This window comes from Amycolatopsis deserti (genome assembly GCF_014653945.1).
GTDB lineage: Bacteria > Actinomycetota > Actinomycetes > Mycobacteriales > Pseudonocardiaceae > Amycolatopsis_E > Amycolatopsis_E deserti.
The window spans coordinates 57,088-111,545 of sequence record NZ_BNAU01000009.1 but is presented as its reverse complement, the minus strand read 5'-3'; the positions used below and the strand labels follow the sequence as shown (position 1 = coordinate 111,545).

Annotated in this window: 60 protein-coding genes and 3 tRNA genes (2 of these 63 only partly in view); 37 read left to right on the top strand and 26 right to left on the bottom strand. The window is 71.7% G+C overall.

The genetic code is table 11. The annotated features are described in order from the left end of the window. Positions 1 to 3,017 carry the 5' portion of a glutamate synthase large subunit gene (gene gltB, locus IE290_RS31470; protein ID WP_191248362.1) on the bottom strand. It extends 1,513 nt beyond the left edge of the window, so the window shows 3,017 of its 4,530 coding nt (coding positions 1-3,017); its start codon is at positions 3,015 to 3,017; its stop codon lies beyond the left edge, outside the window. A 475-nt stretch (positions 3,018 to 3,492) separates the two neighbouring features. On the opposite strand from gltB, the gene IE290_RS31465 reads away from it, so the two are divergent. Genes IE290_RS31465 through IE290_RS31455 form a run of 3 tightly spaced genes read left to right on the top strand, consistent with a single transcriptional unit; the run spans position 3,493 to position 6,906 of the window. Beyond that, positions 3,493 to 4,269: an MBL fold metallo-hydrolase gene (locus IE290_RS31465; protein ID WP_191248361.1), complete on the top strand. Its 777-nt coding sequence runs from the start codon at positions 3,493 to 3,495 to the stop codon at positions 4,267 to 4,269. A 55-nt stretch (positions 4,270 to 4,324) separates the two neighbouring features. Beyond that, positions 4,325 to 4,903: a DedA family protein gene (locus IE290_RS31460; protein WP_191248360.1), complete on the top strand. Its 579-nt coding sequence runs from the start codon at positions 4,325 to 4,327 to the stop codon at positions 4,901 to 4,903. Further along, a complete protein-coding gene (locus IE290_RS31455) occupies positions 4,900 to 6,906 on the top strand; it encodes a phage holin family protein (RefSeq protein WP_191248359.1) in 2,007 nt (668 codons plus the stop codon). Before IE290_RS31460 ends, IE290_RS31455 begins: the two co-directional genes overlap by 4 nt. Before the next feature lies 1 nt (position 6,907). Here the strand turns inward: IE290_RS31455 and IE290_RS31450 are convergent, their stop codons facing one another. The 3 genes from IE290_RS31450 to IE290_RS31440 all read right to left on the bottom strand — a co-directional run bounded on the left by IE290_RS31450 (position 6,908) and on the right by IE290_RS31440 (position 9,081). Beyond that, positions 6,908 to 7,681, bottom strand: a complete 774-nt coding sequence (locus IE290_RS31450; protein ID WP_191248358.1) for a 2-keto-4-pentenoate hydratase — start codon at positions 7,679 to 7,681, stop codon at positions 6,908 to 6,910. Beyond that, on the bottom strand, positions 7,678 to 8,475 hold the full coding sequence (locus IE290_RS31445) for a 2-keto-4-pentenoate hydratase (protein ID WP_191248357.1): 798 nt from the start codon (positions 8,473 to 8,475) through the stop codon (positions 7,678 to 7,680). Before IE290_RS31445 ends, IE290_RS31450 begins: the two co-directional genes overlap by 4 nt. A gap of 63 nt (positions 8,476 to 8,538) precedes the next feature. Beyond that, positions 8,539 to 9,081 carry a TetR/AcrR family transcriptional regulator gene (locus IE290_RS31440; RefSeq protein ID WP_191248356.1) on the bottom strand — a complete coding sequence of 181 codons (543 nt, stop codon included), beginning with the start codon at positions 9,079 to 9,081 and terminating at the stop codon, positions 8,539 to 8,541. Positions 9,082 to 9,148: 67 nt separating this feature from the next. Here IE290_RS31440 and IE290_RS31435 point away from each other — a divergent pair, with 67 nt between their 5' ends. Beyond that, complete coding sequence (locus IE290_RS31435; protein WP_191248355.1) at positions 9,149 to 9,907, top strand: ABC transporter ATP-binding protein; 759 nt, start codon at positions 9,149 to 9,151, stop codon at positions 9,905 to 9,907. Positions 9,908 to 9,911: 4 nt separating this feature from the next. Beyond that, positions 9,912 to 11,228 carry an FtsX-like permease family protein gene (locus IE290_RS31430; RefSeq protein WP_229874834.1) on the top strand — a complete coding sequence of 439 codons (1,317 nt, stop codon included), beginning with the start codon at positions 9,912 to 9,914 and terminating at the stop codon, positions 11,226 to 11,228. A 39-nt stretch (positions 11,229 to 11,267) separates the two neighbouring features. Here IE290_RS31430 and IE290_RS31425 read toward each other — a convergent pair whose 3' ends face one another. From IE290_RS31425 to IE290_RS31405, 5 genes are read right to left on the bottom strand one after another with little or no spacing between them, the layout of a single operon-like run. Then, the gene (locus IE290_RS31425; protein ID WP_191248353.1) at positions 11,268 to 12,518 is read right to left on the bottom strand and encodes an ABC transporter substrate-binding protein; all 1,251 of its coding nucleotides are present in this window, start codon (positions 12,516 to 12,518) and stop codon (positions 11,268 to 11,270) included. Next, positions 12,515 to 13,654, bottom strand: coding sequence for a branched-chain amino acid ABC transporter permease (locus tag IE290_RS31420; protein ID WP_191248529.1), 1,140 nt, complete (start codon positions 13,652 to 13,654; stop codon positions 12,515 to 12,517). The genes IE290_RS31425 and IE290_RS31420 overlap by 4 nt, the downstream gene beginning before the upstream one ends. A 7-nt stretch (positions 13,655 to 13,661) precedes the next feature. Next, entirely contained in the window at positions 13,662 to 14,540 is an 879-nt protein-coding gene (locus tag IE290_RS31415; RefSeq protein ID WP_191248352.1) for a branched-chain amino acid ABC transporter permease, read from the bottom strand. Then, positions 14,541 to 15,311 carry an ABC transporter ATP-binding protein gene (locus IE290_RS31410; protein ID WP_191248351.1) on the bottom strand — a complete coding sequence of 257 codons (771 nt, stop codon included), beginning with the start codon at positions 15,309 to 15,311 and terminating at the stop codon, positions 14,541 to 14,543. After that, positions 15,308 to 16,096, bottom strand: coding sequence for an ABC transporter ATP-binding protein (locus tag IE290_RS31405; RefSeq protein ID WP_191248350.1), 789 nt, complete (start codon positions 16,094 to 16,096; stop codon positions 15,308 to 15,310). Before IE290_RS31405 ends, IE290_RS31410 begins: the two co-directional genes overlap by 4 nt. A gap of 158 nt (positions 16,097 to 16,254) precedes the next feature. On the opposite strand from IE290_RS31405, the gene IE290_RS31400 reads away from it, so the two are divergent. Then, positions 16,255 to 17,442 carry a GAF domain-containing sensor histidine kinase gene (locus IE290_RS31400; RefSeq protein ID WP_373300579.1) on the top strand — a complete coding sequence of 396 codons (1,188 nt, stop codon included), beginning with the start codon at positions 16,255 to 16,257 and terminating at the stop codon, positions 17,440 to 17,442. Continuing rightward, a complete protein-coding gene (locus IE290_RS31395; protein ID WP_094006255.1) occupies positions 17,439 to 18,059 on the top strand; it encodes a response regulator in 621 nt (206 codons plus the stop codon). The genes IE290_RS31400 and IE290_RS31395 overlap by 4 nt, the downstream gene beginning before the upstream one ends. On the opposite strand, the gene IE290_RS31390 is transcribed toward IE290_RS31395, so the two are convergent. From IE290_RS31390 to mtnA, 3 genes are all read right to left on the bottom strand, one after another. Beyond that, entirely contained in the window at positions 18,060 to 18,332 is a 273-nt protein-coding gene (locus IE290_RS31390) for a hypothetical protein (RefSeq protein WP_191248550.1), read from the bottom strand. It lies immediately after the preceding gene. An 84-nt stretch (positions 18,333 to 18,416) separates the two neighbouring features. Beyond that, a complete protein-coding gene (locus tag IE290_RS31385) occupies positions 18,417 to 20,333 on the bottom strand; it encodes a S53 family peptidase (protein ID WP_191248348.1) in 1,917 nt (638 codons plus the stop codon). A gap of 96 nt (positions 20,334 to 20,429) precedes the next feature. Next, a complete protein-coding gene (mtnA, locus tag IE290_RS31380) occupies positions 20,430 to 21,404 on the bottom strand; it encodes an S-methyl-5-thioribose-1-phosphate isomerase (RefSeq protein WP_444541897.1) in 975 nt (324 codons plus the stop codon). 64 nt (positions 21,405 to 21,468) lie between these two features. On the opposite strand from mtnA, the gene IE290_RS31375 reads away from it, so the two are divergent. Together IE290_RS31375 and IE290_RS31370 are read left to right on the top strand one after the other, a co-directional pair. Next, entirely contained in the window at positions 21,469 to 22,821 is a 1,353-nt protein-coding gene (locus tag IE290_RS31375; protein WP_191248346.1) for a TrpB-like pyridoxal phosphate-dependent enzyme, read from the top strand. After that, entirely contained in the window at positions 22,818 to 23,564 is a 747-nt protein-coding gene (locus tag IE290_RS31370) for a tryptophan 2,3-dioxygenase (protein ID WP_191248345.1), read from the top strand. The genes IE290_RS31375 and IE290_RS31370 overlap by 4 nt, the downstream gene beginning before the upstream one ends. Before the next feature lie 241 nt (positions 23,565 to 23,805). Here IE290_RS31370 and IE290_RS31365 read toward each other — a convergent pair whose 3' ends face one another. Continuing rightward, positions 23,806 to 24,522: an alpha/beta fold hydrolase gene (locus IE290_RS31365; protein ID WP_191248528.1), complete on the bottom strand. Its 717-nt coding sequence runs from the start codon at positions 24,520 to 24,522 to the stop codon at positions 23,806 to 23,808. Positions 24,523 to 24,675: 153 nt separating this feature from the next. Between IE290_RS31365 and IE290_RS31360 the strand changes: the two genes are divergently transcribed. Continuing rightward, positions 24,676 to 25,749, top strand: coding sequence for a Glu/Leu/Phe/Val family dehydrogenase (locus IE290_RS31360; RefSeq protein ID WP_191248344.1), 1,074 nt, complete (start codon positions 24,676 to 24,678; stop codon positions 25,747 to 25,749). Next, positions 25,746 to 26,654, top strand: coding sequence for a serine hydrolase (locus IE290_RS31355; RefSeq protein WP_191248343.1), 909 nt, complete (start codon positions 25,746 to 25,748; stop codon positions 26,652 to 26,654). Before IE290_RS31360 ends, IE290_RS31355 begins: the two co-directional genes overlap by 4 nt. Here IE290_RS31355 and IE290_RS31350 read toward each other — a convergent pair. Then, on the bottom strand, positions 26,606 to 27,562 hold the full coding sequence (locus IE290_RS31350) for a LysR family transcriptional regulator (RefSeq protein ID WP_191248342.1): 957 nt from the start codon (positions 27,560 to 27,562) through the stop codon (positions 26,606 to 26,608). The genes IE290_RS31355 and IE290_RS31350 overlap by 49 nt on opposite strands. Before the next feature lie 83 nt (positions 27,563 to 27,645). Between IE290_RS31350 and IE290_RS31345 the strand changes: the two genes are divergently transcribed. Next, complete coding sequence (locus tag IE290_RS31345) at positions 27,646 to 28,611, top strand: MBL fold metallo-hydrolase (RefSeq protein WP_191248341.1); 966 nt, start codon at positions 27,646 to 27,648, stop codon at positions 28,609 to 28,611. A 44-nt stretch (positions 28,612 to 28,655) separates the two neighbouring features. Here IE290_RS31345 and IE290_RS31340 read toward each other — a convergent pair whose 3' ends face one another. Next, positions 28,656 to 28,844, bottom strand: coding sequence for a DUF5302 domain-containing protein (locus IE290_RS31340; protein WP_191248340.1), 189 nt, complete (start codon positions 28,842 to 28,844; stop codon positions 28,656 to 28,658). Positions 28,845 to 28,973: 129 nt separating this feature from the next. Here IE290_RS31340 and IE290_RS31335 point away from each other — a divergent pair, with 129 nt between their 5' ends. Then, positions 28,974 to 29,696, top strand: coding sequence for a TetR/AcrR family transcriptional regulator (locus IE290_RS31335; RefSeq protein WP_191248339.1), 723 nt, complete (start codon positions 28,974 to 28,976; stop codon positions 29,694 to 29,696). A 66-nt stretch (positions 29,697 to 29,762) separates the two neighbouring features. On the opposite strand, the gene IE290_RS31330 is transcribed toward IE290_RS31335, so the two are convergent. Continuing rightward, positions 29,763 to 31,559 carry a VanW family protein gene (locus IE290_RS31330; RefSeq protein WP_191248338.1) on the bottom strand — a complete coding sequence of 599 codons (1,797 nt, stop codon included), beginning with the start codon at positions 31,557 to 31,559 and terminating at the stop codon, positions 29,763 to 29,765. 96 nt (positions 31,560 to 31,655) lie between these two features. Here IE290_RS31330 and IE290_RS31325 point away from each other — a divergent pair, with 96 nt between their 5' ends. Then, positions 31,656 to 32,156 carry a metallophosphoesterase family protein gene (locus tag IE290_RS31325; RefSeq protein ID WP_191248337.1) on the top strand — a complete coding sequence of 167 codons (501 nt, stop codon included), beginning with the start codon at positions 31,656 to 31,658 and terminating at the stop codon, positions 32,154 to 32,156. Between the two features lie 12 nt (positions 32,157 to 32,168). Here IE290_RS31325 and IE290_RS31320 read toward each other — a convergent pair whose 3' ends face one another. Further along, a complete protein-coding gene (locus IE290_RS31320) occupies positions 32,169 to 32,834 on the bottom strand; it encodes a TetR/AcrR family transcriptional regulator (protein WP_191248336.1) in 666 nt (221 codons plus the stop codon). A gap of 79 nt (positions 32,835 to 32,913) precedes the next feature. Next, positions 32,914 to 34,068 carry a saccharopine dehydrogenase family protein gene (locus IE290_RS31315; protein ID WP_191248335.1) on the bottom strand — a complete coding sequence of 385 codons (1,155 nt, stop codon included), beginning with the start codon at positions 34,066 to 34,068 and terminating at the stop codon, positions 32,914 to 32,916. A 34-nt stretch (positions 34,069 to 34,102) separates the two neighbouring features. Here IE290_RS31315 and IE290_RS31310 point away from each other — a divergent pair, with 34 nt between their 5' ends. Genes IE290_RS31310 through IE290_RS31295 form a run of 4 tightly spaced genes read left to right on the top strand, consistent with a single transcriptional unit; the run spans position 34,103 to position 36,331 of the window. Then, the gene (locus IE290_RS31310) at positions 34,103 to 34,453 is read left to right on the top strand and encodes a VOC family protein (protein ID WP_191248334.1); all 351 of its coding nucleotides are present in this window, start codon (positions 34,103 to 34,105) and stop codon (positions 34,451 to 34,453) included. A gap of 34 nt (positions 34,454 to 34,487) precedes the next feature. Continuing rightward, on the top strand, positions 34,488 to 34,979 hold the full coding sequence (locus tag IE290_RS31305; protein ID WP_191248333.1) for a GNAT family N-acetyltransferase: 492 nt from the start codon (positions 34,488 to 34,490) through the stop codon (positions 34,977 to 34,979). Positions 34,980 to 35,039: 60 nt separating this feature from the next. Beyond that, the gene (locus tag IE290_RS31300) at positions 35,040 to 35,369 is read left to right on the top strand and encodes a WhiB family transcriptional regulator (RefSeq protein WP_094006271.1); all 330 of its coding nucleotides are present in this window, start codon (positions 35,040 to 35,042) and stop codon (positions 35,367 to 35,369) included. Continuing rightward, positions 35,348 to 36,331, top strand: a complete 984-nt coding sequence (locus tag IE290_RS31295; RefSeq protein ID WP_191248332.1) for a TIGR03557 family F420-dependent LLM class oxidoreductase — start codon at positions 35,348 to 35,350, stop codon at positions 36,329 to 36,331. Before IE290_RS31300 ends, IE290_RS31295 begins: the two co-directional genes overlap by 22 nt. On the opposite strand, the gene shbA is transcribed toward IE290_RS31295, so the two are convergent. Together shbA and IE290_RS31285 are read right to left on the bottom strand one after the other, a co-directional pair. Then, the gene (gene shbA / locus IE290_RS31290) at positions 36,328 to 36,996 is read right to left on the bottom strand and encodes an RNA polymerase sigma factor ShbA (protein WP_191248331.1); all 669 of its coding nucleotides are present in this window, start codon (positions 36,994 to 36,996) and stop codon (positions 36,328 to 36,330) included. The two genes, IE290_RS31295 and shbA, sit on opposite strands and share 4 nt — an antisense overlap. Before the next feature lie 293 nt (positions 36,997 to 37,289). After that, the gene (locus IE290_RS31285; protein WP_191248330.1) at positions 37,290 to 37,736 is read right to left on the bottom strand and encodes a GtrA domain-containing protein; all 447 of its coding nucleotides are present in this window, start codon (positions 37,734 to 37,736) and stop codon (positions 37,290 to 37,292) included. A gap of 124 nt (positions 37,737 to 37,860) precedes the next feature. Between IE290_RS31285 and IE290_RS31280 the strand changes: the two genes are divergently transcribed. The 7 genes from IE290_RS31280 to IE290_RS31250 all read left to right on the top strand — a co-directional run bounded on the left by IE290_RS31280 (position 37,861) and on the right by IE290_RS31250 (position 41,216). Continuing rightward, complete coding sequence (locus IE290_RS31280) at positions 37,861 to 38,247, top strand: hypothetical protein (protein WP_191248329.1); 387 nt, start codon at positions 37,861 to 37,863, stop codon at positions 38,245 to 38,247. 133 nt (positions 38,248 to 38,380) lie between these two features. After that, positions 38,381 to 38,695, top strand: coding sequence for a HesB/IscA family protein (locus IE290_RS31275; RefSeq protein ID WP_191248328.1), 315 nt, complete (start codon positions 38,381 to 38,383; stop codon positions 38,693 to 38,695). Positions 38,696 to 38,827: 132 nt separating this feature from the next. Continuing rightward, positions 38,828 to 39,649 carry an AraC family transcriptional regulator gene (locus IE290_RS31270; RefSeq protein WP_191248527.1) on the top strand — a complete coding sequence of 274 codons (822 nt, stop codon included), beginning with the start codon at positions 38,828 to 38,830 and terminating at the stop codon, positions 39,647 to 39,649. Positions 39,650 to 39,714: 65 nt separating this feature from the next. Further along, positions 39,715 to 40,296, top strand: a complete 582-nt coding sequence (locus tag IE290_RS31265) for a dihydrofolate reductase family protein (protein ID WP_191248327.1) — start codon at positions 39,715 to 39,717, stop codon at positions 40,294 to 40,296. Between the two features lie 244 nt (positions 40,297 to 40,540). Further along, positions 40,541 to 40,612 (top strand) — tRNA-Arg (locus IE290_RS31260). 51 nt (positions 40,613 to 40,663) lie between these two features. Next, positions 40,664 to 40,736: transfer RNA gene (locus IE290_RS31255), tRNA-Glu, on the top strand. 404 nt (positions 40,737 to 41,140) lie between these two features. Continuing rightward, positions 41,141 to 41,216: transfer RNA gene (locus tag IE290_RS31250), tRNA-Cys, on the top strand. A gap of 46 nt (positions 41,217 to 41,262) precedes the next feature. Here IE290_RS31250 and IE290_RS31245 read toward each other — a convergent pair. From IE290_RS31245 to IE290_RS31235, 3 genes are read right to left on the bottom strand one after another with little or no spacing between them, the layout of a single operon-like run. Continuing rightward, on the bottom strand, positions 41,263 to 41,955 hold the full coding sequence (locus IE290_RS31245; protein ID WP_229874833.1) for an HAD family hydrolase: 693 nt from the start codon (positions 41,953 to 41,955) through the stop codon (positions 41,263 to 41,265). Positions 41,956 to 41,965: 10 nt separating this feature from the next. Further along, positions 41,966 to 42,940: a 2-hydroxyacid dehydrogenase gene (locus IE290_RS31240; RefSeq protein ID WP_191248325.1), complete on the bottom strand. Its 975-nt coding sequence runs from the start codon at positions 42,938 to 42,940 to the stop codon at positions 41,966 to 41,968. A gap of 34 nt (positions 42,941 to 42,974) precedes the next feature. After that, positions 42,975 to 43,142, bottom strand: coding sequence for a hypothetical protein (locus tag IE290_RS31235; RefSeq protein ID WP_191248324.1), 168 nt, complete (start codon positions 43,140 to 43,142; stop codon positions 42,975 to 42,977). Between the two features lie 86 nt (positions 43,143 to 43,228). Between IE290_RS31235 and IE290_RS31230 the strand changes: the two genes are divergently transcribed. The 10 genes from IE290_RS31230 to IE290_RS31185 all read left to right on the top strand — a co-directional run bounded on the left by IE290_RS31230 (position 43,229) and on the right by IE290_RS31185 (position 51,274). Beyond that, the gene (locus IE290_RS31230; RefSeq protein ID WP_191248323.1) at positions 43,229 to 44,047 is read left to right on the top strand and encodes a CoA transferase subunit A; all 819 of its coding nucleotides are present in this window, start codon (positions 43,229 to 43,231) and stop codon (positions 44,045 to 44,047) included. Between the two features lie 35 nt (positions 44,048 to 44,082). Beyond that, a complete protein-coding gene (locus IE290_RS31225) occupies positions 44,083 to 44,811 on the top strand; it encodes a CoA-transferase subunit beta (protein ID WP_191248526.1) in 729 nt (242 codons plus the stop codon). Continuing rightward, entirely contained in the window at positions 44,808 to 45,983 is a 1,176-nt protein-coding gene (locus tag IE290_RS31220; RefSeq protein WP_191248322.1) for a thiolase family protein, read from the top strand. The genes IE290_RS31225 and IE290_RS31220 overlap by 4 nt, the downstream gene beginning before the upstream one ends. A gap of 19 nt (positions 45,984 to 46,002) precedes the next feature. Beyond that, positions 46,003 to 46,746: a protocatechuate 3,4-dioxygenase subunit beta gene (gene pcaH / locus IE290_RS31215; RefSeq protein ID WP_191248321.1), complete on the top strand. Its 744-nt coding sequence runs from the start codon at positions 46,003 to 46,005 to the stop codon at positions 46,744 to 46,746. Continuing rightward, the gene (pcaG, locus tag IE290_RS31210; protein ID WP_191248320.1) at positions 46,743 to 47,288 is read left to right on the top strand and encodes a protocatechuate 3,4-dioxygenase subunit alpha; all 546 of its coding nucleotides are present in this window, start codon (positions 46,743 to 46,745) and stop codon (positions 47,286 to 47,288) included. The genes pcaH and pcaG overlap by 4 nt, the downstream gene beginning before the upstream one ends. Beyond that, entirely contained in the window at positions 47,281 to 48,606 is a 1,326-nt protein-coding gene (gene pcaB / locus IE290_RS31205) for a 3-carboxy-cis,cis-muconate cycloisomerase (protein WP_191248319.1), read from the top strand. Before pcaG ends, pcaB begins: the two co-directional genes overlap by 8 nt. Continuing rightward, on the top strand, positions 48,603 to 49,364 hold the full coding sequence (gene pcaD, locus IE290_RS31200; protein ID WP_191248318.1) for a 3-oxoadipate enol-lactonase: 762 nt from the start codon (positions 48,603 to 48,605) through the stop codon (positions 49,362 to 49,364). Before pcaB ends, pcaD begins: the two co-directional genes overlap by 4 nt. Beyond that, positions 49,361 to 49,762 (top strand): 4-carboxymuconolactone decarboxylase, encoded by a 402-nt coding sequence (gene pcaC, locus IE290_RS31195; RefSeq protein WP_191248317.1) that lies wholly within the window; start codon positions 49,361 to 49,363, stop codon positions 49,760 to 49,762. Before pcaD ends, pcaC begins: the two co-directional genes overlap by 4 nt. Before the next feature lie 64 nt (positions 49,763 to 49,826). After that, the gene (locus IE290_RS31190) at positions 49,827 to 50,624 is read left to right on the top strand and encodes an IclR family transcriptional regulator (RefSeq protein ID WP_191248316.1); all 798 of its coding nucleotides are present in this window, start codon (positions 49,827 to 49,829) and stop codon (positions 50,622 to 50,624) included. A gap of 86 nt (positions 50,625 to 50,710) precedes the next feature. Further along, positions 50,711 to 51,274: a nucleotidyltransferase family protein gene (locus IE290_RS31185; protein WP_191248315.1), complete on the top strand. Its 564-nt coding sequence runs from the start codon at positions 50,711 to 50,713 to the stop codon at positions 51,272 to 51,274. Positions 51,275 to 51,539: 265 nt separating this feature from the next. On the opposite strand, the gene IE290_RS31180 is transcribed toward IE290_RS31185, so the two are convergent. Continuing rightward, entirely contained in the window at positions 51,540 to 51,923 is a 384-nt protein-coding gene (locus tag IE290_RS31180; protein WP_191248314.1) for a tautomerase family protein, read from the bottom strand. An 85-nt stretch (positions 51,924 to 52,008) separates the two neighbouring features. Here IE290_RS31180 and IE290_RS31175 point away from each other — a divergent pair, with 85 nt between their 5' ends. After that, a complete protein-coding gene (locus IE290_RS31175; protein WP_191248313.1) occupies positions 52,009 to 52,878 on the top strand; it encodes an AAA family ATPase in 870 nt (289 codons plus the stop codon). 188 nt (positions 52,879 to 53,066) lie between these two features. Here the strand turns inward: IE290_RS31175 and IE290_RS31170 are convergent, their stop codons facing one another. Together IE290_RS31170 and IE290_RS31165 are read right to left on the bottom strand one after the other, a co-directional pair. Then, entirely contained in the window at positions 53,067 to 53,705 is a 639-nt protein-coding gene (locus tag IE290_RS31170) for a class I SAM-dependent DNA methyltransferase (RefSeq protein WP_229874832.1), read from the bottom strand. Positions 53,706 to 53,780: 75 nt separating this feature from the next. Beyond that, the gene (locus tag IE290_RS31165; protein WP_191248312.1) at positions 53,781 to 54,386 is read right to left on the bottom strand and encodes a TetR/AcrR family transcriptional regulator; all 606 of its coding nucleotides are present in this window, start codon (positions 54,384 to 54,386) and stop codon (positions 53,781 to 53,783) included. 63 nt (positions 54,387 to 54,449) lie between these two features. On the opposite strand from IE290_RS31165, the gene IE290_RS31160 reads away from it, so the two are divergent. Continuing rightward, on the top strand, positions 54,450 to 54,458 hold the 5' portion of the coding sequence (locus IE290_RS31160; RefSeq protein WP_191248311.1) for an FAD-dependent monooxygenase. It continues 1,482 nt past the right edge of the window; only the first 9 of its 1,491 coding nucleotides appear in the window; it begins with the start codon at positions 54,450 to 54,452; its stop codon lies off the right edge, out of view.

The window sequence follows — 54,458 nt, the reverse complement described above, 5'->3', positions numbered from 1 at the left end:
ATCAGCTGCGCCAGGTCCTCGATCGAGTAGATGTCGTGGTGCGGCGGCGGGGAAATCAGTCCCACACCCGGCGTGGAGTGCCGGGTCTTGGCGATCCACGGGTACACCTTCGCGCCGGGCAGCTGGCCGCCCTCACCGGGCTTGGCGCCCTGCGCCATCTTGATCTGGATGTCGTCGGCGTTGACCAGGTACTCGCTGGTGACGCCGAACCGGCCGCTGGCGACCTGCTTCACGGCGCTGCGCCGCTCGGGGTCGTAGAGCCGCTCCGGGTCCTCGCCACCCTCACCGGTGTTGGACTTGCCGCCCAGCCGGTTCATCGCGATCGCCAGCGTCTCGTGCATCTCCTGCGAGATCGAGCCGTAGGAGATGGCGCCGGTGGCGAACCGCTTGACGATCTCGGAGACCGGCTCGACCTCCTCGATCGGCACCGGCGGGCGCACGCCCTCCTTCAGCTCGAACAGGCCGCGCAGCGTGAACAGCTTCTTCGACTGCTCGTCGACGGCGTTGGTGTACTCCTTGAACACCTCGTACCGGCCGGTGCGGGTGGAGTGCTGCAGCTTGAAGACCGTGTGCGGGTTGAACAGGTGCGGCTCGCCCTCGCGCCGCCACTGGTAGTCCGAGCCGATCTCCAGCTCGCGGTGGTTCGGGCGGAACCCGTCGCGCGGGAACGCGCGGGCGTGCCGCTGCCGGACCTCCTCGTGCAGCACGTCGAACCCGACGCCGCCCAGCCGCGAGGTGGTGCCGGTGAAGCAGGTGTCGATGACCTCCTGCGACAGGCCGAGCGCCTCGAAGATCTGCGCGCCGGTGTAGGAGGCCACAGTGGACACTCCCATCTTCGACATGGTCTTGCGGACGCCCTTGCCCAGCGCCTTGATCAGGTTGCGGGTCGCCTGCTGCGGCGTGACACCCGGGATCTTGCCGTCGCGGGCCAGCTCCTCGACCGTCGCCATCGCCAGGTACGGGTTGACCGCGGCCGCGCCGTAACCCAGCAGCAGCGCGATGTGGTGCACCTCGCGGGCGTCGGCGGTCTCGGCGATGATCCCGACCTGGGTGCGGGTCTTCTGCCGCACCAGGTGGTGGTGCACCGCGCCGGTGAGCAGCAGCGACGGGATGGCCGCGTGGTCGGCGTCGACCCCGCGGTCGGACAGCACGATCAGCCGCGCGCCCTCGGAGATCGCGTTGGACACCTCGGTCCGGATCTCCTCCAGGCGCGCCAGCAGCGCGTCGCCGCCGCCGTGCACGTCGTAGAGGCCGTGGATGGTGACCGCGGTGAACTCCGGCAGGTCGCCGTCGTCGTTGATGTGCACCAGCTTGGCCAGCTCGTCGTTGTCCAGCACCGGGAACGGCAGGACGACGCGGCGGCACGACTCGCCGGTGGCCTCCAGCAGGTTCGGCTGCGCGCCGAGCTGGGTGCCCAGCGACGTCACGAGCTCCTCGCGGATCGCGTCCAGGGGCGGGTTGGTGACCTGGGCGAACAGCTGGATGAAGTAGTCGAAGATCGGCCGCGGGCCGGACGACAGCGGCGCCAGCGGCGAGTCGTTGCCCATCGAGCCGATCGGCTCGGCGCCGGATTTCGCCATCGGCGACAGCAGCGTGTCCAGCTCTTCCTCGGTGTAGCCGAAGGCCTGCTGACGGCGGACCAGCGAGGCGTGCGTGGGCACCTCGCGCTCGCGCTCGGGCAGCTCCTCCAGGCGCACCAGGCCCTGGTCGACCCAGTCGCCGTAGGGGTGCTCGGCGGCCAGCTGTCCCTTGATCTCCTCGTCGTCGATGATGCGGCCTTCGGCCGTGTCGACGAGGAACATGCGGCCCGGCTCCAGCCGGCCCTTCTGCACGATCGTCGACTGGTCCAGCTCCAGCACGCCGACCTCGCTCGCGAGCACGACCAGGCCGTCCTCGGTGACCCAGTACCGCGCGGGGCGCAGACCGTTGCGGTCCAGCACCGCGCCGATCTGGGTGCCGTCGGTGAACGACACCAGCGCCGGGCCGTCCCACGGCTCCATCAGCGTGGAGTGGAACTCGTAGAAGGCGCGGCGCGCCTGGTCCATCTCCTCGTGGTTCTCCCAGGCTTCGGGGATCATCATGAGGACGGCGTGCGGCAGGCTGCGGCCGCCCAGGTGCAGCAGCTCGAGGACCTCGTCGAAGCTGGCCGAGTCGCTCGCGCCGCGCGTGATGATCGGGTAGATCCGCTTGAGGTCGCCCGGGATCAGGTCGGTGGACAGCATCGACTCGCGCGCGTCCATCCAGTTCCGGTTGCCGCGCAGCGTGTTGATCTCACCGTTGTGCGCCACGTACCGGTACGGGTGGGCCAGCGGCCACGACGGGAACGTGTTGGTGGAGAAGCGGGAGTGCACCAGCCCGATCGCGCTCGTCACGCGCTCGTCGGTGAGGTCCGGGAAGAACCGCGGCACCTGCGGCTCGGTGAGCATTCCCTTGTAGACGATGGTGCGGGCGGACAGGCTCGGGAAGTACACGTCCTCGTCGGCCAGCAGGTGCTCGGCGCGCTTGCGCACGCAGAACGCGGCGCGCTCCAGGTCCAGCCCGGTGCGCAGGCCCTCGCGCGAGGCCAGGAACAGCTGCGCGAAGTGCGGCATGGTCGAGGCCGCGGTCGGCCCGACGTGCTCGGTGTCCACCGGGACCTCGCGCCAGCCCAGGACCCGCAGGCCCTCCTCGGCGACCAGGCCCTCGATCGCGCTCATCGCGCGGCCGCGGGCGGTCTCGTCGACCGGCAGGAACGCGGTGCCCACGGCGTAGTGCCCGGCCTCGGGCAGCTCGAAGTCGACGACCTCGCGGAAGAACGCGTCCGGGACCTGGATCAGGATGCCCGCGCCGTCACCGGTCTCGGGTTCGGCTCCTCTGGCGCCACGGTGTTCGAGGTTGCGCAGGGCCGTCAGGGCCTTGGTCACGATGTCGTGGCTGCGTCGGCCGGACATATCGGCGACGAACGCGACACCGCAGGCATCGTGCTCGTATTGCGCGTCGTACAAGCCTTCCGGCTTGCGAACACTGTGGCGGGTCACGGCTGGCCGTCTCCTCACACGTGGGCGCGGCGCGGGCGCTGTTAACACAGCAGCCCTCCTGCGCGATGGTCAGTCGAGAGCAGAAGTACGAGTCGCCTGAACGAGGGCAGGACTCGGTACACCGGCCACACGTCGTCGGGTGGCCGCCGGTCGGCACGTCTTCGGGCCGCTGGCGCGCATCAGCGAGGTCCCCGGGTTGTGGTGGGCGGGTTCCCGCGGCGCGCCAGTTACCCCCGGGTTCGCCGGGTCTTATGACAGTAGTGTGAATTCGCCGTTATCGATATACGTCGACCGGACCTCGTGGCATATGCCATATGGACGTTGACGCGACAGCCCCCGGTGTGGAAGTACCGTTGCACCATCGTTGACCTGCGGAAAAGGGCGTTCGTGATCGCTTCACCGGTTCGGGTGCTGTCCGATTGAGTAATCAAGGTGTTACGGACGCGGCGCGGTCCCCGGCCGGGATACTCGGGGTGTGGAGGGTCTGTCGCTGCGTTTCCTCGGCCACTCGACGGTCCGGCTGGAGGTCGCCGGCCGGGTCGTGCTGACCGATCCGGTGCTGACGCGCGCGGTGGGCGGTCTGGTCCGGGTCGCGCCGCCGCTGGATCCCGCCGCCTACGCCGATGCCGATCTGGTGCTGATCTCCCACCTCCACGGCGACCACCTGCACGTGCCGTCGCTGCGGTTGCTGGGGCGGCACGTGCCGATCGTGGTGCCGCGCGGGGCGGGCGGCTGGCTGCGCCGGCGGGGGTTCGCGGCGGTGGTGGAACTGGACATCGGGGAGCAGGCGTCCTTCGGCGACCTGCGGGTGACCGCCGTGTGGGCGGAGCATTCGGGGCACCGCTGGGGGCCGCGGTTCACGCACGGCCCGCAGGCGCGCGCGAGTGGTCATGTCGTGGAGGCGCCGGGCGCGCGGGTGTACGTGGCCGGGGACACCGACCTGCACGCCGGGATGGCCGAGCTGGGCCCGGTCGATGTCGCGTTCCTGCCGGTCTGGGGCTGGGGTCCGAACCTCGGGCCCGGCCACCTGGATCCAGTGCGGGCGGCGGAGGCGGTTGCCCGGGTGCGGCCGCGGGTGGCGGTCCCGGTGCACTGGGGCACGCTGGCGGTCCCGGGCCTGGCGCGGACCCGCCGGATGCGGCGGTTGCTGGTGGATCCGCCGCGCGAGTTCGCCGCCGCCGTGCGGGGCAAGACGCGTGTCGCTCTCACCGAACCGGGTGAAGTCGTCGACCTGCGTGAGGTTTCTCCGTGACCGGAACCGGCGCGGCGGTCACCGCGCCGGGGCCGGTGCGTGATGGGGTGGCCTGGTGAACTGGACCGACTTCTCCAGCGTCGGCTACCCGACCCTCTTCCTCGGCGTGCTGATCGGCTCGATCGTGCCGATCGTCCCGACCGGGGCCGTCGTCGGGGCGGCGGCCGCCATCGCCATGACGGGGCACCTGTCGTTGCCGCTGGTTCTGCTGCTGGCCACCGCCGGGGCGGTGATCGGTGATGTGGTGACCTTCGCCGTCGCGCGGCTGGGCGGTGACGCGGCGGTCCGGTGGCTGGCGCGCGGGCAGAAGCCGGAACGTCTCGTCGCCGCGCGGCAGCGGTTCGCGCGGCAGGGGTGGCAGCTCGTGGTCGTCGGGCGGCTGCTGCCGGCCGGGCGCATCCCGGTGCTGCTGGCCGCCGGCGCGGTCGGCTACCCGTGGCGGCGGCTGGTGCCGGCGACCGCGGTCGCGTGCGTGTTGTGGGCCGTCGCGTACGCGCTGCTCGGCGTGCTCAGCGGCGGCCTGTTCGACTCGCCGCTCGTCGCGACCCTGCTGGCCGCCGTGCTGGTGCTGCTGGTGACCGGTGTGATCAACCTGGTGGCGAAGCGCCGCAGGGAAAGGGCGAAGGTGGGATGACTTCGGCGGAACGGGGCCGGCTGCTCCGGCGTGGACGCTCGCTCGCGCGGTTCGCCCTGGTGTGGCTGACCACGTCGCTCGCGCTCGTCGGCATGGACGACCTGCTGGACGGCTTCGCGATGCCGGAGGAGTGGCAGCCGCTGGTGTGCGGCCTGCTGCTGAGCCTGCTGACCGCCGTGGTGTGGCCGCAGGTGCTGCGGGTGGCCCTGCCGCTGGCGCTGTTCACGCTCGGCATCGGCAGCTTCCTGCTGCTCGGCGCGGGCGCGGTGGCCGCGTTCGCCGTCGTGCCGGGCGTGGAGGTCAACGGGCTGCGCACCGGGTTCCTGGTCGTGGTCGGGGTGTCCGCGGTGAGCGGGGTCGTGTCCAGCGTGCTCGCGCTCGACGAGGACGAGGTGTTCTTCCGCCGGGCCCGCCGCCGCTCGCGCCGCTGTCCGGAACTGGCGGACGACGTCCCACCCGGGCTGATCTTCCTGCAGGTCGACGGGCTCGGCTACGACGTGGTCCGCCGCGCGGTCCGGGACGGCGACATGCCGACGCTGGCCCGCTGGCTCGCCGAGGACAGCCACGCGCTGGTGCGCTGGCAGACCGACTGGAGCTCGCAGACCGGCGCGAGCGTGTGCGGCATCCTGCACGGCTCCAACCACGACATCCTCGGGTTCCGCTGGTACGAAAAGGACCGCGACCACGTGATGGCGTGCGCCCACCCGCGGGACGCGGCCGAGATCGAGCGGCGGCACTCCGACGGCCGCGGCCTGCTCGCCGTCGACGGCGCCAGCCACGGCAACCTCTTCACCGGCGACGCCCCGCACGTCAGCCTCACCATGAGCGCGGTGTCGGTGCTGCTGCCCAAGGGCCTGCGCCGCCACCGCGAGGACCGCGTCGGCACGGGCTACTACGCCTACTTCGCCAATCCGGTCAACGCGTTGCGCACGCTGGGTTCGGCGCTGGTCGACATCGTCCGCGAGGTCTCGGCCTCGGCCCGGCAGCGGCGGGCGGGCGTGGTGCCGCGGGTGCCGCGCGGCGGGATCTACCCGATCGCCCGGACCGGCACCACGGTCATTTCACGGGACGTCGTGGTGTCCGCGGTGCTGGAGGACATGCTCGACGGCCGGCCGGTGGTGTACGCGGACTTCCTCGGCTACGACGAGGTCGCCCACCACTCCGGCATCGAACGGTTCGACACGCTCGCCGTGCTGCGCGCGATCGACCAGCAGATCGGGCGGCTGCACCGGGCTTCGCGGCTCGGGCCGCGGCCGTACCACCTGGTCGTGCTGTCGGATCACGGGCAGACGCAGGGGTGGGCGTTCGCGCACCGGTTCGGCGAGTCGCTGGAGGAGCTGGTCGGGCGGTTGTGCGGCGGGCACGCACCCGAGGTGGCCGGGGGCGGCCCGGTGGCGACGCGGCTGCGGGAGCGGGTGACCGGCGCGCGGCGGATCGAGCACCGGCCCAAGGAGGACGCGCGGCACGAGGTGACGCGGGTGGCTCCCGGGGTGGTCGTGGTGGTGTCCGGGCACGTCGGGATGGTGTCGTTCACCGAGCACGCGGGGCGGGTCTCGCTGGAGACGATCGAGCGCGAGTACCCGGAACTGCTGCCCGCGCTGGTGGACCACCCCGGGGTCGGGTTCATGCTGGTCCGCAGCGACGAGCACGGACCGGTGGTGCTGGGCCGGGACGGCGTGCACCGGCTGGATTCCGGGGAGGTGCTCGGCGAGGACCCGCTGGCCCAGTACGGCGACCACGCCCCGGACCTGATCCGGCGCGTGGACACGTTCCCGCACTGCGCCGACATCATGATCAACAGCCGGTGGGACCCGGAGACGGGGGAGGCTTCGCCGTTCGAGATCCACGTGGGTTCGCACGGCGGGCTCGGCGGGGAGCAGGAGCGCGGGTTCCTGATCTACCCCAAGGAGTTCGAGCCGCCGGGAGACCTGGTGGGGGCCGAGTCGCTGCACCGGTTGTTCCGGCTGTGGCTGACCAAGCTGGGGCACCCGGAGCCGGAGTGAGTCACCCAGCCAAAGTCACCGAACCGAGGCTCGTGAAGTGCGCCGCGATCCGCGAACCCGGTGAAACCGGCACGGCGTCGGTCAGCCCGCCGGTCAGCACGATCCACCCGGCCTCCAACGCCAGCCCGCGCTCGGCCAGCGAGTTCGCCGCCAGCGCCAGAGCCTCCCCGGGGTGCCCGAGCACCGCGGCGCCCGTCGCGCTGTCCACGATCGCTCCGTCGACCTCCAGCAGGCACGCCTCCAGCGACAGGTCCAGCCCGGCGGGCGCGACCCCGACAGGCCCGACCCGGAACACGCTCGACGACGCGTTGTCCGCGATCGTGTCGGGGGCGGCGAACCGGAAGTCCTCGTACCGCGAGTCGATGACCTCGATCCCGCCGTAGACGCGGTCCACGGCCTCCATCGCGGTCGCCGCCGTGACGCCGGGGCCCGCCAAGCGGGAGCCCAGCACGAACACGATCTCCGGCTCGGCGCGCGGGTGGATCAGCTTCGGCAGCGGGTCGGCCGCGGGCAGCACCATGGCGTCGGTCAGCCACGCCATCACCGGGCGGTCCACGCCCATGCGCTCCTGCTTCGCCTTCGACGTCAGCCCGAGCTTGAGCCCGATCAGCTTCTCGCCCCGGGCGAGCCGCAACCGGAGCGCCTCGTCCTGCACGGCGTACGCGGTGCGCACGTCCAGGCCTGGCCACTCGTCGGTGATCGGGCCGCGCGCGGTTCCCGCGTCCTCCGCCGCCAGCAGCACCCGCGCCGCCTCGGCGATGCTCCACTCGGTCACGCGTCCTCCTTCGACCCGAACACGGCCGTCACACTGCCCAGTCCCGCCGCCGTCGACACCACCGTGTCGCCCGGGCGCAACGGGATGGCCTTCGTCATCGACCCGGGCAGCACCACGTGCCCCGGCTCCAGGTCGATGCCCAGCGGGCCGACCGTGTTCGCCAGCCACACCAGCGCGTTCAGCGGCGAGCCGAGCACGGCGCCGCCCGCGCCGGTCGCCACCAGTTCGCCGCCCGAGTGCAGGGTGCAGCCGGTGAGGCGGAGGTCCACGGTGGACAGTGCGGTCGGACGGCTGCCCAGCACCACGCCGCCGGAGGAGGCGTTGTCGGCGATGGTGTCGACGATCGAGATGCGCCAGTCCTCGATGCGGGAGTCCACGATCTCCAGCGCCGGCACGACGAAGTCGACGGCGCGCACGGCGTCGGCGACGGTCACGCCAGGCCCGGACAGCTTCCGCCCGAGCACGAACGCGATCTCCGGCTCGATCCGCGGCTGCAGGAAGCGGTCGACCGGGATCGGCTGGTGCTCCAGGTGGAACATGCCGCCGGTGAGGTGCCCGTAGTCGGGCTGGTCGACGCCCATCTGACGCTGCATCGCGGCCGAGGCCAGGCCCACCTTGTGGCCCTTGATCTCCTCGCCGCCCTCGGTCCACACGCGCACCTGGTCGAGCTGGATCCGGTAGGCGTCCTCGACCGTCGCGCCCGGGTAGGTCTCGATGAGGGGCGCGATGGGTTTGCCCGCCGCGTAGGCCTGCAGCAGGAGGTCGGCCGCCTCCCGCACCGCTGTCGCATCCATGGCGAGAACTCTCGTGGGCGGCCACCGGGATCGCAAGAAGACCGTCCCGCTGGGCGGCACGCGTCAGACCCGCGCGCCCTGGTCCGCCGCGACGATCTCCGCCGCGGTCGGTGCGTTGTCCGGATCGGTGAGCCACTGCAGCGCGACCCCGACCAGCAGCGAGTAGTAGTGCGAGCCGACGATCCGCACCCGGTCCGGGTCCGCGTCCGGCCCGAGCCCGGCGAACGCCTGCGCCAGCGCCGTGCGGGCGGCCTGCTGGCCGCGCGCGTTCATGTCGCGGATCTTCTCGTCGTGCTGCAGGTAGGCGACACCCTCGAAGTTGACGAACCACAGCTGCCGGTTCGCCTGGATCGACTCGATGATCCGGCCCCAGCGCGCCTCGTTCGTGTCACCCTCGCCGAGCGCCTCGAACAGCAGCTCGCCCCACTCGGCGTTCAGGTCGTTCAGCGCCCGCGTGAGCAGGCCCTCCTTCGACCCGAAGTGGTAGTTGATCGACGCCAGGTTCGCGCCGGATGCGGCGGCCAGGTCACGCGCGGTGGTGCGCGCGTAGCCGGCACGGAGGAGGCAGTCCCGTGCCGCGATCAGCAAGTTCTCCCGGTGTCCCATGTGTGCTACCGTATCATATGAACGTTCGTTTTAAACGTTCGTTCAACGAGTGAGGAAGGGATCTGACATGGGGACTCCTGCTGTGCGCACCCGGGGCTTGCGCTGCAGATTCGATGGGGAAGCGGGGCCGGTCGACGCGTTGCGCGGCATCGACCTGGACGTGCCGAGGGGCTCGTTCACGGCGATCATGGGCCCGTCGGGGTCGGGCAAGACCACGTTGCTGCACTGCGCGGCCGGGCTGCGGACGCCGACCGCGGGCACGGCCGAGCTCGACGGCGTGAGCCTCGCCGGCCTCGACGAGACCAAGCTGGCCGAGCTGCGCCGCCGGCGCGTCGGCTTCGTGTTCCAGGCGTTCAACCTGCTGCCGGCGCTGACCGCGAAGGAGAACGTCGAACTGCCGTTGCGGCTGGACGGGCGCAAGCCCGACCCGCGCCGGACCGCCGCGCTGCTCGAGCGCGTCGGGCTGGGCAACCGCGGCACCCACCGGCCGGACCAGCTCTCCGGCGGACAGAAGCAGCGCGTCGCGGTGGCGCGGGCGTTGATCACGGACCCCGAGGTCGTCTTCGCCGACGAGCCGACGGGCGCGCTGGACATCCGCAGTGCCCGCGAGGTCCTGAGCCTGCTGCGCGGGCTCGCCGACCAGGGCCAGACGATCATCATGGTGACGCACGACCCGGTCGCGGCGTCCTTTTCGGACCGGGTGCTGTTCCTGGCCGACGGCCTGATCGTCGACCAGATGGCCCGTCCCGCGGCGGCCGCGGTCGCCAACCGCATGGCGACCCTGATCGAGTCGGCCGAGCGAGCCGCCGCGATGGGGGTGAACTGACGTGGTGAGCCTCGCCCTGCGGCTGTTCCGCCACCACCGCGGCGCGGCGATCGCCACCGGCCTGATCGCGCTGATCGGGATGGCGCTGGTGTCGACGATGACCACGCTGCTCGCCACCGGGTTCGCGGACGGCACGGCCGAGGCGGACCGGTCGTTCCTGACGCAGTTCCCGATGATCATGGGCGGCTGGGTGGTGGCGATCGTCGTCTTCGCGATGGTGTCGACGATCGGCGTGACGCTCGGCGGCCGCGCCGGGGAGATCGGCGGGCTGCGCCTGATCGGGGCGGCGCCGCGGCAGATCCAGGTCATGGTCTCGGCGGAGACGCTCGCGGTCTCGGCGGTCGCCGCGCTGCCCGGTCTGCTGCTGGGTTACCTGCTCGGCTGGATCGTGCTGGCCGCGGTCCGGTCGTCGGGACTCATCGCCGGCTCCACGGCCTACTCCCCGGGCCTGGCGCTGCCGGTGGCCGGTGTCGTCGTCGTGCTGCTCGCGAGCATCGCGGCCGCGTGGATCGGTAGCCGCAAGATCGCCGGGCGGAGCCCCGTCGAGGGACCTGCGCCGGCGGTCAGCAATCGGTCCCGCCGGTCGCCGCGCCGCATCCTCGCGGCCGTGATGCTGGTCGCGGGGATCGGGTCGTCCTCGGCCGTCCTCGCGATGGACGCGGACGACATCGCGACGACCGCGATGACCGGGCCCGCCACCGTGCTCGTCGCGATCGGGCTCGCGGTGCTCGCGCCGGAGCTGGTCGTCGTGGTGAACCGGGTCCTGAAGGTCCTGGCGCCGCGTGGCGCGGCGGGGCACCTGGCGGCCGTCAACCTGTCCGCGGCGCCAGACCGGGTGCGGCCCGCGGTCACCTTCCTGACGCTGCTCGTCGGGGTGTCCGCCGGGACGCTCAGCATGCAGGGCATCGAGAACCGGCACTCGGCCGAGGGCAGCACCGCGCAGGTCCTGGCGTCGATCAACTACCTGGTGGTGGTCCTGATCGCGTTGTTCATGGCGATCGCGCTGACCAACAACCTGGTGGCGGCGCTGGGCAGGCGGCAGGAGGAGTTCACGACCATGTCGCTGATCGGGTCGACCTCCGGGCAGACCCGCGGGATGCTGCTGCGGGAGATCGTCGCCGCGACGCTCGTCAGCGTGATCGCGGCCGGGATCGGCGCGCTGGTGTGCGTCATCCCGTTCGCCATCGTCAAGACCGGCAGTCCCGCGGCGGCGTTCGCCGCCGGGCCGTACCTGCTGAGCATCGTGCTCGGCGCGGTGATCGCGCTCGGGGTCACCACGGTCGCGGGCAACCGCGTGGTCCGCGCGGCCGCGGTGCACTGACCTGGTGGCCCGCCAATGGGGACGGGCCACCAGGCGCGCTCACTTCTGGTGCGGGGCCACGTAGTCCTTCGCGTCCGTGGCCTCGAACAGCGGCTTCACGTACTTGATGCCGCCCTCCACGCTCGCGTCCGGCTGGGCCACGTACACCTCGCGGGTCGGCGGCGCGCCGGGCTTGGAGAAGTCCAGCGCCGCCACCAGGTCACCGGTGTCGGCCGAGGTCGTCTGCTGCAGCGCGGCCAGGATGCCGTCCCGGGTCAGGTCCTTGTTGTCACAGGCCTTCTTCAGCACCGCACCCCACACCTCGGCCACCGCGTAGCCGTAGGGCACGCCGGCGTTCGGCGGCTCCGGGAAGCCCGCGGCCTTGTACTTCGTCAGCACCTCCTTGGCCTTCGGGATGTCCGCGGCCACCGGCACGCTGCTCGCCACGACGTACAGCCGGTCCAGCGCGTTGGCCGCCGGGCTGTTCAGCAGCACCGGGTCGAACGTCGGGTTGTTGCCCAGCAGCGGCACATTCAGTCCGAGCGCCTTGTTCGCCGCGGCCACCGAACCGGTCTGCGCCGGGGTGGTGGTCAGCATGATCGCCTTGACGCCCTCACCGCGCAGGCCGGTGACGATGTTGGTCAGGTCGTTGTCGGACGAGGTGATCTTGACCTCGCGCAGGTCCATGCCGTGCTTCTGCGCGTAGTACCGCGAGCCGCGCAGGCCGTTGGCGCCGTACTCACCGTCGATGTAGATGTGCCCGATCTTGTCCCCGTCCTTGATCATCCCCTGTTCCTGCAGGTAGGACATGCCGTCGATCATCTCGACGTCGTAGGTGGTGCCGACGATCATCACGTACTGGTTGTCCAGCAGCTCCGACGACCAGGACGCCGGGGTGGTGGTCACCTTGTCGGACTTGATGTTCTGCTTCAGCGCCGCCATGATCGGCGATCCGACCACCTGGACGAACCCGAGCACCTTGGGCTCCAGCTGCGGGTACAGGGTCTTCGCCTGGTCGGCCTTGTAGGCGTGGTCGACGACCTCGAGCTTGACCTTGCGTCCGCAGACGCCGCCGGCGGCGTTGAAGTCGTTGACCCACAACTGGTTGCCGTGCGTGATGCCGATCGACAGGTTCTTGAACGGGCCCGTCATGTCGGTCATCACGCCGAGGGTGATCTCGTTCGCGGTGACGCCGAGATCGGTCTTGACGCCCGAGGCGTCCGAACCGGACGATCCCTGATCGCCCGCTTTCGTGCCGCACGCGGCGACGACCAGCATCGCCGCGAGGACCAGGGAAAGCCGTCGCTTCATCGGGACGTTCCTTCCTTCTTCCGTTCCCTGTGCAGGCTGCCGGTGATCCGGCGGCCGATCGCCGCGAGCCCGCCCGGCTCGAAGAGCACGACCAGGATGATCGCGGCGCCGTAGACGAAGGTGCTGACGAGGATGGGCGTGAACGCGCCCTCGCCGCTCCCGGTGAAGATCCCCAGCTGGGTCGAGTAGAGCGAGAGCACCTGCGGCAGGCCGAACACGACGAGCGCGCCGACCAGCGCGCCCCCGATCGACCCGAGACCGCCGATGATGACCATCGCCAGGTAGGCGATGGAGACGTTGATGCCGTAGGTGCCGAACTCGTTCTCGTCCGGTTTGAGGATGTCGAACCACAGCACCGTCATCACGCCGGCCAGCCCGGCGTAGGCCGAGGACACGGCGAACGCGCCCGCCTTCGCCCGCGCCACGTTGACGCCCATCGCCGCGGCGGCGGGCTCGTGGTCGCGCACCGCCCGCCAGGACCGGCCGACCCGGCTGTTGACCGCGCCACGTGCGAGCACGAACGCGATCACCGTCAGGGCCAGGTAGAGGTACCACATGCGCTCGGCCTGCCGGAACGGCACGCCGAGGATCACCAGGCTGCCCGAGCTGTCGAAGGTGAACCCGAACAGCTCGAACGGCGCCGGGGTGCGCCCGGTGGAGGTGCCGCCGGTGAGGCGTTCGGTGGACTGCCCGAGGAACAGCCCGAGGAACACCAGCGACAGCGACGCGACGCCGAGGTAGATGCCGCGCAACCGCCCGGACACCGGGGCGAACGCCAGGCCCAGCACGGCGGTGAACGCGACCGCGGCCAGCAGCGACAGCAGCGGGTCCACGCCGAACCCGATCACCCGGCCGTCCTCGGTGCCGCTCGCCAGCACCGTGTACGTGGTGCCGCCGGCGAGCAGGAAGAACGCGTGCGCCAGCGACAGCTGACCGGCCTGCCCGACCAGCATGGTCAGCCCGATCGCGCCGACCGCGCCGGTCATCATCCACTGCCCGGCCTTGAGCCACTCCGAGCCCAGGTACAGCGGCAGCACCAGCAGCACGACCAGCAGCACCAGCCAGGCGAGCAGTCGCAGCCAGCGCACCGGCTTCGCGGGGGCCTTCGCGGGCGCGTCGGTGACCGTGGCCCGCATCGCCAGCTCAGACACGGGTTATCTCCCTCGTTCCGAACAGCCCGGACGGCCGGATCACCAGCACCAGCAGCATCACCAGGAACACCGCGCTCTTGGAGAAGTCGAACGAGATGTACTGCGCGGACAGGGCTTCGACGAGCCCGACGACCAGCCCGCCGACGATCGCGCCCGCGGTCGAGTCGAGCCCGCCGAGGATCGCGGCGGGGAACGCGGCGAGCGCGATCGAGTGCGTGCCGCGGGACAGGCCCGCGCCGGAGAAGTCCTGGGTGGCCAGGAACAGCACCGCGACCCCGGCGAGCAGCCCGGCGACCAGCCACGCGGTGGCGGTCACCTGGCGGCTGCGGATGCCCATCAACGCGGCCGCCTCGCGGTTCTCCGCCTGGGCACGCATCGCGACACCCCAGTTGGAGAACTTGAACGCCAGGTAGAACGCGGTGATCAGCACCGCGGCCACCCCCATCGCGACCAGGTGCGTGCGGAACAGCGTGATGCCGGCGACCTGGAACGGTTTGGCGTCCCACGCCTCCCCGATGAACGGCACGCCGACGCCGAGGCGCCGCACGATCTCCTCGGTCACGATCACGTCGATGCCGATCGTGAGCAGCGCGAGGCTGTTCGGATCGGCGAGCTTCGTCCGGGACAGCAGGAGCCGTTCCATGACCAGGGCCAGCAGCCCGGCGCTGACGATGCCGACCAGCGACGCGCCGACCCAGCCCAGCGAGTCCCGCGTGGCCACCACCAGGTAGCCGCCGAACAGCACCAGCGACCCGTGCGCGAAGTTGATCACCTCGGTGGACTTGAAGATGATCACGAACCCCAGCGCGAGCAGCGCGTACACCGCGCCCTTGCCGATGCCGTTCACCGCCAGTTGCAGGAACGTGTCCATCTACGCGGCCTCCGTTCCCAGGTATGCCCGGATGACCTCCGGATCGGACTGCACTTGGTTCGGCGGGCCGTCGGCGATGCGGCGGCCGAAGTCGAGCACGGTGACCCGGTCGGCGATGCCCATCACCAGGCCCATGTCGTGCTCGACCAGCAGGATCGAGATGCCCAGCTCGTCGCGCACGTCGTGGATGGTGGCGGCGAGGTCGGAGGTCTCCGCCGCGTTCATGCCGGCCGCGGGCTCGTCGAGCAGCAGCAGGACCGGTTCCACGGCCAGCGCGCGGGCGATGTCGACGCGCTTGACCTCGCCGTAGGGCAGCGCGGCCACCGGGGTGTGGATCAGCCGGCCGATGCCGAGGAACTCGCAGATCTCCTTGGCCCGTTCGGTGTGCTTGCGCTCGGCCCGCGCCGTCCAGGGGGCGCGCAGGGCGCACTCCAGGAACCCGCCGCGGGTCAGGGCGTGCCGTCCGAGCATCACGTTGTCCAGCACGGTCGAGCCGGGGGAGAGCGCCGCGTTCTGGAAGGCGCGGCCGATGCCGAGCTTCGCCATCTTGTGCGGGCGCATGCCGGTCAGCTCGGTGTCGCCGAGCACCACGCGGCCCTCGGTGGCCCGGTAGAGGCCGCTGATCACGTTGAAGCAGCTGGACTTCCCGGCGCCGTTGGGGCCGATGAGGGCGTGCAGCGAACCGGGCCGCACGGTGAAGGAGACGTCGTCGAGGGCGGTCAGGCCGCCGAAGCGGAGCGTGAGGTGCTCGACGCGCAGTTCCGGGATCATCCGCCCCACCTCGACAGGAAGTGCTTGCGCGGACCGGCCTCTTCGGTGACGGTGTGCGTCTCGGCGTGGCCGCCCAGGTACAAGCGCTGGACGTCCTCGCTGCGGGACAGCTCGTCCGACTTCCCGGCCAGCGCGACCCGGCCGACCTCGAGCACCACGGCGTGGTCGGCGACGTTCAGCGCCATCACGGCGTTCTGCTCGACCAGCACCACCGAGGTGCCCTGCGCGTGGATCTCCCGGATGATGCCGCTGATCTGCTCGACCACCTTGGGCGCGAGGCCGAGCGAGGGCTCGTCGAGCAGCAGCACCTGCGGTGCGGACATCAGCGCCCGGCCGATCGCGAGCATCTGCTGCTCGCCGCCGGAGAGCAGCCCGGCGCGCTGCCGGCCGCGCTCGGCCAGCACCGGGAACAGCTCGTGCACGCGTTTGCGGGCCTTGACCCGCTGCTCGGCCGAGGTCGAGATGCCGCCCGCGCGCAGGTTCTCGTCGACCGACATGCGGGTGAAGATCTGGCGGCCCTCCGGCACACCGACCACGCCGAGCCGCACGATGGACGCCGGATCGAGCTTGTCGATCCGCGTTTCGCCGAGCCGGACCTCACCGCGCGTGACGACGCCGCGGTGCAGCTTGAGCGTGCCGGAGATCGTCCGGAGCAGGGTGGACTTGCCTGCGCCGTTGCTGCCCAGGACGGCGAGGACCCCGTCGTCGGGAACCGCCAGGTCGACGCCGTGCAGCGCGGCGACCGAGCGGCCGTAGCGGACGTGCAGGTCGCGGACGTTCAACACGGTGGGCGCACACCTCCTCCGATAGCGTGACGGGCGTCACTCTCGGTGGCGGCAATCCTTGATCGGCCCTCGCCGGTCCGACACCCCCACCTGGAGAGGTTTGCCGGACTTTTGCCCAACCGTGCCCTCTCCAAGAGGGGATGTCCGGAATGGATTCGATGTGCGATCGTGGGCGCGTGACCGCAGAGCAGCGCGTCGCCGCGGACCGTGCCGTCGAGCACAGCAACGTGCTCGACGAGTTGCTGCGCGAGCGCGAGGGCCTCCTCGGGACCCTCGACCGGGTGATAGCCCTGCAGGGCACGGCGCACCTGATCCGGGAGTCACTGGGCGTGCACGCCGCGTTCGTGGGCGAGCTGGAGCGGCCCGGCACCGCCGTCATCCGGTGGATGGCCGGGAACCGGACCGACGCGATCCAGAACCTCGTGGTGCCCACCGGCCAGGGCGTCGGTGGCCGGGTGCTGGCCTCGGGCAAACCGGTGCGGGTTTCGGACTACCTGAGCGCGCCGACGATCACGCACCAGTTCGACGCGCAGGTCGCGGGCGAGGGGCTCGCGGCGCTGCTGACCGTGCCGATCATCAGCCGGGTGCGGGGCAAGCCGGAGACGCTCGCCATCGCCTACGCCGCGATGCGTGAGCCGGCCGACTTCGGCGACGACGCGGTGCGGCGGCTGGAAGGCATCGCCGACCAGGCCGCGTCCGCGCTCAAGCTGGCCAGCGTCGCCGAGTCCGACCGCGCCGACGCGATCTCCGCGGAGCGGCGGCGGATGCAGAGCGCGCTGCACGATTCGGTCGGGGCGCTGCTGTTCTCCATCGGCGTGCAGGTGCGCAACCTGCACCAGGACGTGGCCGGGGACCCGGTGCTGGAGGGCCGGTTGTGCCGGCTGGAAGGTGACGTGTCGGCGGCCTCCCGGGCGCTGCGCGAGTCGCTGCTGTCGCTGTCGGAGTCCACTCCGGAACGGGCGCTGCCGGTCGAGCTGGCCGAGCACTGCCGCTCGTTCGAGGCGCGCTGCGGGCTGCCGGCCCGGTTCGTGCAGCTCGCGCCGGTGCGGCCGCTGGACGCCGAGCGCACCGCGCTGCTGGTGTGCGCGGTGCGGGAGGGACTGCTCAACGTCGAGAAGCACGCGCACGCCTGCTCGGTGGTGGTCAGCCTCGGGCCGAGCGGGGGCGGGGTGCAGGTCGTGGTCGCCGACGACGGCACCGGCCCGGACGCCGAGGACGCGCCGGGCACCGGGATGGGGCTGCGCTCGCTGGCCGAACGGGCCGCGCGGCTGGGCGGGCGGGTGAGCCTGGTCCGGGACGAGGACGGCGGCTGCACACTGCGGGCCTGGGTGCCCGAAGTGCCATGACGGCGACGGTCCTGGTGGTCGACGACCACCCCGTGGTCCGCGACGGTGTCACGCTGCTGCTGCGGGCCGAGCCGTCGCTGAAGCTGATCGGCAGCGCGGAGTCCGGCCGGATCGCGCTGCTGCGGGTCGGCGAGCTGCGGCCCGACCTGATCCTGCTCGACCTGCGGCTGCCGGACATGCTCGCGCCGGAGGTGATCGCCGGGCTGCGCCAGGTGCACCCGGCCGGCCGCATCGTGGTGTTCACCGCGCACGGCGACCACCAGGGGCTGCTGGCGGCGCTGGACGCCGGCGCCCACGGGTGCCTGCTCAAGGATGTGGCCGGCACCGATCTGGTGTCGGCGCTGCGGCGGGTGCTGCGCGGGGAGCGGGTGGTGGACCCGCGGATCATGCCGGACCACTCGTCGCGATCGGACGCGCTGGCGCGCAGCGGCCTGACCCGGCGGGAGTACGAGGTCCTGCGGCTGGCCGCGCAGGGGCAGACGAACCCGGAGATCGCGGAGACCACCGGGCTGACGCGGAACACGGTGAAGACGTACCTGCAGTCCGCGCTGCACAAGCTGGGCGCGCGCAACCGCGTGGAGGCGATCGGGAAGGCGTCCGAGGCAGGGTTGCTGTAGTCAGCTGGCGCGCGGAGATTGCCGTGCAGGAAGAGGACGGCGGGACCGCGGCCCGAGTCGGTGACCGAGAACCGCTGACTCCGGGTGGTGATCGTGTTCATCGGTGAAGCCGAGGTCGGCGGCCAGGGCGGCGACGGTGATGTCGCTGGTGGCCAGCTGTCGCCGTGCTTCCAGGGTCGTGAAGTCCGCCGGGTACACGGGCGGGTAGAGCTTGAGGACCAGCGCGTCGCCGCACGCGTAGACCGGCAGTGACCCCGACGCGAACCGGCTCACGTCGCCGCGGTCTCCGCAGCCGGTAGTCCCACTCTGGGGAAAAGCCGTGGAGGCCACCGATTCTCCGGTGGCCTCCACAACCGCTCAGGGCAGCAGCAGGAACGCCAGGCCGTTCGGCACGCCCAGCCCGGTCACGTTGTCGTACCCGGGGGTGGTGTGGATGGTCAGTCCCGGCCAGTCCAGCTCCCGCGCGGAGGTGATCAGGCCGCCGGTGGCGTCCACCGAGTTGGCGTAGTCGACCCGCATGACCGCGCCGTCCACGTGCTGGACGTCCCGCACCGCCGGCGCGCCGGCCCGGTAGATCACCGGGTTGACGAACCCGTGGTGGAACCCGGTCAGGCTGTCCGACACCGCCATGATCCCGGCCAGCACCGGCGACGACAGGCTCGTGCCGCCGATCCGGTACTGGTCGTAGTACACGCCGTCGGGGAAGGTCTGCGTCTGCCCGACCAGGAACCCGGTGTTCGGATCGCCCACCGCGGAGATGTCCGGCACCACCCGGCCCCTCGCCTTGCCGCGCTGGTTCTGCGCCGCGAGCGCGTCCGGAACCACACCCCGCTGGTAGAACGGCTCGTCGAACAGCACGCTGGTGCCGCCGCCGGAACCGGACGTGTAAGCGGCCGGGCCGTACACGCCACCGGCCAGGGTGCTCTTGCCGGTCTCCCAACCGGTTTCGAACAGCGTCCGGCCGTCCTTGCCGACCGCGAGGCTCGTCCCGCCGACCGCGGTCACCCACGAGTCCGACGCCGGGAAGTCCGCCGACGGGTTGCCCAGCCGGGCGGCCTCGTCACCGTTGTCGCCCGAGGAGAAGTAGACGCCGATGCCCTCCATCGCCGCCTGCTGCGCGATCTGCGTCCACACCCGCACCTCGGCAGCCGGGATGTCCTCGCCCGCGTCGCCGTAGGAGTTGGAGATGACGTCGGCCTGGTGCCCGGCGACGATCCAGTTCAGGGCCTCGTCCAGCGAGGCGTCCTGGCAGTCGGACCCGCCGACGTACAGGATCTTCGCGCCCGGCGCCATCGCGTGCACGGCCTCCACGTCGAGCGTCTGCTCGCCGTACCAGCCGGCCGCGTCGCACGCCTCCGGTGGCTCCTGGTCGACGTTGGCGGGGAACACCTTCTCCGCGAACTGGGCCTGCCGCAGCGGGTGCGCCGGATCGTTGCGCCGGGCGTACTCCGCGGCGTCGGCGTACAGCGTGGGCGAGGCGAAGGCGTCCACAATGGCCACCGTGGTGCCGCTGCCGTCGGCGCGGACCTTGTCCAGCCCGTAGGCCGACCGCAGCTGGGCGGGCGTGTAGCCGCACGGCGCGTACGGCCGCTGCTGCCCCCGGTAGGCCGGGTCGGTGGTGTCGGTCTTCTCGCCGTAGTAGGCGCTGCACGGCGGCGCGTTGCGGAACCCGTCCGACGGCGGCACGTCGGATGGCGATCCGTCCGTGATGTCCGGCTTCATCAGCGCGGTGGCCTGGTCGACGCCGATCACGCCGAGCACGTCATCGGACAGCGCGGCCGGCACCGACAGTTCCCGGTCCGCGGCCCGCAGCACCTGCCCGTCCACCCGGTAGCGCGCCAGGTCCACGCCGAACGCCTGCTCCACCTGGCCGGTGGTGCCGGTCGCCTCGACGTAGGCCCGGTTGGCCGGCACGTCGCCGATGCTGAACCCGCTGCCGGACAACCAGTTCCGCACCGCGCCGAGCGTGGCGTCGCTCGCCGCGAACCGGTCGCGCACCTGGTCCGGGGTCAGGTACCGGCGGAAGGACGGACTCGACGGGTCGGACACCGCGCGGGCGGTGGCGTCCGCGCCCGCCTGGTCGCGCATGGTCAGGTAGACCCGGAAGCTCAGCTTCGCGGCCGGGGCGGAGTCGGCGACCTTGGCCTGCGGGGTCGCCCACAGCGGATGGGACAGCGGGATCACCGCGCGCCCCTGCGCGGCGGCGGTGCCCGGAACGGCGAGCACACCACCCGCCAACGCCAGCGACGCGACAACAGTCAATGCTCTTCGCATTGCGCAGACACTAGAACCGCGTCCGGCGAAAACCAGCGCGTCCACGAATTCGTTACCAGGTTACCGAAGAAAGTAGGGAATCCGGCAAACCGAATTTCAGGGGACCAGTGGGCCCTTTTCGGTGACCACCGCGGTGATCAGCTCCGCCGGAGTGACGTCGAACGCCGGGTTGAACACCTTCGTCCCGGGTGGTGCGACCGGAATGCCGGAAATGGTGGTGATCTCCTCCAGCGCCCGTTCTTCGATGACGATGGATTCGCCCGATTCCAATTCGGGGTCCACAGTGGACGACGGCGCCACGACCACGAACGGCAGCCCGTGCCGCGCGGCGGCCAGCGCCAGGCCGTAGGTGCCGATCTTGTTCGCCACGTCGCCGTTGACCGCGATCCGGTCCGCGCCGACCACGACGCAGTCGACCATCCCGCGCGCCATCGCCGCGGCCGCCGCGGAATCCGGCAGCACCCGGTACGGCACGCCCGCCTCGGCCAGCTCCCACGCGGTCAGCCGCGCGCCCTGCAGCAGCGGGCGCGTCTCGTCGGCGAGCACGTGCTCCAGGTGCCCGGCGGCGTGCAGGTGCCACACCACGCCGAGCGCGGTGCCCCAGCCGACGGTCGCCAGCCGGCCGGCGTTGCAGTGCGTGAGCAGGCGCAGCGGGCGGCGCGGGCACCGCTCCAGGATCAGTTCGGCGGCGCGCGCGGACGCCTCCTGGTTGAGCCGCTCGTCCTCGTCGAGCAAGGCGAGAGCCTCGGCGAGGACCGCGTCCGGGCCGTCGCCGAGCCGGCTCAGCGCACGCGAGACTCCCCAGCTCAGGTTGACCGCGGTCGGGCGGGCGTTCGCCAGCCGCTCCGCGTCGGCGCGCACCGCGGCCGGGTCGTCGTGGGCGAAGGCCGCCAGCGCCGTGCCCAGCGCCCCGGCGCCGCCGAGCGCGGGCGCGCCGCGCACGGCCAGCCGCCGGATCGCGTCGATCAGCTCGTCCACGGTGGTCAGCCGCAGCGTGCGGTACTCGCCCGGCAGGGCGACCTGGTCGATGATCTCGATCGCACCGTTCACCCAGTCGATGGTTCTGCGCACGTCTTCCATTGAACGCCATCGCGAGCCAAGCTGGGGGAGCCGCCACGACGAAGGGGGCCCGCCGATGACCAGCCGGACGAAGTACCTGCTCGACGAGTCGGATCTACCGACGACCTGGTACAACGTGATCCCCGACCTGCCGGAACCACCGCCACCGCCGCTGCACCCGGCCACGCGCGAGCCGGTCGGCCCGGACGACCTCGCGCCGCTGTTCCCGCAGGCGCTCATCGCCCAGGAGGTCACCCAAGATCGCTTTGTCGACATCCCGGGGGAGGTGCTGGACGTCTACCGGCTGTGGCGGCCCTCGCCGCTGTACCGGGCCCGTCGCCTGGAGCGGGCGCTCGGCACGCCCGCCCGGATCTACTACAAGTACGAGGGCGTCAGCCCGGTCGGCTCGCACAAGCCGAACACCGCCGTGCCGCAGGCGTTCTACAACGCGGCGGAGGGCATCCGGCGGCTGACGACCGAGACCGGCGCCGGGCAGTGGGGCAGCGCGCTGGCGTTCGCGTCGGCGACGTTCGGGCTGGAGTGCGAGGTCTGGCAGGTGCGCGCCTCCTACGACCAGAAGCCCTACCGCAAGATCATGATGGAGACCTTCGGCGCGACGGTGCACCCGAGCCCGTCGAAGGAAACCGCCGCGGGGCGAGCCGTGCTGGAGAAGGACCCGGACTCGACCGGCAGCCTGGGCATCGCGATCAGCGAGGCCGTCGAGCAGGCCGCCGCCGATCCGGACACGCGCTACGCGCTGGGCAGTGTGCTCAACCACGTGCTGCTGCACCAGACGGTGATCGGCGAGGAGGCGCTGCTGCAGTTCGCGCAGGCCGGCGACACGCCGGACGTGATCGTCGGCTGCACCGGCGGCGGGTCCAACTTCGGCGGGCTGGCGTTCCCGTTCCTGCGGGAGAAGCTCGCCGGGCGGATCGCGCCGGTGATCCGCGCGGTCGAGCCGTCCGCGTGCCCGTCGCTGACCCGCGGCCGCTACGCCTACGACTTCGGCGACACGGCGGGCCTCACGCCGCTGCTGAAGATGCACACGCTGGGTCATGACTTCATCCCGGACCCGATCCACGCCGGCGGCCTGCGCTACCACGGGATGGCGCCGCTGCTGTCGCACATCTACGAGCTGGGCCTGATCGAGGCGATGGCGGTCGGCCAGCAGGAGTGCTTCGCCGCCGGGGTCCAGTTCGCGCGCTCCGAGGGCATCATCCCGGCGCCCGAGCCGACGCACGCGCTGGCGGCGTGCGTCCAGGAAGCGTTGCGCTGCAAGGAGACCGGGGAGGAGAAGGCGATCCTGACCGCGCTGTGCGGGCACGCGCACCTCGACCTGCCGGCCTACGCGGCGTTCCTGGCCGGGCGGATGACTGACAACCAGCTGCCCGAGTCCGCGCTCGCCGAGTCGCTGGCGGGGCTGCCGTGACGGACGAACACGCGTCCCTGACCTACACCTCGTACCTGGCGCTGGACGACCTGCTGGCCGCGCAGCACCCGCGGTCCGAGGAACACGACGAGATGCTGTTCATCGTGGTCCACCAGGTGTACGAGCTGTGGTTCAAGCAGATGCTGCACGAGCTGGCACACCTGCGGGTCAGGCTGGAAGCCGGGGACACCGCGCACGCGGTCCGCACGTTGCGGCGGGTGCTGACGATCATGAAGGTCGTGGTCGCCCAGATCGACGTGCTGGAGACCATGACGCCCAGCCAGTTCACCAGCTTCCGGACCCGGCTGGCCGCGGCGAGCGGGTTCCAGTCGGCGCAGTTCCGCGAGCTGGAGGCGGTGCTCGGCCGGCGCGACCCGCGGATGGTGGCGCACTACCCGGAGGGCAGCCCGGCGCGGGAGCGGATCTCCGCGGCGATGGCGCGGCCGTCGCTGTTCGACTCGTTCCTGACCTACCTGTCGGTGCACGGCTACGACGTCAGCGGCGACCGCAGGAAGCTGCTGCTGGGGGTCTACACCGACGACGGCGGCCCGGCGACGGTGGCCGAGCACCTGGTCGACCTGGACGAGGGCGTGCAGGAGTGGCGGTACCGGCACGTGAAGATGGTGGAACGCACGATCGGCGACAAGGCGGGCACCGGCGGCTCGTCGGGCGCGAAGTACCTGCGGGGCACGCTGTTCCAGCCGCTGTTCCCCGACCTGTGGGCGGTGCGCGCCGACCTCTAGCTGTATGAGGCCTTGACGTTGGCGACGCCGGGGCGGAGTCGGGTCGCTGGTGGCTGATCTCCAGCGGCGTTGTGTGGTCGATGGTGGTTGTCGTGGATGTTCCAGACCGCTAGCGCCTCGGTGCGTTCCCGCTCGCTGGTCCAGCCGTGGGCGTAGGGGAATTCTTCGGCCAGGATCCCTGGCCACCACCTCGGTTGACCCACTAGCCGACACCAACGCCACCACCCGCAACAACTAGCGGTCAAGCGCCGCGCAGCCGCGCGAGCAGCGGGTCGAGCGCGGCGGGGTCCTCCACGTGCGCGTTGTGCCCCAGCCCGGGCAGGATCACCGCGTCGCCGGGCAGGTGGCCGGCCGGGCACATCGGGTCGTGCTCGCCCGCCGCGAGGATCACCGGGGCCCGCGCCGCCGCCAGCAACCCCGCCAGGTCCGGGGCGCCCACCCCGAACGCGGCCTGGTCCAGCGCCAGCCGCCACCCCTCGGCGAGCCCGCTGTCCACGATCGGCGAGTCCGCGGGCACCAGCCCGTGCAGGCCGGACACCTTCAGCCACCGCGCGGCCGCCTCCTCGCGGGAGCCGAACACCTTCGCCGGGCGCGTGGCCTGGTCGGCCGCCCGCGCCAGCTCCTCCTCGGTCCAGCGCACTTTCATGCCGAGTCCGCAAGCCCCGCTCACCCGCACGCCGAACCAACCGCTCGCCAGGGTGAGGGCCACCACCCCGCCGAGGGAGTGCCCGAGCACCGCGACCGGCGTGCCGGACGGCACCGACTCGGCCACCGCGGCCGCCAGCGCCCCGAACGAGTACCGGGGCAACGGCGCCGACCGGCCGTGTCCCGGCAGGTCGGGCACGATCCAGCGGCCCGGCCACCGCTCGACCACCCCGTCCCACACCGCCCCGGTCGCGCCGAGGCCGTGCAGGGCGAGCAGGACCGGACCGTCCGAACCACCGGTGCGCACGTGCATCATCCGATCTTCCCATGGCTTTTCGCCGGAAGACCGCTAAGTTTCTCCTCAGGAGCCGACGGGAACGACCTTTCCGGGAGCTCCACCCACAACCGGAACCCTCCGCGGCGCCACGAACGTCGCCGGGCGGGTCGCAGATGAGGAGTCACCACCGTGACGGATGGAGTGTTCGGCCGCGAAAGCGGTCACGAACAGGTCGTGTTCTGCCAGGACCAGGCGAGCGGCCTGAAGGCGATCATCGCCGTCTACTCGACCGCGCTGGGCCCCGCGCTCGGCGGCACGCGCTTCTACCCCTACAGCCGCGAAAGCGACGCCCTCGACGACGTCCTCGCGCTGTCCAAGGGCATGGCCTACAAGAACGCCCTCGCCGGGCTCGACCTCGGCGGCGGCAAGGCCGTCATCATCGGCGACCCGTCGACCACCAAGACCGAGGCGCTGCTGCGCGCCTACGGCCGGTTCGTCCAGTCGCTCGGCGGGCGGTACTACACCGCCTGCGACGTGGGCACCTACGTCGCCGACATGGACGTCATCGCCCGCGAGACCCGCTTCGTGACCGGCCGCTCCCGCGACCACGGCGGCGCGGGCGACTCCTCGGTGCTGACCGCGTTCGGGGTGTTCCAGGGCATGCGCGCCGCCGCCGAGTTCCGGTGGGGCAGCGCGGACCTGGCCGGGCGGCACGTCGGCGTGTCCGGCGTCGGCAAGGTCGGGCACATCCTGGTCGGGCACCTCGTCGAGGCCGGCGCCCGGGTGTCGGTCACCGACGTCAACCCGGCGGCGATCGACCGGGTCAAGGCCGCGCACCCGGCCGTCGAGGTCGTCGCGGACAACGCGACGTTGCTGCGGATGCCGCTGGACGTGTTCGCGCCGTGCGCGCTGGGCGGCGCGCTCAACGACACGACCGTGCCCGAGCTGGGCGCGGAGATCGTGTGCGGCGCCGCGAACAACCAGATCGCCCACCCCGGGATCGAGAAGTCGCTGGAGGACCGGGGCGTGCTGTACGCGCCGGACTACCTGGTCAACGCGGGCGGGGTGATCCAGGTCAGCGACGAGCTGCACGGCTTCGACTTCGAGCGGGCCAAGCGCAAGGCCGCCGGCATCTTCGAGACCACCAAGGCGGTGTTCGAGCTGGCCAAGGCCGAGGGCGTGCCGCCGGCCACGGCCGCCGACCGCCTGGCGGAGCGCCGGATGTCCGAGGTCGGCAGGCTGCGGTCCATCCTTACCGTGTGACACCGGGGAAGATCTTCGAAGCGGCGGGCGTGCGGGGTTGGCTGCACGCCCGCTGCCTCGGCTGCACCGGCGAGTCCGGCCTCGATCCCGACGAGCCGGTCGTGCTCGCCTCGGTGGTCAAGGTTCCGCTCGTCCTCGAACTGGCCCGTCAGGTCGCCGCCGGGCAGCTGGACCCCGCCGACCGCCTCCGCGTCACCGCCGCCGACCGGCTCGGCGGCACCGGCACCGCGGGTTGCGCCGACGACGTCGAGATGAGCCTGCGCGACGCGGCCTTCTTCGCGCTCTCCGTCAGCGACAACACCGCCGCCGACCTGCTCTTCGACCGCGTCGGCCTGGACAACGTGCGCTCCCTGCTCCGCGAGCTCGGCCTCACGCGGACCCGCGTCATCGGCTCGCCCCGCGACGTCGTCGCCACCATGGCCGAGGACATCGGCGCCCGCGACGCCGCCGACTTCGCCCGCCGCTTCCCCGCCCTGCCCGTGGCGGAGGTGTTCGCCACCCGCGCGCTCGACCCCCTGCGGACCTCGGCGACCACCCCGCGCGACATGACCACCCTGCTCGCCGCCATCGCCGGCGACACCGCGGGCCCGCCCGAGGCGTGCCGCTGGATCCGGCAGCTGATGGCGCAGCAGGTCAACTGGCATCGCCTCACCGCCGCCTTCCCGCCCCAGGTCCGGGTGTGGGGCAAGACCGGCTCGCTGCTCGCGGTGCGCAACGAGATCGGCGTCGCCGAGTACCCCGACGGCGCCCGCTACGCCGTCGCGGTCTTCACCCGGGCCCCGACCCTGGAGTCCCGCCTGCCGGACGTCGACCACGCCATCGGCGAGGCCGCGAGAGCCGCCATCGAACAGATCGTTCACGACCGCCCGAACACCACGTTCCACGGCCGCTCCACCGGGTCCTGAACCGGCGCCGGCGTCGTCACGCCGTCGCGCGCCAGCACGTCCGCGACGACCTCCGCCAGCCGCGCCGCCTCCGGATGCGGGTTGACCGCGGGCCAGGCCACCGACATCCGCCAGGACAGCGACCCGGGCACCAGCGGCCGCCAGACCACCCGCGGCTCCTTGCGCGCCACCAGACCCTGGTCGAACGCCACGCCCTGCCCGGACAACACGAGCCCCAGCACGAACTCCGGGTTCCGCGCGTGCCGCACGTGCGACGGCCGGAACCCCTGCTCCCAGCACGTCCGCAGCGTCGCGTCGTACAAGCCGGGCGCGGCGGCGCGCGGGAACAGCACCAGCCCGTGCCCGGCCAGATCGCCCAGTGCCAGTTCCGAGCGGGCTGCCAGCGGTGAATCCCGCGGCAGGACGACCCCCAGCGGCGTCTGCACCGCCGGGCCCAGTTCGAGTCCGGACACGTCCACCGGGTGCTGCAACAGCCCGGCGTCCAGCTCGCGGTCGGCCAGCAGCCGCACCTGCTCGGTCGTCGTCAGCTCCTGCAGGTCCAGCCGCACGTCCGGGCACGCGCCGCCGAACGTGGTCAGCAGATCGGCCAGCACCCGCCCGGCCACCTCCGGCGGCACCCCGACGCGGAGCGAGTCGATCTCGCCGCGGTGCGCCTTGCCGACCAGCGTGCGCATCCGTTCCCACCGGGCCAGCAGGTCGCGGGATTCGGCGAGCAGGATCTGCCCGGCCTCGGTCAGCTCGACCCGCCTGCTGTCCCGGTCGAACAGCCGCGCGCCGAGATCGTCCTCGAGCCGGCGGATGCGCTGGCTCAGCGGTGGCTGGGCGATCCCGAGCCGGTCCGCGGCGCGGCCGAAGTGGAGTTCTTCGGCAACCACGACGAAGTAGCGCAACGCGCGCAGGGGGTCCACGCTGCGACGATATCGGCCGGCGTATCGCGAGCGGGCCGGTCCGGTCTTGGACAGTCGTACCAGTTCCGTGCTGGGGTGGCGCCATGACTGATCGACTGAGCAGGCGCGGGGTGTTCGGGGTGGGCCTGGGGGCCGCCGCCGTCCTCGCCGGTGCGGCGCCCGCGGCCGCCCGGGCCGCGACCGGTGGGGGACTCACGCTGCGCTGGTGGGGCAACAACAGCTGGGAGATCCGGATGCCCAGCGCCGACGGCACGACCACGAAGACCGTCCTGATCGACCCGTGGCTGACCCGGTTCCACACCGGCACCTATTCGCCGCAGGGCGCGGACCCGAAGACCCGGCTGACGGTGGACACCGGGCTCATCGACCGCTACGTGGACAGCGGCGAGCTGCGGGCCGACCACATCCTGGTCACCCACGGGCACTACGACCACCTGACCGATGTCCCTTACCTGGCGCGGAAAACCGGCGCGACCGTGTACGGGACCGAGACCCACCTGAACCTGATGGCCGCGCTGGGCGCGCCGGAGGACCAGCTGGCGGTGGCGAGCGGCGGCGAGTTCCTCACCTTCGACGGCTACACGATCCGCATCCTGCGCTCGTTGCATTCGGCGTCCGGCGCACGGGCCGCGGTGCCGTTTCCGGGGACCCGGCCCGGTTTCGGGCTCGGCAACCTGCCAAAACCGAAATACATTCAGGATCTTGTGGAGGGTGGCACCCTCGCGTACCACGTGACCTCGGCGCGGGGCGGGAGCGTGATCGACTTCGGCGGCTCGAACTACGTCGAGTCGGAACTGGAGGGCCTGCGTCCGGATGTCGTGCTGTTGCCCGCCGGCGGGGGCAAGATCGCCGACTACGTGGGCCGGCTGCTGCGCGTGCTCGGGCAGCCGCCGTACGTCGTCCCGACGCACTGGGACGACTTCGACCACCCGCTGACCGAACCGGCTCGCGACTGGGGCGGCCTGGCGGCGCTGCGGTCGGCGGTGGCCGCGGCGTCACCGGCCTCGCGGTTCGTCGTGGTCGACCACCTGGAGACCTTCACGCCCTGACCGGGTGACGGCGTGGGTGCCGCACAGGCACCCACGCCGTCCGCTCAGCCGCTCTTGCGCCGGAAGGTGCGCTTGCTGGCCGCGGGGCCGTGACCGTGCACGTGACCGCCCTTGCCGCCGCCGCCGTCCTGGCGGCCGGAGGACTGGGCGTTGGCCTGCTTGCGTTCCAGAGCCTCGCGGAACCTGCGCTTGACGTCGTCTTCGGATTCGCCCGGTGAACTGTTCTCGGACATGCGACCTCCTGGATGTCACGCGCTTGCCCGTCCAGCCTCCCAGGCCCGGTTCCCCTTGGCGAGCTGTTTTCATCACGATTGGCGGCGGTGTTGACTGGCGCGCCAACACCGGCGAGCTACTGTTACGCCATGGCGAAGTCTGCTCCCGTGCCCGGCCGCCCGCGTTCCCGTGACGCGGCGGGCCTGCCCGCGGTCACCCCGGATCGCATCATCGACGCGGCGCTCGAGTTGACCGCGAGGCACGGGGTCGAGTCGTGGACGTTGCGCCAGCTCGCCGGCGCGGTGGACGCCTACCCGGCGGTGATCTACCACCACGTGGGTGACCGGGACACGGTCGTGACCGCGGTCGTCGACCGCGTCATCGCGATGTACGAGCTCCCGCCCGCCGAGCTGGAGTGGCGGCCGTGGTGGCGGCAGTTCCTGACCAACCTGCGGGTCGTGTTCATGCGCTACCCCGGGGTCGCGCGCCGGGTGGCGCTCAACGGCCCCTCGGTCGAGGCCGGTGGGCCCACTGTGGACCGTGCGATGAGGACACTCCTGCGCGCCGGGTTCGACCAGGACGAGGCCGCCATGGTGTGCCGGCTGCTGGTCAGCCAGGCCTGCCTGTTCATCTCGCTGGAGGACGACCAGCGCAAGGCCAACGAGGCGAAGGCCCAGATCTCCGGCGGGTGGGGCGCGCCGCCGCCGGACCCGAACCTGTCCGGCCTGGCCACCCTCGCCGAAACCGTGCACGAGCGGCTGCACGACCCGGAGAAGAACCGCGACTACTTCGGCGAGCTGTTCGACTACGCCGTCGACCGCGTGCTGGACGGTGTTCAGGTGCGGCTCGACGAGATCAAGCGCTCGTCCTGACCACGCGAAAAGGGGGCCGCACCGGGATCGGTGCGGCCCCCCTTTTTTTCACGGGTTTCACGGGTTTCAGGGGCCCGGTGTGGCGCAGACGATCTTCGGCTGCGGGTTGTAGTGGACCGTGCGGGTCTCGCGCTTGACCTCGCGGCCGGTCTTGGCGTCCCGCAGCACCCGGGTGTCGCTGGTGGTGAAGCCCTGCGCGCCGTTGGAGGCGTGGCAGTTCTCCGCCGGGCCGGGCTTCTCCTGCGGCGGGACGAAGTTCGTCTTCGGCCCCGGGATCGACTCCACCGTGTACCGCTTGGTGCCCCACAGCTTCACCGTGATCGACGACGGCGTCCAGATGGTCTGGATGGCCACGCCGGTGTCGGAGTCGTTGGTGAACTTCAGGTCGATGACGCTGGCGCCGCCGGGGCTCTGGAACACCGTCGCCTCCCGCGCGGCGGGGTAGCGGCTGATGTAGTAGCTGTGCTCCTTGTGCCCGGCGTCCTTCAGCCCGGCGAAGTAGGCCGCGTTGTACAGCGTGGTGGCGAACTGGGAGATGCCGCCGCCGACCTCGCGGGCCGGGGCGCCGTTCTCGATCACGCCGGCCTCGACGTAACCCTGGGCCTTGCCGCGCGGGCCGGTGAACCCGTTGAGGCTGAACGTCTCGCCCGGCTTGACGATCGCGCCGTTGACCTTCTGCGCCACGGTCCGGATGTTCACGCCCGAGTCGGCCGCGAACCCGCCGGTGGTGAACTCGCCGATGACCTCGGTGATGCCGAGCTGGTTGGCCTGCTCGGTGGTCACCTTCGCCGGGGTGGTGTGGTACTTCGCGACCAGCTCGTGCTTGCCCGGTGTCTTGAGCAGGTCGAACACCGGCTGCAGGGTCGGGGGCCAGTCGACGCCCTTGCCGTCCACCGACGGCTGCACCGTGGGACGGCCGCCCTCGAACACGATCTGCGCGTCCTTGCCCTCCTTCTCGGAGGGCTTGAGCTGCGGGCCGGCCGCCTCGATGAGCTTGTTGTGGTCGACCTTCGGTACCAGCGTGCCGCCCTCGCCCGGCTCGAACGACAGCGCGGCGGCCACGGCCTCCGGCGACAGTGTCGCGTCGGCGCCCTCGCCGCGGATGACCAGCGGCGTGGACACGGCGGGCCTGGCGAACCCCTCCAGCGTGGCCTGGACGGCCTCGGCGGAGACCTGGACCGGCGTGGTCGCCACCGGCAGTGTCAGCGTCTGCCCGGTCGCCCAGTGCCGCAGCACCTCGTTCTTGGCGGCCGCGGCGTCCAGCTGCTGGCCGGGCTGCGGCGGCACCGCGACGGGCTTGGCGTCCTCGAACCGGATCGTGCCCTCGACGGGCAGCCGGTCGGTGCGGGCCCGCAGCTCCTCGATGGCCGCGGTCAGCTTGTCCTCGTCGGCGTGGGTCACCACGCCGACCTCGCGGTCGCTGAAGAACGACGCGATGCGGGTGAACGGGTTGAGCGGCTGGTCGCCGGCCTGGTCCAAAGTGGACGGCCAGTCGAGGGTGAGGCCGGCGGTGCCCGGGTCGATCGCGGCGGTGGCGTCACCGGCGCGGACCGGGATGGTCTGGGTCAGCCGCGGCTCGATCTCGTCGCGCAGCTTGTCCTCGGCCGCGGTGCGCTTGAGGCCGCCGACGTCGACACCGGCGACGGTGACCCCGCGCGGCACGGTGCCCTGGCTGATCAGCAGGTCCACGGCGTAGAGCGCGGCGAGCACGCCGAGCACCGAGGCGGCGATGATCGCGGTGCGCTTGGCGGTCCTCTTCTTGCGCGGTGGCTCCTGCGTCACCTTCGGCAGCACGTCGGTGACCGGGGTCATGACCTCGGTCCGCTCGTCGTCGGTCGTGGGCCACGCGGGTTCCTGCGTCAAGGCTCACCCCTCCTGATCCGGACAACCCGGATGAAGGTTACGGGCGGGGGAATCGGTGCCCTGCTCCGGGTGGCCCAGCGTGATACACCGGTGACCATGCGCCTTGTCATCATGTCCGACACGCACGTGCCCAAGCGGGCGCGTGATCTGCCGGAACAGCTGTGGCGGGAGGTCGCCCGCGCGGACGTGGTGGTGCACGCGGGGGACTGGGTGGAGGTCGCGCTGCTGGACGAGCTGGAGGCGCGCAGCCGGCGGCTGATCGGGGTGTACGGCAACAACGACGGGCCGGAGCTGCGCGCGCGGCTGCCGGAGGTGGCGTGGGCGGACCTGGCGGGCCTGCGCCTGGCCGTGGTGCATGAAACGGGCCCGGCGAAGGGCCGGGAGGCGCGGTGCGCGCGGGAGTACCCGGATGTGGACGTGCTGGTGTTCGGGCACAGCCACATCCCGTGGGACAGCGTGGCGGAGTCCGGCCTGCGGCTGCTGAACCCCGGCTCGCCCACCGACCGGCGCCGGCAGCCCGAGCACACGTACCTGACGGCGCGGGTCCGGTCGGGGCGGCTGGAGCAGGTGGAGCTGCACGCGCTGCCGCCCCGCTGATCTACCCAGCGCTCAGTCCCGGTGCGCGCCGGCATCGGCCCCGCCGGCCGGTTCGTGGCTGGCCGAGCGCGCCTCCGGCACCGTCACCTCCGCCGGCTGGGCCAGCAGCCGCACCACCGAGGTGAACGACTCGACCCCGATGGCCGGGTCCACCGAGCGCAGCAGGCCCAGCCCGAGCGTGATGCTGAACAACGCGTACGCCGCCTGGCGGGCGTCCATCGGCAGCCGCACGCCCAGCCGCCGCGCGTTGGCGTTCAGCAGCTCCGTCACCAGGTCGGCGATCTCGGCGTTGCTCTTCGCCAGCCGCGCCAGCAGCTCCGGGTCGCGGCGGCAGTTGAGCAGGTACTCCGCCTCTAGCCGGATCCACGCCTGGTCGCCCCCGGTGCCCGCGGCCCACACCGCGAAGGCCGCCAGCAGCTCCTCCAGGCTGTCCGTGCGGGACAGGGTCGCGTCCACCGACGCCGCCTTCTCCGCGCGCACCCCGTCCAGGACGGCCAGGCACAGCTCGTCCTTGTTGCGGAAGTTGGAGTACACGGCGCCCTTGGAGAACCCGGCCTCCTCGGCCACCCGTTCCAGCGACGTCGCGGTGTAGCCGTCGCGGAGGAAGAGTTCGGTGGCGGTGGCGAGGAGACGCCGGCGCGTGTGCGCCTGACTTTCAGCGCGCGTCAGTCGAGCCATACGATCACTGTAAGGCCCGGCTTGAACTGTGTTTAAGCAGGTCGGGGTTCGTGTCGCCGGTATCCCCCGTCCGGGTGGTTCAGGACGGGAGGGTCCGGAAGGTCAGCCCGGCGTTCTTCAGCCGGGTCAGCAGCGCGTCGCCCATCGCGGCGGCGGGGGAGAGCTGCCCGGCGCGGGCGGGCAGGTCGTCGTGCGCCAGGCACAGCGCCGACTCGGCGAGCATCTTCGCCGTCTCGTCGTAGCCGGGGTCGCCGCCGGAGACCTCGGTGACCACACGCCTGCCACCGCCGTCGGCGGTGAACCGGACGCTGAACCAGGACTTCGCACGCCGCTGCTCGCTCGGGCCCTCGCCGGGCTTGCGCAGGTTGCCCAGCGCCTTGCGCACCGGCGGGAGCTGCACGAGCGCGACCGCCGCGCCCAGCCCGGCGAGCCCGCCCGCCAGCACCGGCAGGTGCTTGACCGCCGCGTAGTGGCTGTAGGTGAAATCCGGCCCGTATTCGGGCAGCTCGCGCGCCGAGCCGACGACGATCTGCGGGTCGATGGTCGGCAGCGGCACCAGCCAGTGGCCGGTCTCGCCGTCGCGCCGCGGGGTTCCGGTGACCGCGCGCACCCGGCGGTTTTCCGGGCGGTGCTGCAGCTTCCGGCGTTCCCGGGCGGCCTGGCGCATCGGCAGCAGCCGGGACGCGGCGCCGAGCGCGGAGGCGTAGGTGCCGCCGGAGAACGCGGCGCCGACCCGCACCTGGCCCCGCACGCGGATCGGCACGTCGTCGGGCAGCTGTTTGACGGTGTAGTAGACGCCCAGGTCGTGCGGGATCGAGTCGAAGCCGCACGCGTGCACGATGCGGGCGCCGGTCTCGGCGGCGCGGGCGTGGTGGCGGACGTACATCAGGTCGGTGAACTCGGGCTCGCCGCACAGGTCCACGTAGTCGGTGCCGGCTTCGGCGCACGCGGCCACCAGCGGCTCGCCGTACTGCACGTACGGGCCGACCGTGGTGATCACGACCTTCGCCGAGTTGGCAACCGCTTTCAGCGACGCGGGATCGGTGACGTCGGCGTACAGCAGCGGCAGCTGGGCGAACTTCGGCCCCAGCCCGTCGCGCACACCTTCGAGCTTGGCGCGACTGCGCCCGGCGAGCGCCCAGCGGCAGTCGTCGGGGGCGTGCCGGGCCAGGTACTCCGCGGTGAGCCGGCCGGTGAAGCCGGTCGCGCCGAACAGGACCACGTCGTAAGCCATGCCGGCCACCCTAACGGCTGCCTAGGCTCGATGGATGATCAACGGAGCTCATGTGATCCTCTACAGCCACGACGCCGACGCCGACCGCGCCTTCCTTCGCGACGTGCTCGGGCAGCCGCACGTGGACGCCGGCGGCGGCTGGCTGATCGTGAAGCTGCCGCCCGCCGAGGTGGCGGTCCACCCGACGGACGCCGAGCAGGCGCACGAGCTGTACTTCCTGTGCGACGACGTGGCGGCGACGGTGCGCGAGCTGACCGGCCGGGGCGTCGAGTTCACCGCGCCGGTCACCGACGCGGGCTGGGGGCTGCTGACGAGGCTCCGCCTGCCGGGCGGCGGTGAGGTCGGCCTGTACGAGGCGCGGCACCAGCGCGCCACCGACCTCTGACAAAACCGCTTTACACCGCCGCCAGCATGGACCCGTGTGGACGATCGCTCCGGTCCCGGTGACCGACCCCGCCGCGCAGGCGATCCTGCGCGCCTACTTCGACGACGTCGCGAGCCGCTACTACGGCCGCCCCGCCACGGACGCCGAACTCGACGCCGCCATGGCCGACGATCCCAGTGACGACCTCGTCCCGCCCACCGGGCTCTTCCTCCTCGCCCGGTCCCACGATGCGGTGACCGGCTGCGTCGGGATCAGAGTGCTCGACGTCACGACCACCGAGCTGACCCGGCTGTTCGTCCTTCCCGTCGCGCGCGGCCAGGGCGGTGGCGACCAACTGCTGCGCGCCGCCGAAACCGCAGCTCAGCGGCTGGGTTCCCGCCAGATGCGACTGGACACGCGGCACGATCTGGTGGAGGCTCGTGGGCTCTACGCCAAACACGGCTACCGCGAGATCGAAGCCCCTGAGCAACGCTTGTACGCCGATCACTGGTTCGTGAAGCGGCTGGCGCTCGGCCGACAGGTGTAGTGGCCGAAAAACCGGGGTAGTCCTGCGCGCAACTGAGATGGTCGCGGAGGTGAGGTCGAGATGGCGGACACGTCACGGCTCCCGGTGCCTGTTGCCGAAACGTGGGAGTGGCAGCGGCACGGCAACTGCCGGAACTTGGACAGCTCGGTGTTCTTCCACCCGGATGGCGAGCGCGGCTTCGCGCGGGCGGACCGGGTGGCGCGGGCCAAGCAGATCTGCATGTCCTGCCCGGTGATCGTCGAGTGCCGGCACCACGCGCTCACCGCCGAGGAGCCCTTCGGGGTCTGGGGCGGGCTCGACGAGACCGAGCGCCGGGCGATGATCACGCGACGCAAGCAGCTGCTGTCGAGCGCTGAGAAGGAGCAGGAGTGCGTTTCGGTTACACCCTGATGACCGAACAGGCCGGGCCGAGGGAACTGGTCCGGCACGCGGCGGCCGCCGAGGAGGCGGGGTTCGCGTTCGAGGTGTGCAGCGACCACTACTCGCCCTGGCTCGACGAACAGGGTCATGCCCCGTACGCCTGGAGCGTGCTGGGCGCGGTCACCCAGGTGACCGAACGCGTCGAGCTGCTCAGCTTCGTGACCTGTCCGCTCATGCGCTACCACCCGGCGGTGGTGGCGCAGAAGGCGGCGACCATCTCCCTGCTGTCGGGTGACCGGTTCACGCTGGGGCTGGGTGCGGGCGAGAACCTGAACGAGCACGTCGTCGGCCGCGGGTGGCCGCCGGTGAACGTGCGGCACGAGATGCTCAGCGAGGCGCTGGCGATCATCGGCGACCTGTTCGACGGCGGGTACGTCAACTACTCGGGTCAGCACTACCGGGTCGACTCGGCGAAGCTGTGGGACCTGCCCGAGTGGCGCACCCCGATCGGGGTCGCCGTGTCCGGCAAGCAGTCGGTGTCGCGCTTCGCCCCGGTGGCCGACGCGCTGATCGCCACCGAGCCGAAGCCCGAGCTGCTGCACGCGTGGGACGAGGAGCGCGCGCAGCTGGGCCAGGACACCGCGCGCAAGTACGCGCAGCTGCCGGTGTGCTGGGACCGCGACCCGGAGGCGGCCAAGCAGCGGGCGCACGAGCAGTTCCGCTGGTTCGGCGGCGGCTGGAAGGTCAACGCCGAGCTGCCCGGCACGTCCGGGTTCGCCGGCGCGACGCAGTTCATCACGCCCGACGAGGTCGCGCAGTCCATCCCGTGCGGCCCGGACGTCGAGCCGATCGTGAAGAGCGCGCAGGCCTTCGCCGACGCCGGCTTCACCGATCTGGCGCTGGTCCAGATCGGCGGCGAGCACCAGGACGGGTTCTTCGAGTTCGCGTCGAACGAACTGCTGCCCGCCCTGAACCAGGCCTACGGCGGCTAGTCGAGCAGGTCACCCTCGCGGGTGATCAACGCCCGCAGCTTGCCCAGCGCGCGGTGCTGCGTGACGCGGACGTTGCCGGCCGAGATGCCCAGCGCCTCGGCCGTCTCGTTCGCGGACAGGCCCACCGCGATCCGCAGCGTCAGGATCTCCTGCTGCAGCTGGGGCAGCGTGGCGAGCAGCTTGGTCAGCCGGTCGCCGAGGTCGACGTCGAGCGCGTGCTTTTCCGGCTCGTTGTCGGCCAGCGGGCGTTCCGGCAGCTCGGCCACCGGATCCGACCGGTCCCGGGAGACCAGGCGGTAGGCGTCGGCGACCTTGTTCGACGCGATGGCGTGCACCAGGTAGAGGAACGATCCTCCGCGGTCCTGGTACTGCGGCAACGCGTGCAGCACGGCCAGGCAGACCTCCTGCGCGACGTCGTCCGCGGACAGGTAGGACAGATCGCGGCCACCGAGCCGGGCGCGGCAGTAGCGGACGGCGACCGGGGTGATCATCTGGATCAGGCGGTCCACGGCTCCGGGCTCACCCGTGGCCGCCTCGCGGACCACCGGGTCGAGCTCTTCTTTCGTGAGCCGCTGTGATGCCCGAGGAAAGGCCTGGGGTGTCAGCCCCGGCGCCTCGGGCTCGGTTCTGACGGCGGTAGTGCTTGGCGGGACACTCGTTCGCATGGTCGACTCCCCAACGACAACAACGATGACCCGTCGACCGGTCGCCGTCGGGGGCCCGCGTTTCGTGTTACTCTCGGTGAACGGGTACTCCCTCTAGGTCCCTGCCGACCCGTCACCGATGCGACTGTGCGTAATCGTAAGTGGTGGCCGCCCGGCAGTCCAGAATTCAACTAGACATACCCCATTCGCAGCAACAGCCCGCTCGATCGAGTTCTCCAGGCGCGTGAACCGAGCACCGACGAACAGGCAAGCGCAAAAGTGACACACCACTTGGCGGTGTGACAACACGCAGGTCACCGCTTCGCGAAGACCCACCAGTGCAGTAAGGCGAATCGGATGATGCCGCCGAGACCGCTCGCCACCGCCAGCGTCACCGCCTGCAGCGTGGCCGACGGGTTCGGGGTGAACAGGTGTAACGACAACAGCACGAGCGAGCCGTAACCCGCGTAGAAGGCGAATGTCCCCACCGACTGCAGGTGCAACCGAACGAGTGACGCGGGACGGCCGGCGAAAGTTACGCGCCGCTGGAACTCGGTGTTGGCGACCGTGGTCAGCGCGATGGCCAGCGTGTTGGCGGCCAGCGCGCCCAGCAGCGGGCGCGTGCCGAGGAAGAGCACTTCCTGCAGGCCGGTCGTGAGCATCCCGGCGACGACGTACCAGGCGACCGCGTGGTGCTCGGCCGGGCGGGGTGCGGCGGGTGCCTCCCGAGCCACCGGCCCGCTGATCCACGTCGCGGTCATACTTCAGAACTTACCTATGCTCAGCAATTATTTGTACTCTACAAGCACGTGAGCTTGATCTCGGGTTTGCCCGTTCTGCCGCTCGGGTATCGCCACCGCTAGGACCAGCAGGTGAGGAGGACCGATGAGTGAGGCTCATGGCCATCCCGTCCCCGACGCGGTGGAGAGCGATCCGGCCGCGCTGAGCAGCGCGGAGGACCTCGACGAGGACCGGTTGCGCGTCGACCCGCTCGAGGAGGGCGTCGAGCCGCCGGAGCGGTACATGGCCTCCGACCGGTTCGGCACGACGCCGAACGAGGAGCGCGAGGGTGAGAGCCTCGACGGGCGGCTGGCGCAGGAGCGCCCGGACGTCCAGCCGGAGGACGTGCCTGCCGACGAGACCGGCGTCCGCGCCGATTTCGCCGCCGATCCGGGGCAGAACCTCGGCGACGCGGTGGACCAGAAGGCGGACAACCCGCCGGGCTCGGTGCCCGACGCGATCCGGACGCCACCGGACGAAGACCCGGTGTGACGGCCGTCACATCTCTGCTGACCTGGTGAAACCCACGGTGATCGGCGATGACGGCGGGTGCTGGACAGCGTGCCCGGAAGCGTGCCCCTACGGTCGGAGGTACGAGTGCACGTGACGCGAAGGGACTGACACGATGCTCGCTTTGACCGATGCCGCCGCCGAGGCCATCAGCGCCCTGACGGCACAGGAGGGCCAGACCGACAGTGGTGGCCTGCGCTTCGCCGTGCAGGCCCAGCAGGACAGCGGCGCCCAGCTGGCGCTGTCCGTGGCACCGGCTCCGGAGGACGGGGACCAGGTAGTGGGCGCGGACGGGGGCGCGAAGGTGTTCCTGGAGCCGCAGGCCGCGATCTTCCTGGACGACAAGGTGCTCGACGTCCAGCAGGACGAGCAGGGGCAGCTGAACTTCGCGGTCCTGCCCCAGGCGGACGCGCAGCAGCCGGGCCTGTAGAAACCGGGACTTCAGCCGAGGGAGGGCGCCCGCGCGGCGCCCTCCCTCGCTGCGTTTTCCGGCGCCTCGCCGGGCGCGTGGCACCACGCGGCCGCGTCGGCGATGCTGTTGGGCGTGGAGTACGTGTCCAGAGTGCCGCGACCGCCGCTGGACGGGCTGATCGACGACCTCTACCACCTGGAGGGTGCGCCGCCCTACGCCCGGCTGACGCTGCCACCGGGTCCGTCGGCGCTGCTCATCGTCAACCTCGGGGCGCCGTTCCGCATCCGCGCCGCCACCGACATCGAGACGGCCGAGTACGCCGACGGCTGCGTGGTCACCATGCCCACCCGCGCGCTGGAGTTCGGCTACCCGCTCCGGACCCGGTCCGTCGGCGTGCACTTCAAGCCGTGGGGGCTGGCGCCGTTCCTGCCGATGCCCGCGGCCGAGCTGCGTGACCGGCCCGTGACGGTCGAGCAGATTTGGGGCCGGCCGGCCATCGCAGAGCTGCGAGACCGGCTGGGCACGGCGGACGGGCCGCACGAGATGCTGACGCTGCTCGAGGAGGAGCTGATGCGGCGACTGCGCGAGACCGCCGGCCTGGGGCTGGTCCGCCACACGAGCAGCGTCATCGCGGCGACCGGCGGGACGGTAGCGATCGGCGACCTGAGCGCGGCGGCCGGTGTGAGCAGCACTCATCTCGCACGGCGGTTCAAGGAGCTCATCGGCGTCACGCCGAAGCGGTTCGCCCGCGCCCAGCGCTTCGCCGCCACCGTGTTCGCGATCGACCCCGCGGGACCGGTCGACTGGGGCGAGCTCGCCGCCCGCGCGGGCTACTTCGACCAGGCCCACTTCGGCCACGAGTTCCGGGCGTTCACCGGGCTCACACCGACCCGGTACGTCGAAGTCCGGCGGCGGTTCCTGCGCGAACACCCCGGCCACGTGCTGGACAGCTGGCCGCTGCCGGCCGATTGATTTCTTACAAGACCGGCGGTCCACGGCACGCTAACTTGGGCCACCCCGAAGCAGAGGAGGGCCCCGTGGGCAAGGTGGTCATGTACAGCTCGGTGTCGGTGGACGGCTTCATCGCGGACGAGACCGACCAGCCCGGACCGCTGTTCGACTGGTTGACCAGCGGTGACGTCCCGTTGGACGACAGCGGCCAGGTGAAGGTGTCGCAGACCTCCTACGACTACACCCGGCCGTACTGGGACCAGATCGGGGTGACGATCGCCGGCCGCCACGTCTTCGACCTGACGGGCGGCTGGGACGGCAAGCCTCCGGGCGGGATCGACCACGTGGTCGTCGTGACGCACCGGCCGGCGCCCGAGGGCTGGGACCCCGAGGCGCCGTTCCACTTCGTCGACGGCGTCGAGGCGGCCGTGGCGAAGGCGCAGGAGCTCGCGGGCGAGCGCATCGTCGAGGTCGCCGCCGGCGACGTCGGTGGCCAGGTGCTCGCCGCGGGCCTGGTCGACGAGGTGCGCATGGACGTCGTGCCCGTCGTGTTCGGGTCCGGCAAGCGCTACTTCGGGTCGGTTCACGCGCAGCACCTGTTGGAGGATCCCGACGTGGTGATTCAGGGCAACCGGGTGCTTCACCTGCGGTACCGGGTGCGCCGTTGACCGAATTGCGGCCGGCCGGGACGCGTCGAAACAACAGCGTTGACGTCGCTGGTGCTTTTTCGCGCGCCTCTGGCAGTGGATTTGTGAATCGGCGAGCTGGTGGAAGCCAAAACCGGTTCTCACGTCGGTGCTGAACGCCGCCCATTTTTCAATGCGGCGTGGTTCTTTGACACCTACACCGTGGACAGACTTTTTCCTTCGCTCGCTGCGGTCGCCCGCGGTAGGTGCGTGGCCGGGCCGTCGGACCCCTGTAGCTCAGTAGGACAGAGCGCCGCTACGAACGCGGAGGTCCCAGGTTCGATTCCTGGCAGGGGTGCTGGCCGGTGGCGCGACCGGCCCCGCCCCGAGCCGGCACGGGCGGGGGTATGGCGCGTTGGCCCAGTTGGTATGGATCCCCGGCTCTCACCTGGGGGACGCGGGTTCGCGTCCCGCACGCGCCACGTTGCCGGGTCCCGGCTCGCCGCCGGGCTCGCGAGGGGTGACGGGCCGGAGCCCTCGGGTGCGGTGCTTCAGCCCCGACCTGGTTGTTGACTCGACCAGTGGTGCGCCTGGATGAAATCCAGGGTGCACGGGGTTCGAGAACGCGTCCAGTCCAGGTTCGAATCCTGGAAGGGGCACCGCATTCCCCCGAGGTGACTGTTGATCGGCAGGTGCCAGGTTCGAGACCTGGCGGGGGAGTTGCGCCTCGGCGCTAGGCCGAGGCGGCCGGGGGACGCGTCGACACCCGGCGATCCTTGCAAGACCCGACCCCGAGGCCCGGCGGCCACCCGGAACTCATGACTCCGGGGCGCCTGGATCGACACCAGGACGCGCGACCACCAGGCGCCACCGGCGCCCCCGACCCGACCCACGTCACGACGGTCGTGTGGCGGCCTGCAAAGCCGTCCAGTTTCCGGGTTCGACTCCCGGGTGGGTCTCCACGCTCTGTGCCACTGTGCCCGGCACCTCGGCGAGGCCGAGCAGGCTTCAGAAGTGCTGCACCAGCTCGCGGAACGAGCCGAGCTTCAGCACCCGCTCGTCGGCCTCGTCCAGTTCGTCGTGTTCCAGCACCCACGTGTGCGCGTTCGGGATGAACACCGCGTTCATCCCCGCCGCACGGGCCGGGCGGATGTCCGACTTCGGCGAGTTGCCGATCATCCACGTCGACTCCGGGGCGAGCATCCGCGCCGCCGCCAGGCCGCGGTACACCTCGACGTGCTTCTCCGGCACGATGTGCACCTCGCGGAAGTGGTGCGCCACCCCGGAGGCGTCGATCTTGCGCTGCTGCTCCTCCCGGTCACCCTTGGTCAGCAGCATCAGCTCGTGCCGCGAGCCCAGCTCGTCGAGCGTCTCGGCGACGCCGGGGATCAGCTCCACCTCGTGGTGGATCAGCGCTGACGCCAGCTCCTCGATCCGATCGCGTTCAGCGGCGGTCGCGGGCCGCTCCCGCAGCTTCTCGAAACACTCCGCCAGGCTCTGCAGGAACACCTTCGTCCCGTAGCCGTGGGTGACCGCGTTCGCCCGTTCGATGTCGTCCAGGATGCCGCGCACCGCGGCGCGGTCCAGCGTGGGATGCGCGATCCAGTCCAGGTAGTCGTCGATGACCCGCTCGAAGACGACGTTGTTCTCCCACAACGTGTCGTCGGCGTCGAGAATCAGGACCTGTCCGTTCAGTCGCACGCCGCGAAGACTAGGAGCCCGCCCCGGCCGGACGCACCTCATTAATGGCCCCCTCGCCGGCGAGCACCGCTTCCACGTTGCGCGCCGCCAGCAGCGCCATTTCCGTCCGCGTCTCCACGGTCGCCGACCCCAGGTGCGGCGTCACGACCACGTTGTCCATCTCCAGCAGCCGCGGCTCGACCTCCGGCTCCTTCTCGAACACGTCCAGCCCGGCGCCGGCGATCTCGCGCCGCAGCAGCGCGTCGGCCAGCGCGGCCTCGTCCACGACCGGCCCGCGCGTGGTGTTGATCAGGAAAGCGCTGTGCTTCATCGCGCCCAGCGCCTCGGCGTCGATCAGGTGCCGCGTCTCGGGCGTCAGCGGACAGTGCAATGACACCACGTCGGCGGTGGTCAGCAGCTCTGGGAACGGCAGGTGCTCGGCGTGCAGGGCCGACTCCACCTCCGGCCGGGCCCGCGACCGTCCGCTGTAGACGATCCGCATGCCGAACGCCCGCGCCCGGTGCGCCATCGCCTGCCCGATCTGGCCCAGCCCGACGATCCCCAGTGTCTTGCCCTGCAGCCCGGATCCGAGCATGAAGCCCAGGTGGAACGACCACGGCTGGCGTGCCCGCAGCAGCCGCTCGCCCTCGCCGATGCGCCGCGTCACCGCGAGCAGCAGGCCGAACGCGAGGTCCGCGGTCGCATCGGTGAGCACGCCGGGCGTGTTGGTGACGGCCACGCCTCGGGACGTGAGCGCGGGCACGTCGATGTTGTCGTAGCCGACCGCGACGTTGGCCACGACCTTCAGCTGCGGCCCGGCCGCGTCGGCCACCGCGCCGTCGATGCGGTCGTGCAGCATGGACACCACGGCGTCCGCGCCGCGCACCGCGTCCCGCAGCTCGTCGGGGCTGAGCGGGCGGTCCTCGCCGGATACCCAGACCTCGCCCGCTTCGCGCAGCACCACCATCGCCGCTTCCGGAACCCGCCGCGTCACCACGATTCGCATGGGCCCAGCTTCCCAGGATCGGCGGCCGTCCGCGCTATTCGGGGTCCATGCCTCCCGGGCCGCCCTCGCCAGCCGGCTCGGCCTCGTCCGTGCCGACCTCGGGGTCCTGGTCGCGGTAGGTGGGTTCGGTGTGCTCGGCGCCGATGTCGGCGTCCTGCTGCTCGCTCTCGGCCGTCACCGGGTCGATTTCGGGTCCGCTCATGCGTCCAGCCTTCCTTGCGCGGCTTCGGACGGCCAGCTATGTTCATATGCAGAACTTGTGTGCGGAATGCGAACGGAAGCAGCTCAATGGCCGAGATAACGTCGCTCCGTGACGCCGTCGCCCAGCTGGTGCACGACGGGGACACGGTCGCCCTCGAAGGATTCACCCATCTGATCCCGCACGCGGCGGGGCAGGAGATCATCCGCCAGCGGCGCAAGGACCTGACGCTGGTGCGGATGACGCCGGACATCGTCTACGACCAGCTCATCGGCGCCGGGTGCGCGAAAAAGCTGATCTTCTCCTGGGGCGGGAACCCGGGCGTGGGATCGCTGCACCGCTTCCGCGACGCGGTGCAGAACTCCTGGCCGGTGCCGCTGGAGATCGAGGAGCACAGCCACGCCGGCATGGCCAACCGCTACGTCGCCGGCGCTTCCGGGCTGCCGTTCGCGGTGCTGCGCGGCTACCGCGGCACGGACCTGCCCAAGCACACCGACACGATCAAGACGATCACCTGCCCGTTCACCGGTGAGGAGCTGGCCGCGGTGCCGGCCATCAACCCGGACGTCTCGATCATCCACGCGCAGCGGGCCGACCGCGCGGGCAACGTGCAGATGTGGGGCCTGGTCGGGGTGCAGAAGGAGGCGGTGCTGGCCGCCAAGCGCAGCCTGGTCACGGTCGAGGAGATCGTCGACGAGCTCACCCCGATGCCCGGCCAGGTCATCCTGCCGACCTGGGCGGTCACGGCGGTCGCGGAGGTCCCGAACGGGGCGCATCCGTCCTACGCGGCCGGGTACTCGGAGCGCGACAACGAGTATTACGCGTATTGGGATTCCATTGGGCGGGAGAGGGACTCGTTCCAGCGCTGGCTGGACGAGAAGGTGTTCGGCGTGGAGGTGGCCCAGTGACAGCGACGGTCGAGCGGACGTACACGTCCGACGAGATGATGTCGGTCGCCGCGGCCCGGGCCCTCACCGGTGGCCAGCGGGTGTTCGTCGGCATCGGCCTGCCCTCCACGGCGGCCAATCTCGCGCGCCGCACCCACGCCGAGGACCTCGTGCTCATCTACGAGTCGGGCACGCTCGGCTCGAAGCCGACCCGGCTGCCCGCGTCCATCGGCGACGGCATCCTCGCCGACACCGCCGACGCCGTGATCAGCGTGCCCGAGGTGTTCAACTACTGGCTGCAGCCCGGCCGGATCGACGTCGGCTTCCTCGGCGCGGCCCAGCTGGACAAGTTCGGCAACATCAACACCACCGTCATCGGCACCGACTACGCCGACCCGAAGGTCCGGCTGCCCGGCGCGGGTGGCGCGCCGGAGATCGCCGCGAACTGCCACGAGGTCTACGTCGTGGTGCGGCAGAGCAAGCGCAGCTTCGTCGAGCAGGTCGACTTCATCACCTCCTTCGGCCACGGCCGCGGCAAGGGCGAGCGGGAGAAGCTGGGCCTGCCCGGCGCCGGCCCGACCCTGGTGATCACCGACCTCGGCGTGATGCGCCCGGACCCGGAGACCGCCGAGCTGGTGCTGACCCAGGTCCACGAGGGCGTCACGGTCGAGCAGGTCAAGGAGGCGACCGGCTGGGACCTCAAGGTCGCCCCGGAGCTGGAGACCACGCCCCCGCCCACCGAGGCTGAGCTGAAGGCCCTGCGCGAGCTGAAGGCGGCCAAATGACTGAGGCATACGTTCTCGACGCGATCCGGACCCCGTTCGGCCGCTACGGCGGCGCGCTGGCCGGGGTCCGTCCCGACGACCTCGCCGCGCACGTGCTGCGTGAGCTGGCCGCCCGCAACGACCTCGACCCCGGCACGGTCGACGAGGTCGTGCTCGGCGACGCCAACCAGGCCGGGGAGGACAACCGCAACGTGGCGCGCATGGCCGCCCTGCTGGCCGGCTGGCCGACGTCGGTGCCCGGCACCACGGTGAACCGGCTGTGCGGCTCCGGCCTGGACGCCGTCATGCAGGCCAGCCGCACCATCGCCACCGGTGACGCCTCCCTGGTCGTCGCGGGTGGCGTGGAGTCGATGACCCGCGCGCCGATGATCCTGCTCAAGCCGGAGAAGGCGTACTCCCCGGCGGCACAGACGCTGCACTCGAGCACCCTGGGCTGGCGCATGGTCAACCCGGCGATGCCCGAGCAGTGGACGATCTCGCTGGGCGAGAGCACCGAGCGGCTGGCCGAGAAGTACGGCATCAGCCGCGAGGCGCAGGACGAGTTCGCCCTGCGCAGCCACCAGAACGCCGCGAAGGCGTGGGACGCGGGCTTCTACGACGACCACGTGGTGCCCGTCCCCGGCACCGACCTGACCCGCGACGAGGGCATCCGCGCCGACTCGTCACTGGAGAAGCTGGGCAAGCTCAAGCCCGCGTTCCGCAAGAACGGCACCATCACCGCCGGCAACGCCTCCCCGCTCAACGACGGCGCCTCCGCCGTCCTGCTGGGCGACCAGGCGGCGGCCGACCGGCTCGGCAAGACGCCGCTGGCGCGCATCGCCGGGCGCGGCGCGGCGGGTGTGGACCCGGACGTGTTCGGCATCGGCCCGGTGCGGGCGGCGGAGATCGCGCTGGAGCGCGCCGGGATCGGCTGGGAGCAGCTGGCCGCGGTCGAGCTGAACGAGGCGTTCGCCGCGCAGTGCCTGTCCTGCTTCGCCGACTGGCCCAAGCTCGACCCGTCGATCGTGAACGTCAACGGCGGCGCGATCGCCATCGGGCACCCGCTGGGCGCCTCGGGCGGCCGCATTCTCGCGTCGCTGGCGTACGAGCTGCGCCGCCGCGGCGGCGGTTACGGCCTGGCGGCCATCTGCATCGGCGTGGGCCAGGGGCTCGCGGTCGTGCTGGAAGCGTGAGGAGAAAGGAAAACGTGCTATGGCAGCACCGACGAGTGACAAGCTGATCCTGCCGCGCTACCGGCGGGACCCGGAGGGCACGCACCCGCCGCTGGACTCGCCCGGCTACCGGTCGACGGCCTTGCGGCACCCGAAGCAGCCCCTCGTTCTGCTGCCGCAGATGCTCACCGAGGTGACCGGCCCGCTGCTCGGCCCGGGCCGCCTCGGCGAGTTCGACAACGACCTGACCCGCCAGCACGCCGAGGAGCCGCAGGGCCAGCGCATCCTGGTGCACGGCCGCCTCCTCGACGGCGACGGCCGGGGCATCCCGAACTCGCTGATCGAGATCTGGCAGGCCAACGCGGGCGGCCGCTACCGGCACATCGGCGACAACTGGCCGGCCCCGCTGGACCCGAACTTCGACGGCGTCGGCCGGACGATCACCGATTCGGAGGGCCGGTACGAGTTCACCACCATCAAGCCGGGCGCCTACCCGTGGAAGAACCACGACAACGCCTGGCGGCCCGCGCACATCCACTTCTCGGTGTTCGGGCAGGCGTTCACGCAACGCCTGGTGACCCAGATGTACTTCCCGGACGACCCGCTGTTCTTCCAGGACCCGATCTTCAACTCCATCCCGGACGAGAAGGCGCGGCAGCGGATGATCTCGCGGTTCGACTACAGCCGCACCACCGACCACTGGGCGCTGGCCTTCGAGTTCGACATCGTGGTGCGCGGGCGCGAGCAGTCGGTGTTCGAGAACGAGGAAGAGGAAGACGAATGACGACCCCTTCGCAGACCGTCGGCCCCTACCTCGCGATCGGCCTGCCCTGGGAGGACGGCCCGACGGTGGTGCCGGAGGGCACACCGGGTGCGGTGTGGATCCGCGGCGTGGTCAGCGACGGCGAGGGAAACCCGGTCCCGGACGCCATGGTCGAGACCTGGCAGGCCGATCCGCAGGGCCGCTTCGACCACCCGGACGACCCGCGCGGCCGGGTGCCCGGGTTTCGCGGTTTCGGCCGCTGTCCGACGAAACCGGACGGCAGCTATGAGATCCTGACCCTGCTGCCGGGCGCGATCCCGGGCGAGGACGGCGCGACGCAGGCCCCGCACATCGACGTGTCGGTGTTCGCGCGCGGGCTGCTGCACCGGGTCGTCACGCGCATCTACTTCCCGGAGAACACCGAGGCCAACGCCGCCGACCCGGTGCTGAACTCGGTGCCGGAAGACCGGCGCGGCACGCTGATCGCGGCCAAGACCGACGACGGGTACCGCTTCGACGTGCGCCTGCAGGGTGAGGCTGAGACAGTGTTCTTCGATGTCTGACCTGTTCGACCCGATGCTGGCCGCCGGGCCGGTGCGTGCCGAAGTCTCCGACGCGGCGTGGCTGCGCGCCCTGCTCGACGCGGAGGCGGCGCTGGCCGGGGCGGAGGCGGACGCGGGGGTGATCCCGCGCGAGCACGCGGACCGGATCGCCGCGGTGGCGCGGGACGGCCGGTTCGACGCCGCCGCGATCGGGGAGAAGTCCGTCGGCGTGGGCAACCCCGCCGCGCCGCTCGTGCGGGAGCTGACCGCTCAGGTGGGCGGCGAGGCCGGGCGGGTCGTGCACCTCGGCGCCACCAGTCAGGACATTGTGGACACCGCCGCGATGCTGGTGTCCGCGCGTGCTTCGGAAGTGCTGCTCACCGAGGTGGCGGCGTGCGCGGACCGGCTCGCCGAGCTGGCGCGGGAGCACGCCGGGACTGTCCAAGCGGGACGGACGTTGCTGCAGCAGGCGCTGCCGGTGACGTTCGGGTTCCAGGTCGCGGGCTGGCTCTCCGGGCTGGACGCGGCCGCGGACCGGTTGCGCGCGCAGCGGTTCGCGGTGCAGCTCGGCGGGGCGACCGGCACGCTGGCTTCGCTGGGCGCCCAGGGGCCGGCGGTGTTGGCCGCCTTCGCCCGCCGTCTCGGGCTCGATGAACCCGCGTTGCCGTGGCACACCGAACGCACCCGGATCGCCGAGCTGGCCGGTGCGCTCGGCGCGCTGTCCGGCGTGGTCGCCGGGATCTCCCGGTCGCTGGTGCTGCTGGCGCAGACCGAGGTCGGGGAGATCGCCGAGGTCGCCGAGGGCAGCGGCGGCTCGTCGACCATGCCGCACAAGCGGAACCCGGTCGCCGCGGTGGCGGCGAACGCGGCCGCGCAGCAGGCGCCCGGGCTGGTCGCGACCCTGCTCGGGGCGATGGCGCAGGAGCACCAGCGCGCCGCAGGTTCGTGGCACGCCGAGTGGCGGCCGCTCACGGAACTGTTCCGCAGCACCGGATCCGCGGTGCACTGGCTGCGCACGAGCCTGGACCGGCTGCAGGTGGACGCGGACCGGATGCGCGCGAACCTGGACATCACGCGCGGCGCGCTGCTGTCCGAGCGGGTAACGACCGCGCTGGCGGCCTCGACCGGGCGGCTCGAAGCGCACGACGCGGTGAGCGCGTGCACTCGCCGCGCGCTGGCCGGTGAGGGCGAGCTGGCCGACCTGCTCGCCGAGGACGCCCTGGTGGGCAAGCACCTGACTCGGGAGCGCATCGGCGAGCTGCTGGACCCGGCCGGTTACCTGGGGAGCGCGCGCGTCTTCGTCGAACGGGTGCTGGAGAAGCGGAAGGGAACTTCGTGAAGGTCCACTACGAGACCGCGGGCGATGGTGACGTCGTCGTTCTGAGCAATTCCATCGGCAGCAACCTGCGCATGTGGGAGCCGCAGGTGAAGCCGTTGACGGACAACGGTTTCCGCGTCGTCCGCTACGACACCCGCGGCCACGGGCAGTCGCCGGTGCCGCCGGGTCCCTACTCGATCGCCGACCTCGGTGGCGACGTGGTCGAGCTGCTCGACACGCTCGGGGTGGAGGCCGCGCACTTCGTCGGGTTGTCGCTGGGTGGCATGACCGGCGCCTGGCTCGGGCAGCACGCGCCGGAGCGGATCCGGTCGCTGGCGTTGACGTTCACCTCGGTCAAGCCGGGCAACGTCGACATGTGGACCGGGCGCGCGAAGCAGGTCCGGGCCGAGGGCATGGACCAGATCGCCGCGGGCAGCATCGGCCGCTGGTTCACGCCGGACTGGATCGCCGCTCATCCGGAACTGGCCGAGGAGCTGCGGCAGATGACCGCGACGACCCCCGCCGAGGGGTACGCGTCCTGCTGCGAGGCCATCGCCGGGCTCGACCTGACCGCCGGGCTGGCCGCGATCACCGCGCCGACGCTGGTGATTTCCGGCGCCGACGACGCCGCCCTGCCGCCCTCGCACGGGCAGGCCATCGCCGAGGCGGTCCCGGGCGCGCGGTTCGAGGTCCTCGGCCACGCCGCCCATCTGGGCAGCTACGAGCAGGCGGACAAGTTCACCGAGCTGGTCCTGGAGCACCTGAAGGGGACGCGATGAGCGACGAGCTGTACGACGCGGGCATGCGGGTCCGGCGCGAGGTGCTGGGCGACGCGCACGTCGACCGCGCCACCGCCAACGCGACCGAGTTCACGCAGAAGTTCCAGGACTACATCACGCGCGCCGCGTGGGGCTCGATCTGGACGCGCGACGGGCTGGACCGCAAGACCCGCAGCTGCGTCACGCTGGCCGTGCTGACCGCGCTGCACTGCCACGGCGAGATCGCGATGCACGTCCGCGCCGCGGTCGGCAACGGCCTGACCGCCGACGAGATCGGCGAGGTGCTGCTGCACACCGGGGTGTACGCGGGGGTGCCGGCGGCCAACGAGGCGTTCGCCATCGCGCAGAAGACACTGGCCGGGATGGGAGAGCCCACCGCCCAGCCGCGCACCAGCTAAGCCCGCCCGTCACCCACCACCACCCTCAACGGAGGCGCTTCGCGCCGCGGCTAGATTGGCGAGCATGGAGGAACCGGCCGAGCGCGGAGCGCACCACGTCCAGTCGCTGGAGCGCGGCCTGGCCGTGATCCGCGCGTTCGGCGCCGGGGCGCCCGAGCTGACGCTGTCCGATGTGGCGCGCTCGACCGGCCTGACCCGTGCCGCGGCGCGGCGGTTCCTGCTGACGCTCGTCGACCTCGGGTACGTGCGCACGGACGGCAAGTACTTCTCGCTCACCGCGCGGGTGCTGGAGCTGGGGTATGCGTTCCTGTCCAGCATGACGCTGCCGGAGGTCGCGCAGCCGCACCTGGAACGGCTGTCGGCCGAGGTGCGCGAGTCGAGTTCGGTGTCGGTGCTCGACGGGGCGGACATCGTGTACGTCGCGCGGGTCGCGGTGTCGCGGATCATGACGGTGAGCATCAACGTGGGCACCCGGTTCCCGGCCTACGCGACGTCGATGGGGCACGTGCTGCTCGCCGGCCTGGACGACGAGGGTTTCGCGCGCTACCTGGAGCAGGCCGAGCTGCAGGCGCTGACCTCGCACACGCTGACGTCCCCGGCGGCGCTGCGGGCGGAGCTGGCCGCGGTGCGGCAGCAGGGGTGGGCGCTGGTCGACCAGGAGCTGGAGGAGGGGCTGCGCTCGGTGGCGGCGCCGATCCGGGACCGGCAGGGCAAGGTTGTCGCGGCGGTGAACGTGTCGACGCACGCGAGCCGCACCCCGCGGGAGACGGTGGTCGAGGAGATGGTGCCGCCCCTGCTGGCCGCCGCGAAGCGAATCGAGGACGATCTGGCCGTGGCCCCGGTGCAGGCGCGCCGTGGTTGAGTGCGCGGGGCTGTTGCTCGCGGGCGCGGGACGGCCTTTGAGGCGTCCGTGGGCCATTGTGGCTGTGGCATCGGTGCAGGTGCGTCGTGGTTGAGTGCGCGGGGCTGTTGCTCGCGGCGGGCGCGGGGCGGCGGATGGGCCGTCCGAAGGCGCTGGTCGAGCTGGCCGGAGAACCGTTGCTGCACCGGGCTTTGCGCGCACTGACCGACGGCGGCTGCGCCCCGGTGCGGGTGGTGGTGGGCGCGCAGGCCGCGGAGGTGCGGGCGTTGTTGCCGTCCCCCGACCTCGCGGTCGAGGCGCCGGACTGGGTCACCGGGATGGGCGCGTCACTGCGGGCCGGACTGCGCGCGCTGCCGGAAGCTCCGGCGGTCTTGGTGCACCTGGTCGACTTGCCCGGGGTGGACGCGCGGATCGTGGCGAGGCTGCGTGCGCTGGCGTCGGCGGAGGTGGTCGCGCGCGCCGCCTACGACGGCGTGCCGGGGCATCCCGTGTTGTTCGGCCGCCGGTGGTGGGAGGAGATCGCCGAGAGCGCCACGGGCGACCGCGGAGCCCGCGACTGGCTCCGCGCCCGCACCGACCTGCGCCTGGTGGAATGCGCCGACCTGGGCGGCGGCCAGGACGTGGACACCCCAGCGGACCTGCCCCGCTAGGCGGCAACGCCACCTCCACGGGCGTCCCCCCAGCCCAGCCGCGACCGCCCCGGCGCCCAGCCGGGCGCACCAGGCCGCGACAACGCTGCTCACGCCGGGCCACCAGCGACCCAGCCCGCGGCAACCCCGCGGGCGCCGGCTCACGCGGCGGGTTTCCCACCAACCCAATCGCCGCGGCCATCAGCCAACCCGTCCTAGGCGGCAACACCCGCCGTCCCCGCCCCACCCGCCGGATGCCCCACAACCCCGCCCCCGCCAAACCGTCCTACGCCGCCACAACCCCGCCGACGCCGGTCCGCCCCGTCGGTGTCCCCACCAGCTCCACCGTCACCCCCGGCCGCACGCGCTCCCCGAACACCGCCACCACCGCCTCCGTCACCCCGGCCACCAGCCGCGCCACGAGGTCACCCGCGTCCGGGCGCTCGAAGGCGGCCTCCCGGATCCCGAAGGTCACCGACGGCGCCGGCGCCACCGCCGGCTTGCCCCCGATGCCCCACCGGTTCGCCGGCACCCCGACCAGCCGCACGACCGCGATCTCCCGCGCCCATTCCCCGTACACCGCGACGATCGCCTCCGTCAGGCCCTCGATCAACTCGGTCTCCCGCCCGGCGAGGTCGCTCTCCAGGACGTGGACGGTCAGATGTGGCATCTCAACTCCCAAAGTAGATTTGCAAGCAAAGCTAATCCGGTGCGGAGTGGCTGTCAACCACGGCCCAACCCCTTAGGGTGGAGGCGTGAAGGTCAACTCACCCGAAGAGCTGGCGACGGAGCTGGACCGGGTCGGCTACCTGGCCGACGAGGGCGTCGCCACCGCCGCGTTCCTCGCGTTGCGCATGCAGCGCCCGCTGTTCTGCGAAGGCGAACCCGGCACGGGGAAGACCTCGCTCGCCGTGTCGCTGTCCGAAGCGCTCGGCCTGCCGCTGGTGCGGTTGCAGTGCCACGAGGGCATCGACGCCGCGCAGGCCCTGTACGAATGGGACTTCCCACGCCAGCTGCTGCACCTGCGCGCGCTGGAGGCCGGCAGTGAGCACCTGGACGTCGACGCCGCCGAGCAGTCGCTGTTCACCGAGCGGTTCCTGCTGGCTCGCCCCCTGCTGCGGGCGCTCAAGGAGTCGCCGTGCGTGCTGCTGGTCGACGAGATCGACCGCGCCGACGACGAGTTCGAGGCTTTCCTGCTGCAGCTGCTCGACGAAAACGCGGTCACGATCCCGGAGTTCGGCGAGATCCGCGCGGAGCGCCCGCCGCTGGTGCTGCTGACCTCCAACCGCACCCGCGAGGTGCACGACGCGTTGAAACGGCGCTGCCTCTACCACTGGCTGGAGCACCCGGACCTGGCCCGCGAGGTCGCCATCCTGCGCCGCCGGCTGCCCGGAGTCGGCGAACGGCTCGCGACGCAGGTGGCCGCGGCCGTCCGCCGGCTGCGTGAGCTGGAGCTGCTGAAGCCGCCGGGCATCGCCGAGTCGCTGGACTGGGCGCAGGCGTTGCTGGCGCTCAACCGCAGCGAGCTGGACGCGGAGGTCGCCGCCCGGACCCTCGGCGCGGTGCTCAAGTACTCCGAGGACCTCGACCGCGTCCGCGCCAAGCTCGACACGGTGCTGGCCTAGCCGACCCGGGCGAGCGCGTACTCCACGAACGTGAGCACCTCCGGAAGCGGTGGTGCAGGACGTCCGCGAGGCCGACGGGTAGCCGACCTCGATCTCCTTGTCCCCCATCTCGACCATGAGCCGGAAGAAGCGCCGCTTGCGCTCCGGGTCCATCGGTTCGGCCAGTGCCTGGTTGCCGTCCAGCGGGCTCAGCCGTCGCGCCGGGCGAGCAGATAAGCCTGCGGTGTCGCCTCCAGTTCGTGGGCGGGGTCGCGTACTACCCGCGCCGTCACGCTGATCCCGGTCTGTGCCAGCAGATCGGCGATGCGGTCCGGCGGCAGGCGGTAGGCGTCGGCCGACACGGCGTGCCCGTACGCCTGCTCCACGCGCTTGCGCTCGTCACCGACCTGGAACGCCAGCAGCAGGTGCCCGCCCGGCACCAGCACCCGCGCGAACTCCGCGAACACCGACGGCAGCAGCTCCGGCGGCGTGTGGATGATCGAGTACCAGGCGAGCAGCCCGCCGAGGCTCTCATCCGGCAGGTCCAGCTCCGCCATCGCGCCGATCTCGAACCGCAGGTGCGGGTACCGGCGCCGCGCCTCGGCCACCATCCCCGGCGACAGGTCGATCCCGAACACCGGAACCCCCAGCGAGTCCAGGTGGATGGTGATGCGGCCCGGCCCGCAGCCGACGTCGGCCACTCCTCCGCCGTCGGCCAGCACGTGCTCGGCGAAGACCCCCAGCATCGCCCGGTCCATCGGGCTCTGCGCCAGGTTGTCCTCCAGCGTCTTCGCGTAGTCGATCGCGACGGTGTCGTACGCCGCGCGGGTCTCCTCGAGGTAGGTCACGCGGCGACCGTATCGGGTACGGGCCCGCTCGGCGGCCGGACGCGCCGCGGGGAAAACCCTTGCCGCGCAAGAAGATCAGCGTCGCAGGCCGTGCTCCAGGAGATCGAAGGCCCGGTCGATCACCGCGGGCTGGTCGCGGTGCACGTCGTCGGGGTCGTCGCCGTCCAGCATCCGCCGGCAGGCGTGCTCGTAGATCGAGTCGAGGGTCGCGGACACCAGGTTCGCCGTCAGCCGCGCCTCCAGCGGATCGCCGGTCTCCTCGGCGAGCAGCCGGGTGAGCAGGTCGGCGATCTCGCGGGACTGCTCGTAGGTCCGGGTGACCAGAGCGGGGCTGGCGTACAGGATCTTCAGGAACCCCACCGCGCCGGGCCGGGTGCCGGCCAGCGGGTGCCGCTGTGCCACCAGTTCGTGGTGGTACCGCCGCAACGCGGTCGCCACGTCCTGGCCGTCGGGGCGCTCCCGGATCACCCGCTCCAGGTCGCGGAGCCGGTCGGCGTGCCGGTCGAGGAACAGGTCCTCCTTGCGCGGGAAGTAGTTGAACACGGTCATCTTCGACACGCCGGCCGCCTCGGCGACCTCGGCCACCGTCACGTCGTCGAAGCCCCGCGCCGCGAACAGTCCGGTCGCGACGTCGGAGATGTGCCGCCGGGTCGCCCGCTTCTTCTCTTCGCGCAGTCCCACACGCCGATCCTATACCGAATCAAAAATTTGACCGAGTACAAGATTTTGCGGCAGCATGTCCGCATGGACTTC

Coding starts and splice junctions, on each gene's coding strand:
- IE290_RS31190 (WP_191248316.1), top strand. CDS start 49,827: ATGGAGGAACCGGCCGAGCGCGGAGCGCACCACGTCCAGTCGCTGGAG.
- IE290_RS31375 (WP_191248346.1), top strand. CDS start 21,469: ATGACCAGCCGGACGAAGTACCTGCTCGACGAGTCGGATCTACCGACG.
- IE290_RS31280 (WP_191248329.1), top strand. CDS start 37,861: ATGAGTGAGGCTCATGGCCATCCCGTCCCCGACGCGGTGGAGAGCGAT.
- IE290_RS31180 (WP_191248314.1), bottom strand. CDS start 51,923: ATGCCACATCTGACCGTCCACGTCCTGGAGAGCGACCTCGCCGGGCGG.
- IE290_RS31285 (WP_191248330.1), bottom strand. CDS start 37,736: ATGACCGCGACGTGGATCAGCGGGCCGGTGGCTCGGGAGGCACCCGCC.
- IE290_RS31425 (WP_191248353.1), bottom strand. CDS start 12,518: ATGAAGCGACGGCTTTCCCTGGTCCTCGCGGCGATGCTGGTCGTCGCC.
- IE290_RS31325 (WP_191248337.1), top strand. CDS start 31,656: ATGCGCCTTGTCATCATGTCCGACACGCACGTGCCCAAGCGGGCGCGT.
- IE290_RS31365 (WP_191248528.1), bottom strand. CDS start 24,522: ATGCACGTGCGCACCGGTGGTTCGGACGGTCCGGTCCTGCTCGCCCTG.
- IE290_RS31320 (WP_191248336.1), bottom strand. CDS start 32,834: ATGGCTCGACTGACGCGCGCTGAAAGTCAGGCGCACACGCGCCGGCGT.
- IE290_RS31300 (WP_094006271.1), top strand. CDS start 35,040: ATGGCGGACACGTCACGGCTCCCGGTGCCTGTTGCCGAAACGTGGGAG.
- IE290_RS31335 (WP_191248339.1), top strand. CDS start 28,974: ATGGCGAAGTCTGCTCCCGTGCCCGGCCGCCCGCGTTCCCGTGACGCG.
- IE290_RS31395 (WP_094006255.1), top strand. CDS start 17,439: ATGACGGCGACGGTCCTGGTGGTCGACGACCACCCCGTGGTCCGCGAC.
- pcaC (WP_191248317.1), top strand. CDS start 49,361: ATGAGCGACGAGCTGTACGACGCGGGCATGCGGGTCCGGCGCGAGGTG.
- IE290_RS31230 (WP_191248323.1), top strand. CDS start 43,229: ATGGCCGAGATAACGTCGCTCCGTGACGCCGTCGCCCAGCTGGTGCAC.
- IE290_RS31435 (WP_191248355.1), top strand. CDS start 9,149: ATGGGGACTCCTGCTGTGCGCACCCGGGGCTTGCGCTGCAGATTCGAT.
- pcaG (WP_191248320.1), top strand. CDS start 46,743: ATGACGACCCCTTCGCAGACCGTCGGCCCCTACCTCGCGATCGGCCTG.
- IE290_RS31340 (WP_191248340.1), bottom strand. CDS start 28,844: ATGTCCGAGAACAGTTCACCGGGCGAATCCGAAGACGACGTCAAGCGC.
- shbA (WP_191248331.1), bottom strand. CDS start 36,996: ATGCGAACGAGTGTCCCGCCAAGCACTACCGCCGTCAGAACCGAGCCC.
- IE290_RS31240 (WP_191248325.1), bottom strand. CDS start 42,940: ATGCGAATCGTGGTGACGCGGCGGGTTCCGGAAGCGGCGATGGTGGTG.
- IE290_RS31220 (WP_191248322.1), top strand. CDS start 44,808: ATGACTGAGGCATACGTTCTCGACGCGATCCGGACCCCGTTCGGCCGC.
- IE290_RS31315 (WP_191248335.1), bottom strand. CDS start 34,068: ATGGCTTACGACGTGGTCCTGTTCGGCGCGACCGGCTTCACCGGCCGG.
- IE290_RS31445 (WP_191248357.1), bottom strand. CDS start 8,475: ATGGATGCGACAGCGGTGCGGGAGGCGGCCGACCTCCTGCTGCAGGCC.
- IE290_RS31310 (WP_191248334.1), top strand. CDS start 34,103: ATGATCAACGGAGCTCATGTGATCCTCTACAGCCACGACGCCGACGCC.
- IE290_RS31385 (WP_191248348.1), bottom strand. CDS start 20,333: ATGCGAAGAGCATTGACTGTTGTCGCGTCGCTGGCGTTGGCGGGTGGT.
- pcaH (WP_191248321.1), top strand. CDS start 46,003: ATGGCAGCACCGACGAGTGACAAGCTGATCCTGCCGCGCTACCGGCGG.
- IE290_RS31440 (WP_191248356.1), bottom strand. CDS start 9,081: ATGGGACACCGGGAGAACTTGCTGATCGCGGCACGGGACTGCCTCCTC.
- IE290_RS31455 (WP_191248359.1), top strand. CDS start 4,900: ATGACTTCGGCGGAACGGGGCCGGCTGCTCCGGCGTGGACGCTCGCTC.
- IE290_RS31410 (WP_191248351.1), bottom strand. CDS start 15,311: ATGATCCCGGAACTGCGCGTCGAGCACCTCACGCTCCGCTTCGGCGGC.
- IE290_RS31225 (WP_191248526.1), top strand. CDS start 44,083: ATGATGTCGGTCGCCGCGGCCCGGGCCCTCACCGGTGGCCAGCGGGTG.
- IE290_RS31400 (WP_373300579.1), top strand. CDS start 16,255: ATGTGCGATCGTGGGCGCGTGACCGCAGAGCAGCGCGTCGCCGCGGAC.
- pcaB (WP_191248319.1), top strand. CDS start 47,281: ATGTCTGACCTGTTCGACCCGATGCTGGCCGCCGGGCCGGTGCGTGCC.
- IE290_RS31275 (WP_191248328.1), top strand. CDS start 38,381: ATGCTCGCTTTGACCGATGCCGCCGCCGAGGCCATCAGCGCCCTGACG.
- IE290_RS31345 (WP_191248341.1), top strand. CDS start 27,646: ATGACTGATCGACTGAGCAGGCGCGGGGTGTTCGGGGTGGGCCTGGGG.
- IE290_RS31420 (WP_191248529.1), bottom strand. CDS start 13,654: ATGCGGGCCACGGTCACCGACGCGCCCGCGAAGGCCCCCGCGAAGCCG.
- IE290_RS31235 (WP_191248324.1), bottom strand. CDS start 43,142: ATGAGCGGACCCGAAATCGACCCGGTGACGGCCGAGAGCGAGCAGCAG.
- IE290_RS31415 (WP_191248352.1), bottom strand. CDS start 14,540: ATGGACACGTTCCTGCAACTGGCGGTGAACGGCATCGGCAAGGGCGCG.